General features: G+C 44.6%; 53 protein-coding genes, 2 riboswitches and 1 other annotated feature (2 of these 56 cut by a window edge). Of the genes, 52 read left to right on the forward strand and 1 reads right to left on the reverse strand.

Annotated features, from left to right (window positions below):
* From murD to sirC, 44 genes are all read left to right on the forward strand, one after another.
* On the forward strand, positions 1–1,337 hold the 3' portion of the coding sequence (gene murD / locus CDO84_RS07240; protein ID WP_040083218.1) for a UDP-N-acetylmuramoyl-L-alanine--D-glutamate ligase. 19 nt of this gene lie to the left of the window's left edge; the window shows 1,337 of its 1,356 coding nt (coding positions 20–1,356); the start codon falls outside the window, past its left edge; its stop codon occupies positions 1,335–1,337.
* A 60-nt stretch (positions 1,338–1,397) separates the two neighbouring features.
* Positions 1,398–2,498: a stage V sporulation protein E gene (gene spoVE / locus CDO84_RS07245; RefSeq protein ID WP_014663887.1), complete on the forward strand. Its 1,101-nt coding sequence runs from the start codon at positions 1,398–1,400 to the stop codon at positions 2,496–2,498.
* Between the two features lie 120 nt (positions 2,499–2,618).
* A complete protein-coding gene (murG, locus tag CDO84_RS07250) occupies positions 2,619–3,710 on the forward strand; it encodes an undecaprenyldiphospho-muramoylpentapeptide beta-N-acetylglucosaminyltransferase (RefSeq protein ID WP_040083217.1) in 1,092 nt (363 codons plus the stop codon).
* Positions 3,711–3,741: 31 nt separating this feature from the next.
* Positions 3,742–4,653 carry a UDP-N-acetylmuramate dehydrogenase gene (murB, locus tag CDO84_RS07255; RefSeq protein ID WP_014663889.1) on the forward strand — a complete coding sequence of 304 codons (912 nt, stop codon included), beginning with the start codon at positions 3,742–3,744 and terminating at the stop codon, positions 4,651–4,653.
* 129 nt (positions 4,654–4,782) lie between these two features.
* Positions 4,783–5,574, forward strand: a complete 792-nt coding sequence (gene divIB, locus CDO84_RS07260) for a cell division protein DivIB (RefSeq protein WP_014663890.1) — start codon at positions 4,783–4,785, stop codon at positions 5,572–5,574.
* Positions 5,571–6,266, forward strand: coding sequence for a DUF881 domain-containing protein (locus CDO84_RS07265; RefSeq protein WP_014663891.1), 696 nt, complete (start codon positions 5,571–5,573; stop codon positions 6,264–6,266). The genes divIB and CDO84_RS07265 overlap by 4 nt, the downstream gene beginning before the upstream one ends.
* Before the next feature lie 22 nt (positions 6,267–6,288).
* Complete coding sequence (locus tag CDO84_RS07270; RefSeq protein ID WP_040083216.1) at positions 6,289–6,996, forward strand: DUF881 domain-containing protein; 708 nt, start codon at positions 6,289–6,291, stop codon at positions 6,994–6,996.
* Positions 6,997–7,013: 17 nt separating this feature from the next.
* Positions 7,014–7,379 (forward strand): small basic family protein, encoded by a 366-nt coding sequence (locus tag CDO84_RS07275; RefSeq protein ID WP_003238683.1) that lies wholly within the window; start codon positions 7,014–7,016, stop codon positions 7,377–7,379.
* 173 nt (positions 7,380–7,552) lie between these two features.
* The gene (ftsA, locus tag CDO84_RS07280) at positions 7,553–8,875 is read left to right on the forward strand and encodes a cell division protein FtsA (protein ID WP_003238682.1); all 1,323 of its coding nucleotides are present in this window, start codon (positions 7,553–7,555) and stop codon (positions 8,873–8,875) included.
* A 35-nt stretch (positions 8,876–8,910) separates the two neighbouring features.
* A complete protein-coding gene (gene ftsZ / locus CDO84_RS07285; protein WP_014663893.1) occupies positions 8,911–10,059 on the forward strand; it encodes a cell division protein FtsZ in 1,149 nt (382 codons plus the stop codon).
* Positions 10,060–10,360: 301 nt separating this feature from the next.
* Entirely contained in the window at positions 10,361–14,662 is a 4,302-nt protein-coding gene (locus CDO84_RS07290) for a bacillopeptidase F (RefSeq protein WP_040083215.1), read from the forward strand.
* 194 nt (positions 14,663–14,856) lie between these two features.
* Complete coding sequence (gene spoIIGA, locus CDO84_RS07295; protein WP_040083797.1) at positions 14,857–15,786, forward strand: sigma-E processing peptidase SpoIIGA; 930 nt, start codon at positions 14,857–14,859, stop codon at positions 15,784–15,786.
* Between the two features lie 62 nt (positions 15,787–15,848).
* On the forward strand, positions 15,849–16,568 hold the full coding sequence (gene sigE / locus CDO84_RS07300) for an RNA polymerase sporulation sigma factor SigE (protein ID WP_003221446.1): 720 nt from the start codon (positions 15,849–15,851) through the stop codon (positions 16,566–16,568).
* A 139-nt stretch (positions 16,569–16,707) separates the two neighbouring features.
* Positions 16,708–17,490 (forward strand): RNA polymerase sporulation sigma factor SigG, encoded by a 783-nt coding sequence (gene sigG, locus CDO84_RS07305; RefSeq protein WP_014663896.1) that lies wholly within the window; start codon positions 16,708–16,710, stop codon positions 17,488–17,490.
* Between the two features lie 147 nt (positions 17,491–17,637).
* A complete protein-coding gene (locus CDO84_RS07310) occupies positions 17,638–18,432 on the forward strand; it encodes an ABC transporter ATP-binding protein (RefSeq protein ID WP_040083214.1) in 795 nt (264 codons plus the stop codon).
* Between the two features lie 10 nt (positions 18,433–18,442).
* Positions 18,443–18,544: riboswitch (TPP riboswitch) on the forward strand.
* An 84-nt stretch (positions 18,545–18,628) separates the two neighbouring features.
* Complete coding sequence (gene ylmB, locus CDO84_RS07315) at positions 18,629–19,909, forward strand: N-formyl-4-amino-5-aminomethyl-2-methylpyrimidine deformylase (protein ID WP_040083213.1); 1,281 nt, start codon at positions 18,629–18,631, stop codon at positions 19,907–19,909.
* Positions 19,910–19,991: 82 nt separating this feature from the next.
* Positions 19,992–20,237 carry a YlmC/YmxH family sporulation protein gene (locus tag CDO84_RS07320; RefSeq protein WP_003232153.1) on the forward strand — a complete coding sequence of 82 codons (246 nt, stop codon included), beginning with the start codon at positions 19,992–19,994 and terminating at the stop codon, positions 20,235–20,237.
* 162 nt (positions 20,238–20,399) lie between these two features.
* Positions 20,400–21,236 carry a peptidoglycan editing factor PgeF gene (gene pgeF / locus CDO84_RS07325; protein ID WP_040083212.1) on the forward strand — a complete coding sequence of 279 codons (837 nt, stop codon included), beginning with the start codon at positions 20,400–20,402 and terminating at the stop codon, positions 21,234–21,236.
* Between the two features lie 5 nt (positions 21,237–21,241).
* Positions 21,242–21,934: a YggS family pyridoxal phosphate-dependent enzyme gene (locus tag CDO84_RS07330; RefSeq protein WP_014663902.1), complete on the forward strand. Its 693-nt coding sequence runs from the start codon at positions 21,242–21,244 to the stop codon at positions 21,932–21,934.
* The gene (sepF, locus tag CDO84_RS07335) at positions 21,931–22,386 is read left to right on the forward strand and encodes a cell division protein SepF (RefSeq protein ID WP_014476753.1); all 456 of its coding nucleotides are present in this window, start codon (positions 21,931–21,933) and stop codon (positions 22,384–22,386) included. The genes CDO84_RS07330 and sepF overlap by 4 nt, the downstream gene beginning before the upstream one ends.
* A gap of 6 nt (positions 22,387–22,392) precedes the next feature.
* Positions 22,393–22,665, forward strand: coding sequence for a YggT family protein (locus CDO84_RS07340; protein ID WP_003221463.1), 273 nt, complete (start codon positions 22,393–22,395; stop codon positions 22,663–22,665).
* Positions 22,666–22,725: 60 nt separating this feature from the next.
* Entirely contained in the window at positions 22,726–23,499 is a 774-nt protein-coding gene (locus CDO84_RS07345; RefSeq protein ID WP_040083211.1) for a YlmH family RNA-binding protein, read from the forward strand.
* 93 nt (positions 23,500–23,592) lie between these two features.
* A complete protein-coding gene (gene divIVA, locus CDO84_RS07350) occupies positions 23,593–24,087 on the forward strand; it encodes a septum site-determining protein DivIVA (protein WP_003221468.1) in 495 nt (164 codons plus the stop codon).
* 62 nt (positions 24,088–24,149) lie between these two features.
* Positions 24,150–24,376, forward strand: a binding site (T-box leader).
* Between the two features lie 52 nt (positions 24,377–24,428).
* Complete coding sequence (ileS, locus tag CDO84_RS07355; protein ID WP_040083210.1) at positions 24,429–27,194, forward strand: isoleucine--tRNA ligase; 2,766 nt, start codon at positions 24,429–24,431, stop codon at positions 27,192–27,194.
* A 145-nt stretch (positions 27,195–27,339) separates the two neighbouring features.
* The gene (ylyA, locus tag CDO84_RS07360; RefSeq protein WP_014476755.1) at positions 27,340–27,714 is read left to right on the forward strand and encodes a sporulation-related RNA polymerase-binding protein YlyA; all 375 of its coding nucleotides are present in this window, start codon (positions 27,340–27,342) and stop codon (positions 27,712–27,714) included.
* A 103-nt stretch (positions 27,715–27,817) separates the two neighbouring features.
* Positions 27,818–28,282 carry a signal peptidase II gene (gene lspA, locus CDO84_RS07365; RefSeq protein ID WP_014663906.1) on the forward strand — a complete coding sequence of 155 codons (465 nt, stop codon included), beginning with the start codon at positions 27,818–27,820 and terminating at the stop codon, positions 28,280–28,282.
* Between the two features lies 1 nt (position 28,283).
* Positions 28,284–29,195: an RluA family pseudouridine synthase gene (locus CDO84_RS07370; RefSeq protein WP_003245307.1), complete on the forward strand. Its 912-nt coding sequence runs from the start codon at positions 28,284–28,286 to the stop codon at positions 29,193–29,195.
* Between the two features lie 181 nt (positions 29,196–29,376).
* The gene (gene pyrR, locus CDO84_RS07375) at positions 29,377–29,922 is read left to right on the forward strand and encodes a bifunctional pyrimidine operon transcriptional regulator/uracil phosphoribosyltransferase (RefSeq protein WP_003221477.1); all 546 of its coding nucleotides are present in this window, start codon (positions 29,377–29,379) and stop codon (positions 29,920–29,922) included.
* 174 nt (positions 29,923–30,096) lie between these two features.
* Complete coding sequence (gene pyrP / locus CDO84_RS07380) at positions 30,097–31,404, forward strand: uracil permease PyrP (RefSeq protein WP_040083209.1); 1,308 nt, start codon at positions 30,097–30,099, stop codon at positions 31,402–31,404.
* Between the two features lie 145 nt (positions 31,405–31,549).
* Entirely contained in the window at positions 31,550–32,464 is a 915-nt protein-coding gene (locus CDO84_RS07385) for an aspartate carbamoyltransferase catalytic subunit (protein WP_040083208.1), read from the forward strand.
* Entirely contained in the window at positions 32,448–33,734 is a 1,287-nt protein-coding gene (locus CDO84_RS07390; protein WP_040083207.1) for a dihydroorotase, read from the forward strand. Before CDO84_RS07385 ends, CDO84_RS07390 begins: the two co-directional genes overlap by 17 nt.
* Entirely contained in the window at positions 33,731–34,825 is a 1,095-nt protein-coding gene (locus CDO84_RS07395) for a carbamoyl phosphate synthase small subunit (RefSeq protein WP_014663911.1), read from the forward strand. Before CDO84_RS07390 ends, CDO84_RS07395 begins: the two co-directional genes overlap by 4 nt.
* A complete protein-coding gene (carB, locus tag CDO84_RS07400) occupies positions 34,810–38,025 on the forward strand; it encodes a carbamoyl-phosphate synthase (glutamine-hydrolyzing) large subunit (protein ID WP_040083206.1) in 3,216 nt (1,071 codons plus the stop codon). Before CDO84_RS07395 ends, carB begins: the two co-directional genes overlap by 16 nt.
* Positions 38,022–38,792 carry a dihydroorotate oxidase B electron transfer subunit gene (gene pyrK, locus CDO84_RS07405; RefSeq protein WP_040083205.1) on the forward strand — a complete coding sequence of 257 codons (771 nt, stop codon included), beginning with the start codon at positions 38,022–38,024 and terminating at the stop codon, positions 38,790–38,792. The genes carB and pyrK overlap by 4 nt, the downstream gene beginning before the upstream one ends.
* The gene (locus CDO84_RS07410; RefSeq protein ID WP_040083204.1) at positions 38,792–39,727 is read left to right on the forward strand and encodes a dihydroorotate dehydrogenase; all 936 of its coding nucleotides are present in this window, start codon (positions 38,792–38,794) and stop codon (positions 39,725–39,727) included. Before pyrK ends, CDO84_RS07410 begins: the two co-directional genes overlap by 1 nt.
* Complete coding sequence (pyrF, locus tag CDO84_RS07415; protein ID WP_040083203.1) at positions 39,696–40,415, forward strand: orotidine-5'-phosphate decarboxylase; 720 nt, start codon at positions 39,696–39,698, stop codon at positions 40,413–40,415. Before CDO84_RS07410 ends, pyrF begins: the two co-directional genes overlap by 32 nt.
* A complete protein-coding gene (gene pyrE, locus CDO84_RS07420; RefSeq protein ID WP_040083202.1) occupies positions 40,412–41,044 on the forward strand; it encodes an orotate phosphoribosyltransferase in 633 nt (210 codons plus the stop codon). The genes pyrF and pyrE overlap by 4 nt, the downstream gene beginning before the upstream one ends.
* A 145-nt stretch (positions 41,045–41,189) precedes the next feature.
* Positions 41,190–41,295, forward strand: a riboswitch (SAM riboswitch).
* Positions 41,296–41,457: 162 nt separating this feature from the next.
* Positions 41,458–42,159, forward strand: coding sequence for a phosphoadenylyl-sulfate reductase (locus CDO84_RS07425; RefSeq protein WP_003238646.1), 702 nt, complete (start codon positions 41,458–41,460; stop codon positions 42,157–42,159).
* 11 nt (positions 42,160–42,170) lie between these two features.
* Entirely contained in the window at positions 42,171–43,235 is a 1,065-nt protein-coding gene (gene cysP / locus CDO84_RS07430) for a sulfate permease (protein WP_040083201.1), read from the forward strand.
* 48 nt (positions 43,236–43,283) lie between these two features.
* Entirely contained in the window at positions 43,284–44,432 is a 1,149-nt protein-coding gene (gene sat, locus CDO84_RS07435; protein WP_014663919.1) for a sulfate adenylyltransferase, read from the forward strand.
* 12 nt (positions 44,433–44,444) lie between these two features.
* Positions 44,445–45,038 (forward strand): adenylyl-sulfate kinase, encoded by a 594-nt coding sequence (cysC, locus tag CDO84_RS07440; RefSeq protein WP_015252120.1) that lies wholly within the window; start codon positions 44,445–44,447, stop codon positions 45,036–45,038.
* Positions 45,039–45,136: 98 nt separating this feature from the next.
* Positions 45,137–45,910 carry a uroporphyrinogen-III C-methyltransferase gene (gene cobA, locus CDO84_RS07445; RefSeq protein WP_040083200.1) on the forward strand — a complete coding sequence of 258 codons (774 nt, stop codon included), beginning with the start codon at positions 45,137–45,139 and terminating at the stop codon, positions 45,908–45,910.
* A gap of 1 nt (position 45,911) precedes the next feature.
* Complete coding sequence (gene sirB / locus CDO84_RS07450; RefSeq protein WP_040083199.1) at positions 45,912–46,697, forward strand: sirohydrochlorin chelatase; 786 nt, start codon at positions 45,912–45,914, stop codon at positions 46,695–46,697.
* Positions 46,678–47,166 carry a precorrin-2 dehydrogenase gene (sirC, locus tag CDO84_RS07455; protein ID WP_040083198.1) on the forward strand — a complete coding sequence of 163 codons (489 nt, stop codon included), beginning with the start codon at positions 46,678–46,680 and terminating at the stop codon, positions 47,164–47,166. The genes sirB and sirC overlap by 20 nt, the downstream gene beginning before the upstream one ends.
* Positions 47,167–47,205: 39 nt before the next feature.
* Here the strand turns inward: sirC and rqcH are convergent, their stop codons facing one another.
* Positions 47,206–48,918 carry a tRNA modification protein RqcH gene (rqcH, locus tag CDO84_RS07460; RefSeq protein ID WP_040083197.1) on the reverse strand — a complete coding sequence of 571 codons (1,713 nt, stop codon included), beginning with the start codon at positions 48,916–48,918 and terminating at the stop codon, positions 47,206–47,208.
* Between the two features lie 121 nt (positions 48,919–49,039).
* Here rqcH and CDO84_RS07465 point away from each other — a divergent pair, with 121 nt between their 5' ends.
* The 8 genes from CDO84_RS07465 to def all read left to right on the forward strand — a co-directional run.
* Positions 49,040–51,712: a calcium-translocating P-type ATPase, SERCA-type gene (locus CDO84_RS07465; RefSeq protein ID WP_040083196.1), complete on the forward strand. Its 2,673-nt coding sequence runs from the start codon at positions 49,040–49,042 to the stop codon at positions 51,710–51,712.
* 82 nt (positions 51,713–51,794) lie between these two features.
* On the forward strand, positions 51,795–52,670 hold the full coding sequence (locus CDO84_RS07470) for a YicC/YloC family endoribonuclease (protein ID WP_040083195.1): 876 nt from the start codon (positions 51,795–51,797) through the stop codon (positions 52,668–52,670).
* A gap of 76 nt (positions 52,671–52,746) precedes the next feature.
* The gene (remA, locus tag CDO84_RS07475; RefSeq protein ID WP_003154355.1) at positions 52,747–53,016 is read left to right on the forward strand and encodes an extracellular matrix/biofilm regulator RemA; all 270 of its coding nucleotides are present in this window, start codon (positions 52,747–52,749) and stop codon (positions 53,014–53,016) included.
* Between the two features lie 7 nt (positions 53,017–53,023).
* The gene (gmk, locus tag CDO84_RS07480; RefSeq protein ID WP_003232083.1) at positions 53,024–53,638 is read left to right on the forward strand and encodes a guanylate kinase; all 615 of its coding nucleotides are present in this window, start codon (positions 53,024–53,026) and stop codon (positions 53,636–53,638) included.
* 3 nt (positions 53,639–53,641) lie between these two features.
* Entirely contained in the window at positions 53,642–53,845 is a 204-nt protein-coding gene (rpoZ, locus tag CDO84_RS07485) for a DNA-directed RNA polymerase subunit omega (RefSeq protein ID WP_003221520.1), read from the forward strand.
* 80 nt (positions 53,846–53,925) lie between these two features.
* Positions 53,926–55,146, forward strand: coding sequence for a bifunctional phosphopantothenoylcysteine decarboxylase/phosphopantothenate--cysteine ligase CoaBC (gene coaBC, locus CDO84_RS07490; protein WP_040083194.1), 1,221 nt, complete (start codon positions 53,926–53,928; stop codon positions 55,144–55,146).
* Positions 55,143–57,560, forward strand: a complete 2,418-nt coding sequence (gene priA / locus CDO84_RS07495; protein ID WP_040083193.1) for a primosomal protein N' — start codon at positions 55,143–55,145, stop codon at positions 57,558–57,560. The genes coaBC and priA overlap by 4 nt, the downstream gene beginning before the upstream one ends.
* Before the next feature lie 26 nt (positions 57,561–57,586).
* A protein-coding gene (gene def / locus CDO84_RS07500) for a peptide deformylase (protein ID WP_040083192.1) crosses the window boundary here: on the forward strand, positions 57,587–57,671 show its beginning. The gene runs 398 nt beyond the window's last position; the window shows 85 of its 483 coding nt (coding positions 1–85); the start codon lies at positions 57,587–57,589; its stop codon lies off the right edge, out of view.

The following is a 57,671-nucleotide window of genomic DNA, read 5'->3' on the forward strand; positions in this document are numbered from 1 at the left end:
TACAGAATCAGCATTTTTTAATCCTTGGGCTTGCGAAAAGCGGGTATGCGGCGGCCTCCATTCTTCATGAAAAAGGCAGTTATGTTGCAGTCAATGACCAAAAGCCTTTTGAAGAAAACGAACCGGCACAAAAGCTCTCTGAAAAAGGAATCGAAGTGGTTTGTGGAGAGCATCCAGTTTCTCTGTTCGATCAGCATCAAATCACGATTCTGATCAAAAACCCGGGAATTCCTTATGAAAACATTATGGTTCAGGAAGCGGAGAAAAGAGGCATTCCGGTTTGGACGGAAATTGAGCTCGCTTACTACCTGACAAACGCCAAGTTTATCGGAATTACCGGATCGAACGGTAAAACAACCACGACAACGCTGATTTACGAAATGCTCAAAGCTGACTCGCAAAAAGCACTGATTGCCGGAAACATCGGCACAGTCGCAAGTGAGGTTGCCTATCATGCTGATGGGGACGAATGGATCGTTACTGAACTGTCTTCGTTCCAGCTGATGGGAACACACGCTTTCAGACCGGAAATCAGCCTGATTTTAAATGTATTTGACGCCCATTTGGATTATCACCATACACGGGAAAACTATGAAAAAGCGAAACAGAAAGTGTATCTTCATCAGACTGCCTCAGATAAAGCCATTGTCAACCAAGATGATGACACGGTTGTGCGTCTTGCTGAAGCTGGAAAAGCTGAAATGATCCCATTTTCAGCCAGCAAAACGCTTGAACAGGGCGCTTACGTAAAAGACAGTATGATTATGTTTAACGGCGAAGCCATTCTTCCTCTGGAAGAGGTTGTCCTGCCCGGCGCTCATAACCTGGAGAACATTTTAGCAGCGATTGCAGTTGTGAAAACGGCAGGTGCGTCCAATGAGGCGGTTAAAAAAGTGCTGACAAGCTTTACTGGCGTGAAGCACCGCCTCCAATATGTGACGACAGTGAATGGCCGCAAATTTTATAACGACAGTAAAGCAACAAACATTTTGGCGACAAGCAAGGCGCTTTCAGCTTTCGATAAGCCGGTCATTTTGCTTGCGGGCGGACTGGATCGCGGAAATGGTTTTGATGACTTGAAACCTTATATGAAACATGTCAAAGCAGTGCTTACATTTGGCCAGACGGCGCCAAAACTTGAGAAACTCGGCAATGAGCTGGGAATACAACATGTCAAACGTGTCGATAATGTTGAACAAGCAGTATCTGCGGCGTTTGCGATCTCAAATGAAGGAGATGTCATCCTGCTGTCACCCGCGTGTGCGAGCTGGGATCAATTCAAAACATTTGAAGAACGCGGTGACATGTTTATAGATGCCGTGCATATGCTTAAGTAAGGGCTTGTCTTGAAGTAAATCGGCAGCCCTAATGACTTTAAGCTTGGGGTGTCGATTGCTTTGACTACTAAAAAAACATCGCCTGATTTGTTATTGGTCATCATTACGTTATTATTATTAACAATCGGATTAATTATGGTGTACAGTGCGAGTGCGGTATGGGCGGATTATAAATTTGACGACTCATTCTTTTTCGCGAAACGGCAGCTTTTGTTTGCGGGAATCGGCGTCATAGCTATGTTTTTTATCATGAATGTCGATTATTGGACTTGGAGGACATGGTCCAAATTGCTGATGGTTATCTGCTTTTTCCTTCTGGTGCTTGTTTTGATACCGGGCGTCGGAATGGTGCGGAACGGTTCAAGAAGCTGGATCGGAGTCGGAGCATTCAGCATACAGCCTTCAGAGTTTATGAAGCTTGCGATGATTGCATTCCTTGCTAAATTTCTCTCTGAAAAACAAAAAAACATTACATCGTTCAGACGGGGGTTCATCCCTGCACTTGGCATCGTGTTTTCAGCATTTTTGATTATTATGTGCCAGCCTGACCTCGGAACGGGGACAGTAATGGTCGGAACTTGTATTGTCATGATTTTTGTAGCCGGCGCGCGGATCGCCCATTTCGTCTTTCTCGGGCTGATCGGCCTCAGCGGATTTGTCGGGCTCGTCCTATCGGCTCCATATCGGATTAAGCGGATTACCTCATACTTAAATCCATGGGAAGATCCGCTCGGAAGCGGATTTCAGATCATTCAATCGCTTTATGCAGTGGGGCCGGGTGGATTGTTCGGAATGGGGCTCGGACAAAGCAGACAGAAGTTCTTTTATCTGCCTGAGCCGCAAACAGACTTTATTTTCGCCATCTTGTCAGAGGAGCTGGGCTTTATCGGGGGAACACTTATTTTGCTCCTCTTCAGCGTCCTGCTTTGGAGAGGAATCAGAATTGCGCTTGGTGCGCCTGATCTGTACGGAAGCTTTGTCGCAGTCGGTATTATTTCAATGATTGCCATTCAAGTCATGATCAATATCGGCGTAGTCACGGGCCTGATTCCGGTAACAGGCATCACGCTCCCGTTTCTGAGCTACGGAGGCTCTTCATTGACTCTGATGCTGATGGCAGTCGGGGTGCTGCTGAATGTAAGCCGCTACTCGAGGTATTAACGAATGTTTTGCCTAGCGCCCTGTCTAACAGGAAGCTAGGAAACAATTGATGCGATAACCCTGTCCAACAAAACAGGGTTATCGTTATGTTATAGAGAAACTTAGACTGGGGGAAAAGATATGCGAATTGCAATAAGCGGAGGCGGTACAGGGGGACATATTTATCCCGCGCTAGCTTTTATTAAAGAAGTGCAAAGACGTCATCCTAATGTGGAATTTTTATATATCGGGACAGAAAACGGGCTGGAGAAAAAAATTGTTGAGCGGGAGAATATACCGTTTCGATCAATTGAAATTACAGGATTTAAAAGAAAGCTGTCATTTGAAAACGTCAAGACTGTGATGCGTTTTCTAAAGGGCGTCAAAAAGAGCAAATCGTATTTAGCGGAATTTAAGCCCGATGCTGTGATTGGAACGGGCGGTTATGTATGCGGGCCGGTGGTTTATGCCGCTGCGAAAATGGGAATTCCGACTATTGTCCATGAGCAAAACAGCCTGCCTGGCATCACAAATAAGTTTCTTTCAAAATATGTTAATAAGGTAGCGATTTGTTTTGAAGAAGCAAAATCACATTTTCCTAGTGAGAAAGTTGTATTTACGGGAAACCCGAGAGCTTCTGAAGTCGTCTCAATAAAGACGGGCCGATCAATGGCTGAATTTGGGCTTTCTGAAGAGAAAAAAACCGTTTTAATCTTTGGCGGAAGCAGGGGTGCAGCACCGATTAACCGCGCTGTCATTGAGATGCAGGATGAGTTAAAAACAAGAGACTACCAAGTGCTGTATATCACCGGTGAAGTTCACTATGAAAAAGTAATGAATGAGCTGAAAAGCAAGGGTGCAGCTGATAATATGGTCACAAAGCCGTTTCTTCATCAAATGCCGGAGTATTTAAAGGCCATTGATGTCATTGTGGCCAGAGCCGGTGCGACTACGATTGCCGAAATTACTGCTCTTGGAATTCCAAGTGTCCTGATCCCGAGTCCATACGTGACAGCGAACCACCAGGAGGTCAATGCGAGATCTCTCGGCCAGCATGATGCGGCGATTGTACTGAAAGAAACAGAGCTCAGCGGGGAGAAGCTGATTGAAGCGCTAGACCGGATTGTACTGAATGAGCAAACGTTAAAGGAAATGAGCGAACGAACAAAGTCACTCGGTGTTCCTGACGCGGCTGCCCGTCTATACAGCGTACTCGAGGAATTGAAAAAATAATAGAAAAGCAAATGGAATGCGGAGGTTTACGATGGAGAAAGTGATACAGGAATTAAAAGAACGCGAAGTCGGCAAGGTTCTTGCAAATGAACCGCTCGCGAATCATACAACAATGAAAATCGGCGGACCTGCGGATGTATTGGTCATTCCAAGCAGTGTAGATGCTGTTAAAGACATCATGGACGTGATTAAAAAATATGATGTGAAGTGGACAGTCATCGGACGCGGATCAAATCTTCTTGTTTTAGACGAAGGAATAAGAGGCGTAGTGATTAAGCTGGGTGCGGGTCTTGACCACTTGGAGCTTGAAGGGGAACAAGTAACCGTCGGAGGCGGTTATTCAGTGGTCCGCCTTGCTACATCATTGAGCAAAAAAGGCCTGTCCGGTTTGGAATTTGCTGCCGGCATTCCAGGATCAGTCGGCGGAGCGGTATATATGAATGCCGGCGCTCACGGTTCTGATATGAGCGAGATCCTCGTCAAAGCGCACATTTTATTTGAAGACGGTACGATTGAGTGGCTGACAAATGAACAGATGGATTTCAGCTACAGGACATCTGTATTGCAAAAGAAACGCCCGGGCGTTTGCCTTGAAGCTGTTTTGAAGCTGGAGCAGAAGGATAAGGAATCAATCGTTCAGCAAATGCAAAGCAATAAAGACTATAGAAAAAATACACAGCCGTATTCAAGCCCATGTGCGGGAAGCATCTTTAGAAATCCGCTTCCGAATCATGCCGGGAACCTTGTTGAAAAAGCAGGCTTGAAAGGATATCAAATCGGCGGTGCAAAGATATCGGAGATGCACGGAAACTTTATCGTCAATGCGGGGGGAGCATCAGCAAAAGATGTACTTGATCTTATTGACCATGTGAAAAAGACAATCCGTGAAAAATACGAGATTGATATGCACACAGAGGTTGAAATCATCGGCGGAAATCGCTGATTCAAGTTCTGACTGAAGCTGTTCATATGATATACTGTAAGCAAACGACAAACGGCATCATAGTATGCCGTTTGTTTTGGAATAGACAGACTTTTAACAGCTGTTTCATTTGAATGAGGTGAACAGGCAATGAACCCGGGTCAAGACCGAGAAAAAATCGTTAACATTGAAGAGCGGATCCCTAAAATTAAAGAGCAGAGGAAACAGAAGGCAAACCGCCGTCTCATTTCATTTATTATGCTCTTTTTTATTATGGTGCTGGTCATTGTGTACCTGCAAACGCCAATCAGTAAAGTATCAACAATCTCTGTTACTGGGAATGAAAATGTATCTAAAAAGGAAATTATCGACCTTTCCGATATTAACAGCGGAGATACTGAGTTTTGGAGTTTGGACAAGCAAAAAACAGAAAAGAAGATTCAGCAAAATAAATTAGTGAAAAAAGCGGAGATCAGCAAATCGCTTCCTAATAAAATCAACATTGCAATCGAAGAATATAAAGCGATTGCTTATTTAGAAAAAGACGATGTGTACTACGAAGTGCTTGAAAACGGCTCAGTTCTGCCAAATGAAGTAACACCGGATGATGCCGGGCCGATTTTGGTGAATTGGACAAACGCGAAGAAACGCTCTCAAATGGCCAAGCAGCTTGATGAGCTGTCAAATTCGCTAAAACAGTCGATTTCAGAAATTTATTATACGCCTGTAAAAATGGATGAAAACCGTATTAAGTTGTACATGAACGACGGTTATGTTGTCACCGCGTCTATTAAAACCTTTGCAGACCGAATGAAGACGTATCCTTCTATCATTTCACAGCTTAGCAGCAATAAAAAAGGAATTATTCATTTAGAAGTTGCCACCTATTTTGAAGAGTTCGGAAAGAACGATAAAGCTGCCAAAAAGGAAGATGAAAATTGAGGGGCAAATCAGCAGTCCTTCTTTCCTTGATTATGCTTATTGCAGGCTTTTTGATTTCATTTTCTTTTCAAATGACAAAAGAAAACAACAAAAGCGCGGCTGAGACGGAAGAGTGGAAAAAAGAATATGCACTAAGAGATGAACTTCTGAAACAAGAGAAAGAAAATAGGAAGCTTGAAAAAGAATTATATCAAAAGCAAAACAAAGTCCGCCAGGCGGAAAATAAGCTGAAGAAAGAGAAGACGGAATACTATAACGTCCTCGAAGATACAGAAAAATACAGGATGTATATTGGGGAAGTCGGCGTGCAGGGAGAAGGCGTTGAGGTGACATTGGAAGATGCGTCATACATACCGGAAGGGGAGAATGTGAACAGTTATATCGTTCACGAAAGCCATATCTTCCAAGTGGTAAACGAACTGTATATCTCGGGAGCAGCTGCCGTCGCCGTAAATGGACAGCGGTTGACGCATGATTCTTATATCAAGTGCAATGGTCCTGTTGTAACGGTAGACGGGGTGCAGCATCCCGCTCCGTTTACGATATCTGCTATTGGAGATCCGGATGTCCTGCTGCCTTCGTTAAATATCGCAGGAGGCCTGATCGATCAGCTGTCACTGGATCATATTTCTGTTTCGGCAGAAAAAGAGAAAAACGTACAAATGAAACCGATTCTGAAAACGAAGGAATGACTGAAAAAGCGGGTGAAACAGATTGAAAATAAAGCGTTCCTTCATAAGCATCAGTGTGCTTATGGTCATCTTCGGCCTGATGATTTCTGTTCAGTTTAATTCATTAAAACACCCTCAAGTCCGGGATACAAGAGATATGTGGGACATTAGGGAAGAGCTGACATCAGAGCAGAAGAAGCAGGAAAAGCTGCTGGCTGAAATAAACAAATATGATAAACTGCTGAATAGCTATTCGCAAACGAAAGAAATGACAAAAGAAACCGCACTCAATAATACTTTGCAAACCTTAAAAAAAACAGCCGGCATGACCGATATAACAGGTAGCGGAATTGTCATCACTATTTCCCCGCTTTTTTCTGAAAGCTTAACAGGAGAGGCGATCGAAAATCCGCCTCCGGATTTGCTGAAAAAGCTGATGAATGAACTCAACTTCTTCGGTGCAGAGCATATCTCAATTAACGAGCGAAGAGTTGTGAATCATACAGTCATCAGAGATATCAACGGCACAACAAAAATAGACGGGTACGCTCTTGACAATTATCCTTTAACAGTAAAAGTGCTTGCCAAAGATCCGGACATGTTGTACAGCAGAGTGAAGGGGTCAGGCCTTGAGGATCTTTTTGCATCTGAAAATTTAGCATTAAAAGCCGGTAAATCTGAAAGCAAACTAACATTAAAAGCATATGACAGACCATTGGACGTACAACAGCTGAAACTGCTTAAAGACTGAAAAGGAGGAGAATTGTCATGTGGCTGCCCGTGTTGGGACTGGTGCTCGGAATAGCGATTGGACTGATGACAAACTTAACGATACCGAGTGAATACTCAAACTATTTATCGCTTGCGGTGCTTGCCGCACTTGATACATTAATCGGCGGAATCAGGGCGCATTTACAAGGTACATATGATGAAATGGTATTTGTTTCCGGTTTCTTTTTTAATATTATATTGGCAATAAGTTTAGCTTTTCTGGGAGTCCATCTTGGTGTAGACTTGTATTTAGCAGGTATATTCGCTTTTGGAGTCAGATTATTTCAGAATATAGCCGTTATCAGAAGAAATCTACTAACAAAGTGGACTCTTTCTAAAAAAAATAAAAAAAATGTGATATAAAAGAGGATATACATAGGATATAACGAATATTTTCAATAAACATAAAATGTGAATAGCACATAAAAATATTCTGTTGTTATTTTTTGTTACACACTTGTAAAGCCACATTCATTGTATTGTTGTTCCGCAAATAATAGAATAGAAATGATCGAAATGTGAGGAGGTGCCATAGAATGAACAACAATGAACTTTACGTCAGTCTTGACATCGGTACGTCCAATACAAAAGTGATCGTCGGAGAAATGACAGATGATTCCCTTAATATTATCGGTGTGGGAAATGTACCGTCTGAAGGGTTGAAAAAAGGCTCAATCGTTGATATAGATGAGACCGTTCATTCTATAAGAAAAGCGTTTGACCAAGCTGAAAGAATGGTAGGTTTTCCGCTTAGAAAAGCTATTGTCGGCGTTAATGGAAATTATATCAATATTCAAGATACAAACGGCGTTGTAGCAGTTTCCAGTGAAAATAAAGAAATTCAGGTTGAAGATGTACGCCGTGTCATGGAGGCGGCACAGGTTGTTTCAGTACCGCACGAACAGCTGATTGTCGACGTCATTCCTAAACAGTTTATCGTAGATGGAAGAGATGAAATCACCGACCCGAAAAAAATGCTGGGTGTGCGTTTAGAAGTAGAGGGCACCTTGATCACCGGTTCAAAAACAATCTTACATAATTTACTCCGCTGTGTTGAAAGAGCTGGTATTGAAATAACTGATATTTGTCTTCAGCCGCTGGCAGCCGGTTCTGCTGCATTATCAAAGGACGAGAAAAACCTTGGTGTGGCTCTCATTGATATAGGGGGAGGGTCAACAACCATTGCCGTATTCCAGAACGGACATCTCACTTCTACCCGTGTCATTCCTCTCGGAGGCGAAAATATCACCAAAGATATCTCCATCGGATTGAGAACGTCAACAGAAGAAGCAGAACGCGTGAAAAAGCAATTTGGACATGCCTACTATGACGAAGCCTCGGAGGATGAAGTATTTGAGGTAACCGTTATAGGCACCAATCAAAAACAAACATTTACACAGCAAGAAGCAGCGAATATCATTGAAGCGAGAGTAGAAGAAATTCTTGAAATTGTTTCAGAAGAGCTTCGCAGTATGGGAATTACCGATCTGCCGGGAGGCTTCGTGCTGACAGGAGGACAAGCGGCAATGCCGGGTGTCATGTCTTTGGCACAGGATGTGCTGCAAAATAACGTCAGGGTGGCAAGCCCGAATTATATCGGTGTAAGAGATCCTCAATATATGACGGGAGTGGGCCTGATCCAATTCGCCTGCCGGAATGCAAGAATCCAAGGCAGAAAAATAGGCTTTAAGATGCCTGAAGAAGCGATACAGGAAATCGCAGTCTCATCATCTGAGGAACAAGAGCAGCATCATCATCAAAATGAGGTGCAGCAGCGGCCAAAAGGAAAACAAAAAACACAAGCCGAACATAATAAACAGAGCAAAATGAAAAAACTATTAAGCATGTTTTGGGAATAGATAGATAGTCATTCGGCAGATTAGGAGGATTTAGCATGTTGGAGTTCGAAACAAACATAGACGGCTTAGCATCAATTAAAGTAATCGGAGTAGGAGGCGGCGGTAACAACGCCGTTAACCGAATGATTGAAAATGAAGTGCAAGGAGTAGAGTACATCGCGGTAAATACGGACGCTCAAGCTCTTAACCTGTCAAAAGCAGAAGTGAAAATGCAAATCGGCGCAAAGCTGACTAGAGGATTGGGAGCAGGTGCGAATCCGGAAGTCGGAAAAAAAGCCGCTGAAGAAAGCAAAGAGCAGATTGAAGAAGCGTTAAAAGGCGCTGACATGGTATTCGTGACAGCCGGTATGGGCGGCGGAACAGGAACAGGTGCCGCACCGGTTATCGCACAAATCGCGAAAGACTTAGGCGCATTAACAGTCGGAGTTGTAACAAGACCGTTTACCTTCGAAGGACGCAAAAGACAGCTTCAGGCTGCAGGCGGAATCTCGGCAATGAAAGAAGCGGTGGATACACTGATTGTGATCCCGAACGACCGTATCCTTGAAATTGTTGATAAAAACACACCGATGCTTGAAGCATTCCGTGAAGCGGATAACGTACTCCGCCAAGGGGTCCAAGGTATTTCTGACTTGATTGCTACACCTGGTCTTATCAACCTTGACTTTGCTGATGTGAAAACGATCATGTCAAACAAAGGATCTGCTTTGATGGGTATCGGTATTGCTACCGGGGAAAACCGTGCGGCAGAGGCAGCGAAAAAAGCCATTTCCAGCCCGCTTCTTGAAGCGGCCATTGACGGTGCGCAAGGCGTTCTCATGAACATCACTGGGGGAACAAACCTCAGCCTATATGAAGTTCAGGAAGCAGCAGACATTGTCGCTTCGGCGTCTGATCAAGACGTAAACATGATTTTCGGTTCTGTTATTAATGAAAATCTAAAAGATGAGATTGTGGTGACAGTGATTGCAACGGGCTTTATTGAACAAGAAAAGGACGTGACGAAGCCTCAGCGCCCAGGCTTAAATCAAAGCATTAAAACACACAATCAAAGTGTTCCAAAGCGTGAGCCAAAACGTGAGGAGCCTCAGCAGCAGAACACAGTAAGCCGTCATACTTCACAGCCGGCTGATGATACGCTTGATATCCCAACATTCTTACGAAACCGTAATAAACGCGGTTAATGTAAAGGACAAAATCGTTTTCGATTTTGTCCTTTTTTGTTTTTCTCTTCAAACTTTCTTCTTATATAGCCTTTTTTCCTATTACCTCCTTCGTTTAGTAATGAAATAGATGAATAGACCTATTTATTTTCGTGACAATTTTATCATTTTCATATATATGGAAATTAACTGACATGAAACGACAATATCTGTAATTTAGATTGTCTACAGTTAACATACAGCGATGTTCTGACAAACCATTCATTTTTAAAAGGAGGGACGACATATTTTTTACAAAGCATGTTGAAAAAGGGGGATGAAAATGAGGAAAAAAACGAAAAACAGACTCATCAGCTCTGTTTTAAGTACGGTTGTCATTAGTTCACTGCTGTTTCCGGGAGCAGCCGGGGCAAGCAGCAAAGTCACCTCAGCTTCTGTTAAAAAGGAGCTTCAATCTGCGGAATCCATTCAAAACAAGATCTCGAGTTCATTAAAGAAAAGCTTTAAAAAGAAAGACAAAACGACCTTTCTGATTAAATTTAAAGATCAGGCCGACACAGAAAAAGCGGCAAAAGCGGCTGTTAAAAAAGCGAAATCGAAGAAGCTGTCTGCGGCTAAAACGGAATATCAAAAGCGCTCTGCCGTTGTGTCATCTTTAAAAGTCACAGCCGATGAATCCCAGCAAGACGTCCTAACATACTTGAACACCCAGAAAAATAAAGGAAATGCAGACCAGATTCATTCATATTATGTGGTGAACGGGATTGCTGTTCATGCCTCAAAAGAGGTTATGGAAAAAGTGGCACAGTTTCCTGAAGTGGAAAAAGTGCTTCCTAATGAGAAACGGCAGCTTTTTAAGTCATCCTCCCCATTTAATATGAAAAAAGCGCAAAAAGCAGTTAAAGCAACTGACGGTGTGGAATGGAATGTCGACCAAATCGATGCTCCAAAAGCCTGGGCGCTTGGATACGATGGAACTGGTACAGTTGTTGCCTCTATTGATACCGGTGTGGAATGGAACCATCCGGCATTAAAAGAGAAATATCGCGGATATAACCCTGAAAATCCCGATGAGCCTGAAAATGAAATGAACTGGTATGATGCTGTAGCAGGCGGGGCAAGCCCTTATGATGATTTGGCTCACGGAAGCCATGTGACAGGTACGATGGTGGGATCTGAACCTGATGGAACAAATCAAATTGGTGTAGCGCCTGGCGCAAAATGGATCGCTGTTAAAGCGTTCTCGGAAGATGGCGGCACTGATGCTGACATTTTGGATGCTGGTGAATGGGTTTTAGCACCAAAGGACGCAGAGGGCAACCCTCACCCGGAAATGGCTCCTGATGTTGTCAATAACTCATGGGGCGGAGGCTCAGGACTTGATGAATGGTATAGAGACATGGTCAATGCCTGGCGTGCGGCCGATATTTTCCCTGAGTTTTCTGCGGGGAATACAGACCTCTTTATTCCTGGCGGGCCTGGATCTATCGCAAACCCTGCAAACTATCCGGAATCGTTTGCAACTGGAGCGACTGATATCAATAAAAAGCTCGCTGACTTTTCTCTTCAAGGGCCATCCCCATATGATGAAATAAAGCCGGAAATATCTGCACCGGGCGTAAATATTCGTTCATCCGTTCCCGGTCAGACATATGAGGACGGATGGGACGGCACATCAATGGCAGGGCCGCATGTATCGGCTGTTGCTGCACTGTTGAAACAGGCGGATGCCTCACTTTCTGTCGGTGAGATGGAGGATATATTAACCAGCACGGCTGAACCGCTGACAGATTCAACATTCCCTGATTCTCCGAATAACGGATATGGCCATGGTTTGGTGAACGCTTTTGATGCTGTATCCGCTGTCACAGATGGGTTAGGCAAAGCAGAAGGACAAGTTTCTGTAGAGGGGGATGATCAAGAGCCTCCTGTCTTCCAGCATGAGAAAGTGACAGAAGCTTATGAAGGTGGCAGCCTGCCGCTGACTATAACAGCTGAAGACAATGTGAGTGTGACATCTGTAAAACTGTCCTACAAGCTTGATCAAGGTGAATGGACAGAAGTAACGGCTAAACGAATCAGTGGTGATCATCTAAAAGGAACGTATCAGGCAGAGATTCCAGACATCAAAGGAACTAAGCTAAGCTATAAGTGGATCATTCAGGATTTTGGCGGACATATGGTTTCGTCTGATATATATGATATAACAGTGAAACCAAGTATTACGGTGGGATATAAGCAGGATTTTGAAACTGCAGCCGGCGGCTGGCTTGCAAGCGGAACAAATAATAACTGGGAATGGGGCGTTCCGTCAACTGGCCCAAATACAGCAGCATCCGGAGAAAAAGTATATGGAACAAATCTGGCGGGGAATTATGCCAACTCGGCAAACATGAACCTTGTTATGCCTCCTGTTAAAGTGCCTGATTCAGGAAATCTGTTTCTTCAATTTAAAAGCTGGCACAATTTAGAGGATGACTTTGATTACGGCTACGTTTTTGTTCTGCCTGAGGGAGAAAAGAATTGGGAGCAGGCCGGTGTTTATAATGGAAAGACATCAAGCTGGACGAATGAAGAAATTGATTTATCGGCTTATAAAGGCCAAAACATTCAAGTGATGTTTAACCTACAATCAGATGAAAGTATTAACAAAGAGGGCTGGTACATTGATGATGTAGCGCTTTCTGACAAATCAGCCGGAAAAACAGCCAAAAAGAATAAGCTGGGCGTCGAAAAGCCGTCTGGAAAACAAAAGAAAAAGGCAGTAAATCCGAAAAAAGCAAAGCCATCTCAACATACAGCTGTAAAAACCGAGAGTAAAGCTATACAGCCGCAAGTTTTGCCGCTCAGGGCACAAGTCAGTGTAGTGGAAACAGGAAAATCAACATATTCCGATCAATCCATAGGGCGGTACACGCTGACGCACAAAGCGGGAGACTATACGCTTATCGCAGAAGCACACGGTTATCAATCGAAAACACAAAAAGTGTCTTTGCAGGCGGACCAGACGACACAAGCTAATTTTACGTTAGAAGAAATGAAGAAGGGCACATTAAAAGGTACGGTTATCAATAAAACGACAAAAGAGCCGGTAAAAGGCGCTTCCATTTATGTTGTAGAGGATGCTGCGGTTGAACCGGCTACGACGAACGACAAAGGTGAATATACGCTCGAGGCCTATGAAGGCTCTTATACGATTAAAGTCGCTGCACCGGGTTATTACAGCGATGAATTTTCCGTTGAGTTAAAAGGTAATGTTACAAAAGAAACTGCATTGAAGCCTTTCGTTGGTTATCCAGGTGAAATTGCATATGATGACGGGACAGCCGAGAATGCCAATTCTTATTTTGCTGCCGGGAACGGATGGGCGGTAAAAATGACGCTAGCTGACGGCAAGGACAAAGGCATGCTTACAGGAGGGCTGTTTAGATTTTGGGATACAGAGTTCCCAGATCCAGGCGGTACAGAGTTTAAGGTTGAGGTATACGATGCTACAGGAAAAGACGGAGCACCGGGCAAGAAAATTGCCGGGCCATTTAACGCTGAAGCTCTTCGCAATGGCGAGTGGACTAAGGTAGATCTCAGTTCAAAAGGGATTATGGTCGATAAAGACTTTTATCTCGTATATATCCAGTCGAAACCTGACCCGTATTCACCTGGACTGGCAATGGATGAAACCGGCAAGAATTCCGGCCGCAACTGGCAGTATATAGGTGGAAAATGGGAGCCGGGTGACGAAGCAGACGGCAACTATATGATTCGCGCATTAGTTGATTACGAAGCTGCTGTGCCTGAGATTACTTCACCGACAGACAAGTCATACACAAATAAGGAGAACGTCACTGTAAAAGGAAAAGCTTCACCTGGTACAACGGTACACATTTATAATGAAGAGAAAGAAGCAGGAGAAACAAAAACTGCCGCGGACGGCACGTTCCAGACAGGCATCACACTCAGCAAGGGCGAAAATAAGCTGACAGCAACTGCATCAACAGATAACGGAGCAACGGATGCCTCCAGCCCAATCACGGTCACGCTTGATCAAGAAAAGCCTGAATTAACACTGGACAATCCAAAGGATGGCGAGAAAACAAATAAAGAAACGCTGACTGTCAAAGGGGCTGTATCCGATGACAATCTGAAAGACGTCAAGGTGAATGGCAAAAAAGCAACAGTAGCTGATGGTTCATACTCAGCCCGTATTCTTTTGGATAATGGAAGAAATGAAATCAAGGTGATTGCTACAGACCTTGCAGGCAACAAAACGACGAAAAAGACAGTCATTGATGTCAACTTTGACAAGCCTGTCATTTCTGGCTTGATTCCGGGAGAGGATAAAAACTTAAAAGCCGGTGAATCTGTGAAAATCGCTTTCTCAAGCGCTGAGGATTTGGATGCAACGTTTATCATTCGTATGCCGCTGACAAATGCAAGAGCGAGTGTGCAAAACGCCACCGAGCTCCCGTTAAGAGAAATTTCTCCGGGGAGATATGAAGGCTATTGGACAGCCACTTCTTCTATTAAAGCAACCGGAGCAAAAGTAGAAGTGATCGTACGAGATGATTATGGAAATGAAACGAGAAAAACTGCGAATGGAAAACTTAATATCAACACAGAAAATTAAGTAGAAAAAAGCTGCCGTCACTGGCAGCTTTTTTTATATCCTCTTATTACACTTCCTCGACAAATTAAGCAGATTTCCCTGAAAAATTGTATTTTCCTCTCAACATTAATTGACAGACTTTCCCACAGAGCTTGCTTTATACTTATGAAGCAAGAAGAGGAAACAGCGTGAGGCAAGAAAGAAAGGAGTCAGATGTGAAAATCTATTTAGATGTCATTTGGCTGTTAAACTTTTGTTTTGATGCACTTTTGCTTTTGCTCACGGCATTTATTTTAAAACGGCATGTGAAAAAAAGAAGACTGATAGGCGGGGCGTTCATCGGTTCAAGTATTGTCCTTTTGATGTTTACTCCTTTTTCGCCTATTGTTGACCATCCGGCTGGGAAGCTAGCTTTTTCAGTTGTGATTGTACTGGTGACATTTGGCTTTAAAAGATTTCGCTTTTTCTTTCAAAATTTGTTTTCCTTTTATTTTGCCACTTTTTTAATGGGGGGAGGAATTATCGGAGCTCATTCTTTGCTGCAGTCAAATTCTATTGTTCGAAACGGTGTCATGATTACCAATCAAACAGGGTTTGGAGACCCGATCAGCTGGTTGTTTATTGTTGCTGGCTTTCCAGCATTATGGTTTTTTTCTAAAAGAAGAATCGAAGATATTGAAACAAAAAACATTCAATATGAGGAACGAGTCAGCGTGCAGGCCGATTTGGGCAACCAAACACTTCATGTCAGAGGCCTGATTGATTCGGGCAATCAGCTGTACGATCCTCTTACAAAAACACCGGTTATGATCATTTACGTTGATAAATTGGAGCCGATTTTCGGAGCAGCCGAAACGATGATCATTCGAAACACAGACCCGCTGGAAGCCATCGAACAGCTTGATGATTCATTTCGCTTTTTAGATAAAATGAGGTTGATTCCATACAGGGGAGTTGGTCAGCAAAATCAATTTTTATTATGCGTTAAACCGGATCACGTAACGATTATGACAAAAGAAGAAATGATTTGTGCAGATAAATGCTTAATCGGTATCAGCACAACAAAGCTTTCAGCAGATGGAGAGTTTGATGCGATTATTCATCCGAAAATGCTTTCGGGCAAGGCTGTCAAACACGTTTCATAAAGTTCGCAAATGTCCGTTACTTATCATACTCAAACGGCGGTACATTTAGAAGGGAGAGGAAGATGAAAAAACTAAAATTACGGTTGACGCACCTCTGGTATAAGCTGCTGATGAAACTTGGGCTGAAAAGTGATGAAGTCTATTACATAGGCGGGAGTGAAGCCCTGCCGCCTCCATTGTCTAAAGATGAGGAGCAGGTGTTGTTAATGAAGCTCCCAAACGGCGATCAGGCGGCACGTGCCATTTTAATTGAACGCAATTTGCGCCTGGTCGTTTATATCGCCCGTAAATTTGAAAATACGGGAATTAATATAGAGGATTTAATCAGCATAGGTACCATCGGATTAATCAAAGCTGTGAACACATTCAACCCAGAAAAGAAAATTAAGCTGGCGACCTATGCCTCCCGCTGTATAGAAAATGAAATTCTGATGTATTTGAGGAGAAACAACAAAATCCGTTCAGAGGTTTCCTTTGATGAACCGCTTAATATTGATTGGGACGGCAATGAGCTTTTGCTTTCTGATGTGCTCGGCACAGACGATGACATCATCACTAAAGACATAGAAGCTAACGTAGATAAAAAGCTTTTGAAAAAAGCGCTTGAACAGCTTAATGAGAGGGAAAAGCAAATTATGGAGCTGCGGTTTGGGCTTGTCGGTGAAGAAGAAAAAACCCAAAAGGATGTAGCGGATATGATGGGGATTTCACAGTCCTATATTTCACGGCTTGAGAAACGAATTATAAAAAGATTGAGAAAAGAGTTCAACAAAATGGTGTAAAAAATTTTATGGGTAGAACCCCTTGATTTTACAGGGATTTCCTGATTTCGACAGTTTTTCGGCCTGAGTGCAGTGCATATTTTTCCCACCCAAGGAGATACTTAACGGTGTACAGCAGCTCCTGTAGGGAGGGAAAAAAGTGTCGAGAAATAAAGTCGAAATCTGCGGGGTGGATACCTCCAAATTACCAGTACTCAAGAATGAAGAGATGAGAAAGCTGTTTAGGCAGCTGCAGGATGAAGGCGATGATTCAGCAAGAGAAAAGCTTGTAAATGGGAACTTGCGTCTTGTCTTAAGTGTCATTCAACGATTTAATAACAGAGGGGAGTATGTTGATGACTTATTTCAAGTCGGCTGCATCGGACTAATGAAATCCATTGATAATTTTGACCTAAGCCACAATGTTAAGTTTTCAACATACGCTGTACCTATGATTATCGGAGAGATCCGCAGGTATTTACGCGATAATAACCCGATCCGTGTCTCAAGATCACTCCGGGACATCGCTTACAAGGCGCTTCAGGTAAGAGAGCGGTTAATCAGTGAGACAAGCAAGGAGCCGACTGCAGAAGACATCGCAAAAGTTCTTGAAGTACCGCATGAGGAAATTGTATTTGCGCTTGATGCCATTCAGGATCCGGTTTCTCTATTTGAACCGATCTATAACGACGGCGGAGACCCGATTTATGTGATGGACCAAATCAGTGATGAGCGCAATACAGATACACAATGGATTGAAGAGCTGGCTTTAAAAGAGGGCATGAGAAGGCTAAACGATAGGGAAAAAATGATTTTGAGAAAGCGATTCTTCCAAGGGAAAACCCAAATGGAAGTCGCCGAGGAAATCGGAATATCCCAAGCACAGGTGTCCAGACTTGAAAAAGCGGCTATCAAACAAATGAATAAAAATATTCATCAATAATGAAAAGCCTTTAAAACGATTTTGTTTTAAAGGCTTTTCTATTGTTTGCCGACGGTTTACGTTTTGGAAAAAATAAGGTATCCTAGTTTGTGCGAAGTTTTAAGAAAATTAAAACAATTACAAAAGGCAATCAAGAGGAGGACCACGATGATTTTGCAGCTTGACAATGTCTCATTAAAACGGAATGGGAAATGGATATTGAGGGATATTCATTGGAAGGTGGAAGAAAAGGAAAATTGGGTGCTTTACGGCCTAAATGGCGCCGGGAAGACAGCACTGTTAAATATGCTTTGCTCTTATTATTTTCCAACATCAGGCGAGATGCAGGTGCTTGGCCATGAATTTGGCAAGACAGAGCTTGGGGAAAAACTCAGACGTAAAATTGGCCTCGTCTCAGCAGCTCTTCAGCAAAAATTGTACCCGGCAGATTCAGCCTTTGAAATTGCTTTGAGCGGAGCTTACGCTTCGATTGGATTATATGAAACACCAAGTAAGAAAATAAGGGAAAAAGCGATTGGTTTGTTAGAGGACTTGGGAGCAATTGAATATGCCGACCGTCGCTATGAAACCCTTTCTCAAGGGGAAAAACAAAGAGCATTGATTGCAAGAGCACTAATGGCCGATCCGGAGCTGCTGATACTGGATGAACCAGTCACAGGGCTGGATTTTATTGCCCGGGAAAAGTTGTTAGATACGATTACATACATTGCAAACAAAGAAAATGCACCATCTATCCTTTATGTGACTCATCATGCTGAGGAAATTTTGCCTGTCTTTGATAAAGCTCTTTTATTAAAGCAGGGAGAGGTCTTTGGAGCCGGAGAAATAAAGGAAATGCTTACTGATCAAATACTTTCCGCTTTTTTTGATACGCCAATCCATGTATTATGGAACCAAGATCGGCCGTTTTTAACAAGAGCTGAGCCGATAACGAATGCCTGACAAACACATAGATTCATCCTAGGGGTGCTTTGCGAAGCTGAGAGAGACTTTGTCTCAACCCTTTTGACCTGATCTGGATCATGCCAGCGGAGGGAAGCGGTGAAGAAACAGAGTGCATAGGACTCTGTTTGTTTTTATTGAGCCGTTTCATAACTTGAAGCGGCTTTTTATTTTTGAAGAATAGGAGCGGATTAGATTGGAACAACAAATAGACTCTTTGCTCAAAAAAGTGGAAGAACAAAAGGAGGAGCTTATTCAGCTGGCAAAAACGCTGATTTTTTATCAAACACCTGCTCCGCCTGCAAGAAATACAGAGGGGATTCAGTCATGGATTTCGGGATTTTTAAATGAATTAGGATTTTCGATCGACAAATGGGATGTGTACCCTGGAGACCCCAATGTTGTAGGCCAGCTAAAGGGAACAGGTTCAGCAGATTATCATAGCCTGATCATCAATGGCCATGTAGATGTGGCAGAGGTAAAAGAGGATGAGGAATGGGAGCACGATCCATTTCATCCAATTGAAAAAAACGGTCTCTTAATCGGACGAGGCGCTTCCGATATGAAGGGCGGAATGGCATGTGTACTGTTTGCTGTCAAATTAATTCGTGAAGCAGGCATTGAACTTCCCGGTGATCTGATTCTGCAATCGGTTATCGGGGAGGAAGTTGGAGAAGCCGGCACGCTTGAATGCTGCAAGAGGGGCTACCACGCTGATTTTGCAATTGTCGCGGATACGAGCGATATGCATATTCAAGGCCAAGGCGGTGTCATTACAGGCTGGATCGAAATCAAAAGCAGTCAAACATTTCATGATGGAACGAGACGAAATATGATTCACGCAGGCGGAGGAACATTCGGAGCAAGCGCAATTGAAAAAATGGCGAAAATCATTGCGGGGCTCGGTGAGCTTGAGCGCCACTGGTCTATTATGAAACGTTATCCCGGTTTTAAACCTGGAACAAATACAATTAACCCGGCTGTTATAGAAGGCGGCAGACATGCGGCTTTTATAGCGGACGAATGTCGGCTGTGGATCACAGTTCATTTTTATCCGAATGAAACCCATGACCAAGTGGCAGCGGAAATAGAAGATTACGTCAATCGGCTGAGTGACAGTGATATTTGGCTTAGGGAAAACCGCCCCGTATTTAAGTGGGGAGGCTCATCGATGATTGAAGACAGAGGAGAAATTTTTCCGGCATTGGAAGTTGACCCTGGCCACCCAGGCGTCTTAGCGCTTACTGCCTCTCATGAGAAAGTGAAGCGGGAGAGTCCAATTATTGACGTTTCTCAATCGGTTACAGATGGTGGGTGGCTGTATGATGCCGGTATTCCATGCGTGATATACGGTCCTGGCGATCTGCACAATGCACACTCCGTGAATGAGAAGGTATCGATTGAGCAACTAGTAGAGTATACAAAAATTATCCTCGATTTTATTATCAGCTGGTGCAGCCGGAAAAAAGAACAGTGACATGAAAATTTCTTCTTGCTGACAAGGTTCAGCCTGCCCGTTCATATACTTGAACAAAAGGACGGAAAAAGGACGTGATGGAATGATCAGCATTTCAGAATTTCAGGTGAAGGATGTCGTCAATGTCTCAAACGGAAAAAAGCTGGGGAGTATTGGTGATATTGATATCAATGTGACCACTGGTAAAATTCAGGCGATTATACTAGGAGGAAATGGGAAAGTGCTCGGATTTTTCGGAAAAGAAGAGGAATTGGTCATTCCATGGCGAAATATAGTAAAAATCGGGGAAGATGTAATCTTGGTCCGATTAAGTGAACCGCATGCATAAACCTGCTTTTCTGCCGCGGATTGGCAAATGCCGGAAGTCTCGTTTCTTCCGGCACATTTCATTTAGAAATATGCAAATCGGCGCTCAACGAATGCAGAAAGATGTGGTAAAATAAGTGGGAAATTCCGCTTTTTTAAATGTTTGTCGAAAGGTTGGATCATCATGAATACATATCACCCATTTAGTCTTACCACACCCTCGACACTCATGATACAAGACTGGGCTCAAACGAATCAAAACAACAAAGAAGTCATTGCCGGATTTACGACGAAAAACGGCGGTGTCAGCAAAAAGCCTTTTGAATCGTTAAATACAGGATTGCACGTTCATGACAAAGATGCAGATGTAGTTAAAAATCGTGAATATATTGCCGATATGTTTAATACTGATTTGCAGTCTTGGGTATTCGCTGATCAGACACATGATAATTGCGTTCAGAAAGTAACGCAGAGGGATAGGGGAAAAGGCGCCCGTGAGTATCACACAGCGCTAAAAGCAACGGACGGGCTCTATACAAATGAAAAAAATGTATTTTTAGCATTATGCTTTGCTGATTGTGTGCCTCTTTTCTTTTATGATCCGGTTAAATCACTTGTCGGAGTTGCCCATGCCGGGTGGAAAGGCACTGTCAAACAGATTGGCAGAGAAATGGTGAAGCAATGGACTGAGAAGGAAGGTTCAAATCCTTCAGATATTCAGGCTGTTATTGGTCCGTCTATCAGCGGAGCATGCTATACGGTAGATGACCGTGTCATGGATGCTGTCCGCGCATTGCCGGTTTCAGCAGACCGTGCCGTTAATCAGACGGCAATGGCACAATATCAGCTTGATTTGAAAGAGCTGAACCGCCTCATACTGATAGACAGCGGTTTGGCAAATGAACAGATTTCTGTCAGCGGTTTATGCACGGAAAGCGAGCCGTCTCTTTTCTATTCTCACCGCCGCGATCAGGGGAAAACTGGACGGATGATGTCCTTTATCGGAATGAAGGAGGCATAAAGATCTTGCGTGTTGTTGATAATTTACGACATATAAACGAACGAATAAACGAAGCATGTAACAGATCGGGCCGCAGCTCCGATGAAGTTACGGTTATTGCAGTCACAAAATATGTATCGCCTGAAAGAGCACAGGAGGCAGTAGATGCTGGCATCACCTGCCTCGGAGAGAATCGGGATGCGGAACTGCTCCGCAAACAGGAATTGATGAAAGGGAATCCGGAATGGCATTTTATCGGCAGTCTGCAATCAAGAAAAGCAAAATCTGTCGTCAATGCAGTTTCTTATATCCATTCCCTAGACCGGCTCTCATTAGCGAAAGAAATTGAAAAACGGGCTGAAGGTACTGTCCGATGCTTTGTGCAGGTCAATACCTCTCTTGAGCCTTCTAAACACGGCATGAAAAAAGAAGAAGTCATTCCATTCATACAGGAGCTTTCCGGTTTCGAACATATCCAAGTGGCCGGACTGATGACAATGGCTCCGCTGACTGATGATCAAGATCAGATCAGAAGCTGTTTCAGGTCGCTGAGAGAACTCCGTGACCAGGTTCAGAAACTGAAGCAGCCGAACGCTCCGTGTACTGAACTGTCGATGGGCATGTCAAATGATTTTGAAATTGCAATTGAAGAAGGGGCTACTTATATTAGAATCGGCTCATCGTTAGTCGGAAATGAAACAGGGGGTGTACAGCAATGAGTATGAAAAATAAACTGAAAAACTTTTTCTCGATGGAAGATGAAGAATATGAATATGAATATATTGAGACAGAGCGGGAATCGCATGAGGAGCATGAGCAAAAAGAAAAGCCGGCTTATACCGGGAATAAACCTGCGGGCAAACAGAATGTAGTGAGCTTGCAAAGTGTTCAGAAATCCTCTAAAGTGGTGTTGAGTGAGCCGCGCGTGTATGCGGAGGCGCAGGAAATAGCCGACCATTTGAAGAACCGGCGGGCAGTTGTCGTCAATCTTCAGCGGATACAGCATGACCAGGCGAAGCGGATTGTTGACTTTTTAAGCGGAACCGTCTATGCCATCGGCGGAGATATTCAAAGAATCGGCTCAGATATCTTTCTCTGCACGCCTGATAACGTAGATGTATCAGGCACAATTTCTGAGCTCATATCTGAAGACGAACATCAGAGGTGGTAAAGCGAGATGATCCTTTATCAAGTTTTTTCGGTTTTAAGCTTATTAATCACAATATACTCATTTGCCCTGATCATATACATTTTTATGTCATGGGTGCCGAGTACGAGGGAAACAGCAGTCGGGCGTTTTTTAGCATCGATTTGTGAACCATATCTCGAACCATTCAGAAAAATCATCCCTCCGATTGCAATGCTGGATATTTCACCAATCGTAGCAATCCTTGTGCTTCGATTTGCGACTACCGGCTTGTGGGGACTTTATCGCATGATTGCGTTTTAATGTGACAGTTTGATAGGGGCTTGGCAGCAGCCAAGCCTCTTTACATAGAAGGGAAAGACGATGAGCGATATCTATCAGCACTTCAGAAAAGACGAGCGGGCCTTTATTGATCAGGCGCTCGAATGGAAAAGAATTGTCCAGGAGCAGTACAGAATGAAGCTGACCGACTTTTTAGACCCTCGAGAGCAGGTCATCCTCACTGCTGTTACGGGACAGACAGACGTCGGGCTTGCTTTTTCCGGCGGCTATGACAGAGCGGAGCGGAAACGGGCGATTCTGTATCCAGAATACATTACTCCAGAAGAATCGGATTTTGAACTGCAGGCGTTTAACGTCCGTTATGCTGACAAGTTTGTCTCAGTAGATCACCGTTCTCTGCTTGGTGCATTAATGGGCATAGGATTAAAGCGGCAAAAATTCGGTGACATCGTGTTTTCTGAATCAGCTGTGCAATTGATTGTATCAGCCGATACCGCTGATTTTGTGGCCGCACAGCTGACTCAAGCAGGCAAAGCGACGGTCAGCCTTGAGAAAATTGGCTTGTCAGACCTTAACATTCCGGCTATTGATGTCGAAATAAGAGATGACACGGTTTCTTCTTTAAGGCTTGACGCTGTCTGCGCCTCTATGAGCAGGCAATCCCGCCAGAAATCACAGACACTTGTGAAAAACGGGCTCGTAAAAGTGAACTGGAAGGTAGTTGAAGATCCTTCCTACATAGTGGCAGAAGGGGACATGCTGTCTATCAGAGGCTTTGGCCGCTGCAGTTTATCCAAAATCGAAGGAAAAACCAAAAAAGACAAATGGAGAGTTACGTTTGAACGACAAAAATAGTCGGTTTTTCAGTTTTTTTCTCCATCTGTGCGAAATTTGTTTTATAATGTGAACTAGATAACCGTACTGAAATGTAAAAATGGAGGTGGCATCATGCCATTAACGCCAAATGATATTCACAACAAGACGTTTACAAAAAGTTTTCGCGGATATGATGAAGATGAAGTAAATGAATTTCTAGCGCAAGTCAGAAAAGATTACGAAATTGTTCTCCGGAAGAAAACGGAACTAGAAGCGAAAGTCAATGAGCTAGATGAAAGAATCGGACACTTTGCCAATATTGAAGAAACATTGAATAAATCGATTTTAGTTGCCCAAGAAGCAGCTGAAGACGTAAAACGCAATTCACAAAAAGAGGCAAAGCTGATCGTACGGGAAGCGGAGAAAAATGCTGATCGCATTATCAACGAATCGTTATCAAAATCAAGAAAAATCGCCATGGAAATCGAAGAGCTGAAAAAACAGTCTAAAGTGTTCAGAACACGTTTCCAAATGCTGATTGAGGCTCAGCTCGATCTTCTGAAAAATGACGATTGGGATCATCTCCTTGAGTATGAAGTCGACGCTGTATTTGAGGAAAAGGAATAAATTCTCTGATTATCTTGACATTTTCTTAGCTTGTCGAATATAATACGTTCATAAATTCAGATGAAAAAACGGTTGAAAGGGACAGTCATGTTTCCTTCAGGCCTTCATAGCGACCCGGAGATGGTGAGAGTCCGGGATGGCCGGAATCATGTAGATCAGCCCTTAAGTTTCCTTTCTGAACTCACAGTAGGTTAGGACGTTCATCACGTTACGATGCTCAAGAGGAAAAAGCGTATGCTGGCTTTTTCTAAAAGGGTGGTACCGCGAGATAAGCTTTCTCGTCCCTTATGGGATGAGAGGGCTTTTTTTATTTTCTGAAAAAATGCAGTGGAGGAATGAAAATGGATTTTAAAGACACGCTCTTAATGCCAAAAACAGATTTCCCGATGCGTGGAAATTTGCCAAACCGTGAGCCTGACATTCAAAAGAAATGGGAGGAAGAGGATATCTATCGTCTTGTGCAGGAACGGACGAAAGACCGCCCGAAATTTGTTTTACATGACGGACCTCCGTATGCTAACGGCGACATTCATATGGGCCACGCGCTTAACAAGATTTTGAAGGATTTCATTGTCCGCTTTAAATCAATGAGCGGCTACAACGCACCGTATGTACCAGGCTGGGATACACACGGATTGCCAATTGAAACAGCTCTGACAAAAAACAAAAAAGTCAACCGCAAAGAAATGTCAGTAGCGGAATTCCGCAAACTGTGCGAAGAGTACGCTTGGAAGCAAATCGAGGGGCAGCGTGAGCAATTCAAACGTCTTGGCGTCCGCGCTGATTGGGAAAACCCATATGTGACATTAAAACCGGAATACGAAGCGCAGCAAATCCGCGTATTTGGTGAGATGGCAAAACGAGGCTACATTTACAAAGGTCTTAAACCAGTTAACTGGTCACCTTCAAGTGAGTCTGCTTTGGCTGAAGCCGAGATCGAATATCAAGACAAACGTTCAGCATCTATTTATGTCGCTTTTGGTGTAAAAGACGGAAAAGGCGTTCTTGAAAATGGTGAACGTATCATCATCTGGACAACAACACCTTGGACAATTCCGGCGAACCTCGGAATCTCAGTGCATCCTGATCTTGAGTACAGCGTGATTGCAGTAGGCGAAGACCGCTTTGTCGTAGCAAGTGCTTTAGTCGAAAATGTTGCGTCTGCATGCGGATTTGATCAGTATGAAGTAACAAGAACGGTCAAAGGGAAGGACCTTGAGAACATTATCGCTGAACACCCGCTATATGGCAGAGATTCTCTCGTTATGCTTGGTGAACACGTAACAACTGATGCCGGAACAGGCTGTGTTCATACAGCGCCAGGACATGGGGAGGATGACTTTATCATCGGCCAAAAATACGGCTTAGATGTGCTTTGCCCAGTTGATGCAAAAGGTGTCATGACAAGCGAAGCTCCTGGCTTTGAAGGCATGTTCTATGACGATGCAAACAAAGCGATCACACAGCAGCTTGATGAAAAAGGCGCACTTGTGAAGCTTGAATTTATTACTCATTCTTATCCGCACGATTGGAGAACAAAAAAACCAACCATTTTCAGAGCGACAGCGCAATGGTTTGCGTCTATTAAAGATTTCAGATCAGACCTGCTGGACGCCATCAAAGAAACCAAATGGGTTCCTGAATGGGGCGAGCAGCGTTTGCACAACATGGTTCGGGACCGCGGAGACTGGTGTATTTCCAGACAGCGTACGTGGGGTGTGCCGATTCCGGTATTTTATGCCGAAAATGGGGAACCGATTATTACGGATGAAACCATTGAACATGTTTCTGAATTGTTCAGGCAGCACGGATCAAACATTTGGTTTGAAAAAGAAGCAAAGGATCTTCTTCCGGAAGGTTTTACACATCCTGGAAGCCCGAACGGCACATTTACAAAAGAACAGGATATCATGGATGTTTGGTTTGATTCAGGCTCTTCACATCAAGCAGTACTTGAAGAACGTGATGATCTCGTTCGTCCGGCTGATTTATACCTAGAGGGATCTGACCAATATCGCGGCTGGTTTAACTCTTCTCTTTCTACAGCAGTAGCCGTAACAGGAAAAGCGCCGTATAAAGGTGTGCTCAGCCATGGGTTCGCACTGGATGGAGAAGGACGCAAGATGAGTAAATCAATCGGTAACGTTGTTGTTCCGGCTAAAGTTATGAAACAGCTTGGTGCCGACATCTTAAGATTATGGGTATCTTCAGTGGATTATCAGGCGGATGTTCGCGTGTCTGACGCCATTCTGAAGCAGGTTGCGGAAGTATATCGTAAAATCCGCAACACGTTCCGTTTCCTTCACGGCAACCTTTTCGATTTTGATCCAAAAACAAATGCGGTGGCTGTTGAAGAACTTCGTGAAGTGGATCAGTATATGCTGATTAAGCTGAACAAACTGATTGATAAAGTGAAAAAAGCGTATGATGAGTACGAATTTGCGGTTGTGTATCACAGCATCCATAATTTCTGCACAATCGAATTAAGCTCATTCTATCTCGATTTTGCAAAGGATATTGTTTACATCGAGCATGCGGATCATCCGGATAGACGCAGCATGCAGACAGTATTCTACGAAACGCTTCTTGCATTAGTGAAGCTTTCAGCGCCTATCCTTCCACATACGGCTGACGAATTATGGTCGCATTTAACATTTGTTGAAGAGCAGAGCGTTCAGCTGACAGATATGCCGGAAACAATCGCAGTTCCAAACAGTGAAGCAACTGAAGAAAAATTTGACCGCTTTATGGCTCTTCGTGATGACGTGCTAAAAGCATTAGAAACTGCGCGGAATGAAAAAATTATCGGTAAATCATTGGAAGCTAACCTGAAATTGTATCCAAATAAAGAAAACAAAGAGCTCTTGGCTTCCATTAAAGAAAATCTTTCTCAGCTGTTTATTGTGTCAGAACTGACAATCAGTGAAGAACCTGAAGCGCCGAACGATGCGCAAAGCTTTCCGACGGGTAAAATCGCTGTCGAAAAAGCGGAAGGCGAAATGTGTGAGAGATCACGTGTGATTTCAAAAGATGTAGGGGCAAATCCGAAATATCCTACACTTTCATTACGCAACGCTGAAATCGTTGAAAAATATTATGAAAAATAATGCAAAAGGGGCCCGGCGTAAAAGCCGGGCTTTTTTTGTGCCAAGAGTGACATCCTTTAGAACGGCAGGAAAAATCTTATGGGCTTTAGATCATCATTCATAGGCAACAATAAAGGTACTACGTTAAGAGCAGGAGTTGTGAAGAATGAATGATCAACTGACCGCAATTTACACGGAACTTCTTCTGATGAAAGAAGAATTACAGTCGAGATTATTTGAGTATTCTTGCTTTCAGGTTTCTACAAGCCCGCAAGCAGCAATCAATCATAAACAAAAAGCAACTCTGATCTATCACATTAAAGAAGAGCTTCAAGACGTTCTCCTTGCATTGTCGAAAATCGAAAACGGCACATTCGGATACTGTGAAGAAACCGGGGCCCCCATTCCTCTTTCAAAGCTGGCGGTGCTGCCGACGGCCCGAACAGCAAACGATTTTCTTTATTCTGTCCAATTCGAAAAAAAAACGCTTCCGATATGGAAATCAACGGATATCGAATATGGTCAGGCACTGTATGAATAAACAGTGTCTGACCAGTTAATATGCCTGATATTTCTTTACTCCAGTGCTTTTTATTGATAAAATGCATAATGGATTAAAGTAACCGTAAACTGGAGGAACGTTTGTGCTGTATTATATAATTGCACTACTTATTATTGCAGCCGATCAATTGACAAAATGGCTAGTCGTTAAGAACATGGAACTTGGCCAAAGCATTCCGATCATTGATCAGGTATTCTATATCACCTCCCATCGCAATACGGGTGCTGCATGGGGGATATTAGCGGGTCAGATGTGGTTTTTCTACCTCATAACAACCGCTGTTATTATTGGTATTGTTTATTACATACAGCGTTACACAAAAGGACAAAGGCTTCTTGGCGTTGCCCTCGGGCTTATGCTTGGCGGTGCCATCGGCAACTTTATCGATCGGGCTGTCAGACAAGAAGTTGTGGATTTTATCCATGTTATAATTGTGAATTACAATTACCCGATTTTTAACATCGCGGACTCTTCACTATGTGTCGGCGTAATGCTTTTATTTATACAAATGCTGTTGGACAGCGGGAAAAAGAAAAAGGAGCAATAGCATGAATCAAATTGATATAACCGCTTCAGAAGAACAAAAAAGTGAGCGGATTGATAAATTTTTGGCATCAACTGAGAATGATTGGTCAAGAACCCAGGTTCAGCAATGGGTAAAAGACGGACAGGTTGTCGTGAACGGGAGCGCGGTGAAAGCGAATTATAAAATTCAGCCGGGTGATCAGGTGACCGTCACTGTACCCGAACCGGAAGCGCTCGACGTCCTGGCAGAACCTATGGATCTTGATATTTATTATGAAGATCAGGATGTGCTGGTTGTCAATAAGCCTCGCGGAATGGTTGTACACCCAGCACCCGGTCATCTTACGGGCACACTTGTAAACGGCCTTATGGCTCATTGTACAGACCTTTCCGGAATCAATGGTGTGATGCGTCCGGGGATTGTTCACAGAATCGATAAGGACACGTCCGGCTTATTAATGGTGGCGAAAAATGATATGGCACACGAGTCACTTGTAAACCAATTGGTCAACAAAACGGTCACGCGAAAGTATACGGCTGTTGTCCACGGGCTTATTTCTCATGATGACGGCACAATTGACGCGCCGATCGGGCGGGATAAAAAAGACCGTCAAAGCATGACTGTGACACGTGATGGCAAAAACGCTGTCACTCATTTTCATGTGCTTGAGCGTTTTCAGGACTTTACGTTAGTGGAATGCCAGCTTGAAACAGGGAGAACCCATCAAATTCGTGTTCATATGAAATATATCGGATTCCCATTAGCGGGCGACCCGAAATATGGTCCGAGAAAAACAATCGACTTTAACGGCCAGGCGCTTCACGCGGGCGTTTTAGGTTTTGACCATCCGCGAACAGGAGAATATGTCGAATTTGAAGCGCCGCTTCCTGAGGATATGGCAGAATTAATCGAAAACCTCAGAAAAAACGGTTGACAGAGTGTTTCTTTTCTGAAATAATAAACGAAGCTGAATAGATTCTTTAAAACAGTCCAGAGAGACTGAGAAGGATAACGGATAGACGGGATGCGTGTATAGTGCGCACCTTGTCCTAAAACCCCTCTATGCTCTGGCAGGAGGGGTTTTTTCTTCTATATAAACTGTGAGGTGTCACACATTGAATCAAAAAGCTGTCATTCTCGACGAACAGGCAATCAGACGGGCCTTGACCAGGATTGCGCACGAAATGATCGAACGCAATAAAGGAATGAATAACTGCATTCTTGTCGGCATTAAGACAAGAGGGATTTACCTGGCAAAACGCCTTGCGGAACGAATTGAACAGATTGAAGGAAATCCTGTTACAGTTGGTGAAATTGATATTACCCTTTACAGAGACGATCTTTCTAAAAAAACGAGCAATGAAGAACCGCTTGTTAAAGGTGCAGACATTCCGGTAGATATCACAGATCAAAAAGTCATTCTTGTTGATGATGTCCTGTATACCGGAAGAACAGTCAGAGCAGGTATGGATGCGCTTGTTGATGTAGGCAGACCTTCCTCCATTCAGTTGGCTGTGCTTGTTGACAGGGGACACCGGGAGCTGCCGATACGAGCGGATTATATTGGGAAAAACATCCCGACATCAAAGGCTGAAAAGGTTATGGTTCAGCTTGATGAGGTAGATCAAAACGATCTCGTCGCCATTTATGAAAATGAATAATAGATCACCTTTTTAAGGGCAATCCAGAGAGGTTGCAAAGAGGTGCACAACAAAGAACCGAAAAGCATTCGGCAGGTCTTTGTATGCCTCTTTGCGTAAAAATAGCAAAGAGGTTTTTTTATACAGCCATTGAGTCATCCTAAAATGAAAGTCAACAATCAGGGGGAAATCATCATGAGTAAGAAAAAAGTAAATTTAGGGGTCAGGGATGTCCCGACACCTTTCTCTTGGGTTTCATTCAGCCTTCAGCATCTGTTTGCCATGTTCGGCTCAACCATTTTGGTTCCGAAGCTCGTCGGAATGAGTCCTGCTGTGGCGTTGGTGACAAGCGGCATCGGAACACTGGCGTACCTTCTTATTACGAAAGGGCAAATTCCGGCGTATCTCGGTTCATCCTTCGCCTTTATTTCTCCGATCATACTGGTAAAAGCGACCGGCGGGCCGGGAGCGGCAATGGTCGGGGCATTTCTTGCAGGGCTGGTATACGGGCTGATTGCCTTATTGATCAGGCAGCTTGGCACAGGATGGCTGATGAAGATTCTCCCGCCTGTAGTCGTAGGACCTGTTATTATCGTCATCGGGCTGGGACTTGCAAGCACTGCGGTAAACATGGCGATGTATGCTGATCCGAATGCGAGTGAATTGGTCTACAGCTTAAAGCACTTCAGTGTTGCAGGCGTTACGCTGGCTATCACGATTATTTGCGCGATTTTCTTGCGAGGATTCTTAAGCCTGATTCCGGTTTTGATCGGAATCATCGGCGGATACCTGTTCGCCCTTACTCAAGGGATTGTCAACTTCCAGCCGGTGCTTGACGCGAAATGGTTCGCAGTGCCTGAATTTATCATCCCGTTCAAAGACTATTCGCCGTCAGTAACACTCGGCATCGCGGCCGCAATGGTACCGGTCGCGTTTGTGACAATGTCGGAGCATATCGGCCACCAAATGGTGCTGAGTAAGGTTGTTGGACAAGATTTCATTAAAAAACCGGGACTGCATCGCTCCATTATGGGTGACAGCGTGGCGACAATTCTTGCTTCCCTGATCGGCGGCCCGCCGACGACGACTTACGGAGAAAACATTGGCGTGCTGGCCATCACAAGGGTATTCAGCGTCTTTGTCATCGGAGGCGCGGCAGTGATTGCCCTTTGCTTCGGCTTTATCGGCAAAATTTCAGCGCTGATCAGTTCAGTGCCGTCAGCGGTCATGGGAGGCGTCTCCTTCCTGCTGTTCGGAATCATTGCTTCAAGCGGTCTGAGAATGCTGATTGACAACAAAATTGATTATGAAAATAACCGAAACCTCATTATCACATCGGTGATCCTTGTGATCGGTGTAGGAGGCGCATTTATCCAAGTATCACAAGGCGGATTCCAAGTGTCAGGGATGGCGCTTGCCGCAATTGTCGGTGTCATCTTAAACCTGATTCTTCCGGAAGCGAAGGAAGAGCAGGCTGACACATCTGAACAACATCATATTTAAAACCTTTTAATGAAAGTCCAGAGAGGCTTGGAAGGGTTATGAAGAGAAGGAAGCTTCAATGCTGCCCTCTATTTAACCATACCCCGAGTCTATCCTAGACCCGGGGTTTTTTTCAGCCTTAAGTTGAAATGAGAGGGGAAAGAACATGAAGCATATAACGACGATGAGTGAACTCAGCACTGAGGAAATCAAAGATTTGCTTCAAACAGCACAAGACCTCAAAAACGGAAAAACAGACAATCAGCTTACAGGAAAGTTTGCAGCAAACCTGTTTTTCGAACCGAGCACGAGAACGCGGTTCAGCTTCGAGGTCGCAGAAAAAAAGCTTGGCATGAATGTGCTGAACCTTGATGGAACAAGCACAAGCGTACAAAAAGGCGAAACCTTATATGATACGATTCGGACGCTCGAATCAATCGGTGTGGACGTGTGCGTCATCAGGCACAGTGAAGATGAGTATTATCAAGAGCTTGTCAGCCAGGTGAGCATTCCGATTCTGAATGCGGGAGACGGATGCGGCCAGCATCCGACACAATCACTGCTTGATTTAATGACGATTTATGAAGAGTTCAGTACGTTCAAAGGGCTTACCGTCTCCATTCACGGTGACATCAAGCATAGCAGAGTGGCAAGGTCAAATGCGGAAGTGTTGACAAGATTGGGTGCCCGGGTCCTGTTTTCCGGTCCTGCGGAATGGCAGGATGAAGAAAATACATTCGGCACGTATGTCTCAATGGATGAAGCAGTTGAGTCTTCCGATGTCGTCATGCTGCTGCGCATTCAAAATGAACGGCATCAGTCCGCTGTCAGCCAGGAAGGCTATTTAAACAAATACGGCTTGACCGTAGAACGGGCTGAGCGTATGAAGCAGCATGCGATCATCATGCATCCTGCTCCGGTAAACAGAGGAGTGGAGATTGATGACAGCTTAGTAGAAAGCGAAAAATCAAGAATCTTCAAGCAAATGCAAAATGGCGTATTTATCAGAATGGCAGTGATACAGCGTGCCTTACAAACCAATATGAAAAGAGGAGAAGCATCTTATGTCATATCTCATTAAAAACGGCTGGATACTTAACGAAAATGGTGAAAAAACAGAAGCGGATATCCGAGTGACTGGAGAAACCATTACTGCAATCGGCAAGCTTGATGCAACGGATAATGAAACTGTAATTGATGCGAAAGGTTTGCTCGTTTCACCTGGGTTTGTTGATCTCCACGTCCATTTCAGAGAGCCGGGCGGAGAGAAGAAAGAAACAATTGAAACCGGGGCGAAAGCAGCGGCGCGCGGCGGCTATACAACAGTAGCAGCAATGCCGAATACGCGGCCGGTTCCCGATACAAAGGAGCAGATGGAATGGGTGCAAAACAGAATTAAAGAAACATCATGTGTCAGAGTTCTTCCATATGCATCCATTACGATCAGGCAAATCGGCGATGAAATGACAAACTTTGAAGCGTTAAAAGAAGCCGGGGCATTTGCCTTTACAGATGACGGCGTTGGGATACAGACAGCAGGCATGATGTATGAAGCGATGAAACGGGCAGCCGCAATTGACAAAGCGATTGTTGCACATTGCGAGGACAACTCTTTAATTTACGGAGGAAGCGTACATGAGGGGACATTCTCTAAAGCGAACGGGCTAAACGGCATACCTTCTGTCTGTGAATCGGTTCATATTGCCCGCGATGTGCTGCTGGCTGAGGCGGCAAACTGTCATTATCATGTATGCCATATCAGCACGAAAGAATCTGTCAGGGTTGTACGCGATGCGAAAAAAGCGGGCATTAGAGTGACAGCAGAAGTGTCGCCGCATCATTTGCTGCTTTGTGATGAGGACATCCCGGGGCTGGACACAAACTATAAAATGAATCCTCCGCTCCGCAGCGCAGAAGACAGGGCTGCTTTAATTGAAGGTCTTTTAGACGGAACAATTGATTTTATCGCAACAGACCATGCACCGCATACGGAAGAAGAGAAAAACACGGAAATGAAGCTGGCGCCATTCGGAATTGTCGGCTTAGAAACAGCATTCCCGCTTCTTTACACACACTTTGTCAAAAATGGCAGCTGGTCATTGAAGCAGCTCATTGACTACATGACAATCAAGCCATGCGAAGCGTTCGGTCTCCCATATGGAACATTACAAACGGGGCAAGTTGCTGACATGACATTAATTGATTTAGAAAAAGAAGCAGTTATAGACAAAGAGACATTTTTATCAAAAGGAAAAAATACACCATTCAATGGCATCAGCTGCACCGGCTGGCCGGTCGCTACAATTGCGGCAGGGAAGCTTGCTTATGAAGAAGGGAGACTTGTCAAATGAAGAGACGATTAGTACTGGAAAACGGAGCGGTATTCGAAGGAGAAGCCTTCGGGAGCTTAGAACACAACATGGGAGAAGTCGTTTTTAATACTGGGATGACAGGCTATCAGGAAATTTTATCTGACCCTTCTTACTGCGGGCAGATCGTAACATTGACATACCCGCTTATCGGAAATTATGGCATTAACCGTGATGATTTTGAATCCATTACCCCTTTTGTCAAAGGGCTGATCATCAAGGAATTATGTGAACTGCCTTCCAACTGGCGTTCAGCATACACATTAGACGAGTATTTAAAAATGAAAAACATTCCCGGACTCCAGGGGATTGATACAAGGAAGCTGACAAGAATGATCCGCACGGCAGGCGCGCTAAAAGGAACATTCGCTTCATCTGATGAAGACATCGAAGCTGTGCTGAAAAGACTGAACGAAACGGAATTGCCAAGAAATCAAGTATCACAAGTATCAGCCAAAACAGCATATCCGAGCCCGGGAAGAGGCAAACGCATTGTCTTGGTTGACTTCGGCATGAAGCACGGGATTCTAAGGGAGCTGAACAAACGGAAATGTGACGTCATCGTTGTGCCTTACAACATTACAGCAGAAGAAGTGCTTCAGCTGAAACCGGACGGCATCATGCTTTCTAACGGACCTGGAGACCCGAAGGATGTGCCTGAAGCGATTGAAATGATTAAAGGTGTTCTTGGAAAAGTGCCTTTATTCGGAATATGTCTCGGCCACCAATTATTCGCGCTGGCGTGCGGGGCGAATACTGAAAAAATGAAATTCGGCCACAGAGGTTCAAACCACCCGGTAAAAGAGCTGGCTACAGGGAAAGTTGCCTTAACATCTCAAAACCATGGTTATACAGTTTCATCTATCAGTGAAACAGAACTTGAAGTGACGCATATCGCAATCAACGACGATACGATTGAAGGGCTGAAGCATAAAACATTGCCGGCATTTACGGTTCAATATCATCCCGAAGCCTCACCTGGTCCTGAGGATGCTAACCATCTATTTGACAGATTCATCGAAATGATCGAAACAACAGAGAAAGAAGGGGAAGCGGTATGCCAAAACGCGTAGACATTAACAAAATTTTAGTAATCGGATCTGGGCCGATCATCATCGGCCAAGCAGCAGAATTTGATTATGCGGGAACGCAAGCCTGTCTTGCTTTGAAAGAAGAAGGCTATGAAGTCATCCTTGTCAACTCAAACCCTGCCACGATCATGACAGATACAGAAATGGCTGATCGGGTTTACATCGAACCGCTCACACCTGAATTCCTGACACGAATTATCAGAAAAGAGCGTCCAGATGCCATTCTTCCTACGCTCGGAGGCCAAACAGGTTTGAATCTTGCGGTTGAGCTTTCTGAAAGAGGCGTTTTGGCAGAATGCGGCGTCGAAGTGCTTGGCACGAAACTGTCTGCGATTCAGCAAGCTGAAGACCGTGACTTGTTCAGAACATTAATGAATGAACTGAATGAACCGGTGCCTGAAAGTGAGATTATCCATTCCCTCGAAGAAGCGGAAAAATTCGTCAGCCAAATTGGATTCCCTGTCATTGTCCGTCCGGCATATACATTAGGCGGAACAGGCGGAGGCATCTGCTCGAATGAAACAGAGCTAAAAGAAATTGTTGAGAACGGCTTGAAATTAAGCCCGGTACACCAATGTCTGCTTGAAAAGAGCATTGCCGGCTATAAAGAAATCGAGTATGAAGTCATGAGAGACAGCCAGGATCACGCCATTGTTGTTTGTAACATGGAAAACATTGATCCGGTTGGAATCCATACTGGAGACAGTATTGTTGTCGCGCCGAGCCAAACGCTCAGCGATCGCGAATATCAGCTCCTGCGGAATGTATCGTTAAAACTGATTCGCGCGCTTGGAATCGAAGGCGGATGTAACGTCCAGCTCGCCTTAGATCCAGACAGCTTCCAATATTACATCATTGAAGTAAATCCGCGTGTCAGCCGTTCATCTGCCCTTGCATCAAAAGCAACGGGATACCCGATAGCAAAGCTCGCTGCTAAAATTGCAGTCGGCCTTTCATTAGATGAAATGATGAACCCGGTAACAGGAAAAACATATGCAGCATTTGAACCTGCTCTTGACTATGTCGTATCCAAAATTCCGCGCTGGCCGTTTGATAAATTTGAATCAGCAAACAGAAAGCTCGGCACGCAAATGAAAGCAACTGGTGAAGTCATGGCGATCGGCCGCACACTTGAAGAATCATTGCTGAAGGCTGTGCGTTCACTGGAAGCTGATGTGTATCATCTTGAATTGAAGGACGCCGCTGACATTTCAGATGAACTTCTTGAAAAGCGAATTAAAAAGGCCGGTGATGAACGCTTATTCTACCTAGCTGAAGCGTACAGAAGAGGTTACACGGTAGAAGACCTTCATGAATTTTCCGCTATCGATGTCTTCTTCTTGCATAAGCTGTTCGGAATCGTACAGTTTGAAAAAGAATTGAAGGCGAATGTGGGCGATACAGATGTGCTGAGACGGGCAAAAGAACTCGGCTTCTCTGATCAGTACATCAGCCGCGAGTGGAAAATGAAAGAATCCGATCTATACAACTTGAGAAAACAAGCGGGGATTGCGCCGGTATTCAAGATGGTAGATACGTGCGCGGCGGAATTTGAGTCGGAAACACCTTACTTCTATAGCACATATGAAGAAGAAAATGAATCTGTCGTTACAGATAAGAAAAGTGTGATGGTGCTTGGTTCGGGTCCGATTCGAATCGGTCAGGGTGTCGAGTTCGACTATGCGACTGTTCACTCTGTATGGGCAATTAAACAAGCAGGCTATGAAGCCATTATTGTCAATAACAACCCGGAAACCGTTTCAACAGACTTCAGCATCTCAGACAAGCTGTATTTTGAACCGCTTACGATTGAAGATGTTATGCACATCATTGACCTCGAACAGCCGATGGGCGTTGTCGTACAATTTGGCGGACAAACTGCGATTAACCTTGCTGATGAGCTTTCTGCACGCGGAGTGAAAATCCTTGGAACTTCATTAGAAGATTTAGACCGTGCGGAAGACCGGGATAAATTTGAACAAGCGCTTGGAGAACTTGGTGTTCCGCAGCCGCTTGGCAAAACAGCGACATCAGTTGATCAGGCAGTAAGCATCGCGAGCGATATCGGTTACCCGGTATTGGTGCGCCCTTCCTATGTACTTGGCGGCCGGGCGATGGAGATTGTGTATCATGAAGAAGAGCTGCTTCATTACATGAAAAACGCAGTCAAAATCAATCCGCAGCACCCTGTATTAATTGACAGATATTTGACTGGGAAAGAAATTGAAGTTGATGCAGTATCTGACGGTGAAACAGTCGTCATTCCGGGAATTATGGAGCACATTGAACGTGCGGGCGTTCACTCCGGAGACTCGATCGCTGTTTATCCGCCTCAATCGCTCACTGAGGACATTAAGAAAAAAATTGAACAATACACGATCGCACTTGCTAAAGGGCTGAACATTGTCGGTTTGCTCAATATTCAATTCGTCTTATCACAAGGCGAGGTGTACGTGCTCGAAGTGAACCCGAGATCAAGCAGAACCGTACCGTTCTTAAGCAAAATTACGGGTATCCCAATGGCGAATCTCGCAACAAAAATCATTCTCGGTCAAAAGCTGGCTGCGTTTGGCTATACAGAGGGCCTTCAGCCTGAGCAGCAAGGTGTATTTGTAAAAGCGCCGGTCTTCTCCTTCGCCAAGCTGAGAAGAGTGGACATTACGTTAGGGCCTGAAATGAAATCAACAGGTGAAGTCATGGGGAAAGATTCGACCCTTGAAAAGGCGCTCTATAAAGCCTTGATTGCTTCAGGTATTCAAATCCCGAACTACGGTTCCGTGCTTTTAACAGTAGCTGATAAGGACAAAGAAGAAGGGCTTGCCATTGCTAAGAGGTTCCACGCGATTGGCTACAACATTTTAGCGACGGAAGGAACGGCAGGCTACCTGAAAGAAGCTTCTATTCCAGCGAAGGTCGTCGGAAAAATCGGCCAGGATGGTCCGAACCTGCTTGATGTCATCAGAAACGGTGAAGCACAGTTTGTCATCAATACGCTGACAAAAGGAAAGCAGCCGGCAAGAGACGGATTTAGAATCAGACGTGAATCAGTAGAAAATGGTGTTGCCTGCTTAACATCGTTAGATACGGCAGAGGCGATATTGCGAGTGCTGGAAAGCATGACATTCCGCGCTGATCAAATGCCGGCAGTCAACACAAATCAGGAGGCGGCAGTCACTATATGAAAAAAGCGTATTTGACAGTATGTTCTAACCAGCAAATTGCAGACCGGGTGTATCAAATGGTTCTGAAAGGGGAGCTTGTCCAAGGGTTTACAACCCCGGGACAGTTCCTTCATCTTAAAGTGAGCGAAGCGGTTACACCTCTTTTGAGGAGGCCAATCAGCATCGCCGACGTCAATTTTGAAAAAAGTGAAGTCACCATCATTTATCGAGTAGATGGGGAAGGCACAAGACTATTGTCTCTGAAACAGCAGGGAGAGCTTGTGGATGTCCTCGGGCCTTTGGGAAATGGCTTTCCTGTCAATGAAGTCCAACCCGGAAAGACGGCTTTGCTGGTAGGAGGCGGTGTAGGTGTGCCGCCTCTCCAAGAGCTGTCGAAACGCTTGAATGAAAAAGGGGTAAATGTCATCCACGTTTTAGGATTCCAATCGGCAAAGGATGTTTTTTACGAGAAAGAATGCCGGCAGTATGGAGACACGTTTGTGGCAACAGCTGACGGAAGCTACGGGGAAACCGGATTTGTCACAGATGTGATTAAACGGAAACATCTAGAGTTTGATATCCTTCTCAGCTGCGGGCCGACACCGATGCTCAAGGCGCTAAAACAGGAATATGCCCATAAAGAAGTATATTTGTCCATGGAGGAACGAATGGGCTGCGGAATCGGCGCATGCTTCGCGTGTGTGTGCCATACAAACGAAAGTGAGACATCCTATGTAAAAGTATGTCTCGACGGGCCTGTATTTAAAGCTCAGGAGGTGGCGCTGTAATGCTCAAGGTGAAATTGCCGGGACTTGATTTGAAAAATCCAATCATTCCTGCATCAGGCTGCTTCGGTTTTGGAAAAGAATTTTCACGTTTTTATGATTTGTCTTGTCTAGGAGCCATCATGATTAAGGCTACGACAAAGGAGCCTCGCTTCGGGAATCCGACGCCGCGGGTAGCTGAGACTGGTGCTGGAATGCTTAATGCGATCGGTCTCCAAAATCCGGGGCTGGATAGCGTTTTGCATCATGAACTGCCATGGCTTGAGCAGTTTGATACGCCGATCATTGCCAATGTCGCAGGTTCTCAAGTCGAGGATTATGTTGAGGTCGCAGAGCATATCAGCAAAGCGCCTAATGTACATGCACTTGAATTGAATATTTCCTGCCCAAATGTGAAAACAGGCGGAATCGCTTTTGGAACGAACCCTGAAATGGCTGCCGATTTGACAAAAGCGGTGAAAGAGGTTTCAAATGTACCCGTTTATGTGAAGCTTTCCCCGAACGTGGCTAATATCACAGAGATTGCATTAGCGATCGAGGAAGCGGGAGCGGACGGCCTTACGATGATCAACACACTAATCGGCATGAGACTCGATTTAAAAACCGGCAAACCGATATTAGCGAATAAAACAGGGGGACTTTCCGGCCCTGCTGTGAAGCCGGTTGCCATTCGCATGGTGTATGAAGTCAGCCAGGCGGTCAACATCCCGATTATCGGAATGGGAGGCGTGCAGACGGCCGAAGATGCCCTGGAATTTCTTCTCGCTGGAGCAAGCGCGGTCGCTGTCGGAACAGCAAATTTTGTGAATCCTTTTGCATGTCCAGAGATTATTGAACAGCTCCCATCTGTTTTGCGCCAATACGGCTATCAATCAATTGAAGAATGCATCGGAAGGAGCTGGAATCATGAAAAACAACCTGCCCATCATCGCGCTTGATTTTGCATCAGCTGAAGAAACACTTGCGTTCTTAACGCCTTTTCAGCAAGAACCGTTATTTGTAAAGGTTGGAATGGAGCTTTTTTACCAAGAAGGGCCATCTATCGTGAAACAGCTAAAAGAAAGAAACTGCGAGCTGTTTTTGGATCTAAAGCTTCATGACATTCCGACCACTGTAAACAAGGCGATGAAGCGCCTTGCCAGTCTCGGCGTAGACCTCGTCAATGTTCATGCGGCCGGGGGCAAAAAAATGATGCAAGCAGCTCTTGAAGGCTTAGAAGAAGGTACGCCGGCGGGGAAAAAACGCCCGTCACTTATTGCGGTAACCCAGCTGACAAGCACATCTGAACAAATCATGAAGGATGAACTGCTGATCGAAAAGCCTCTGATCGATACGGTTGTGCACTACAGCAAACAGGCGGAAGAAAGCGGACTGGATGGAGTGGTCTGCTCTGTTCATGAAGCAAAAGCCATTTACCAAGCAGTGTCGCCTTCATTTCTGACTGTCACTCCAGGGATCAGAATGTCAGAGGATGTTGCGAATGACCAAGTCCGCGTGGCGACACCTGCCATTGCAAGAGAAAAAGGTTCATCAGCGATTGTAGTAGGACGCTCGATTACAAAAGCGGAAGATCCGGTAAAAGCCTATAAGGCTGTCAGACTTGAATGGGAGGGAATCAAATCTTGAAACAAATCATCGCAAAACATCTATTAGACATCCAAGCTGTATTTTTACGTCCGAACGAGCCGTTCACATGGGCAAGCGGCATTTTATCACCAATCTACTGTGACAACCGCCTTACGCTATCTTTCCCAGAGGTCAGAAATGATGTCGCCTCAGGCATCAGCAAGCTTGTCAAAGAGCATTTTCCCGAAGCTGAAATGATAGCAGGAACAGCAACTGCGGGTATTCCTCATGCTGCTCTGGCGGCTGACCGTTTGAATCTTCCGATGTGTTATGTGAGGAGCAAGCCGAAAGCGCACGGAAAAGGCAATCAGATTGAGGGAGCTGTGCAGAAAGGGCAAAAAACGGTCGTTATTGAAGACTTAATCTCCACAGGAGGCAGCGTGCTTGAAGCTTGTGCAGCCTTACAAGCGGCCGGCTGTGAGGTGCTTGGTGTCGTCTCAATCTTTACGTACGGACTTCCCAAAGCAGAAGAAGCCTTCGCAAAGGCAGAACTGCCATACTACTCATTAACTGATTACGATACGCTCACAGAGGTCGCACTTGAGAACGGAAATATTCATTCAGATGATCTAAAAAAGCTGAAAACATGGAAACGAAATCCCGAGTCAAAAGATTGGTTTAAAAAATAAAAAATAAATTCCAACAATGTAAAGAGGCTTCAAAGCCTTGCTGTACTTAAAAACAGGCCATGAGGCCTGTTTTTTTATTAATCCTATAAAAAAAGTCGGGTTGACTTATGTTAGAATTGTGCTAAAATTTACTACAAATCTGAAAAACTTATCAAGAGCGGCTGAGGGACTGGACCTATGAAGCCCGGCAACCTGCATAGTTTGTAAGGTGCTACTTCCAGCAAAATGAATTCCATTTTGAAAGATAAGGGCTACATGCTGTTCCTGTCTTTCTTTCCGCCGGATTGAAAGTTTTTTATTTTAAGAGGCAAAAAGGCTGTTTGAAATCACCAGCCAAGAATCACATTACAATTGGGAAAAGACAACCGGCAGGAAGCTACTGTTTGTTTGTCTCCGAAAGGAGGAAAGAAGAAATGTTAACGTATGATAATTGGGAAGAACCAACGATTACATTTCCGGAAGACGATCCTTATAAAGGAGCGCTGTCAGTTTTAAAGTGGGCATACGGCCATTACGGCAACCAGCTTGTTTATGCCTGCAGTTTCGGAATTGAGGGAATCGTTTTGATTGACTTAATTTATAAAGTGAAAAAAGACGCAGAGATTGTGTTTCTTGATACAGGACTTCATTTTAAAGAGACCTATGAAACAATTGAACGAGTGAAAGAGCGTTATCCAGGTCTTAATATCATCCTGAAAAAACCAGACCTCACCCTTGAGGAACAAGCCGAGGAATATGGTGACAAGCTGTGGGAAAGAGAGCCGAATCAGTGCTGCTACCTTAGAAAGGTCGTTCCTTTAAGAGAGGCGCTTTCAGGACATCCAGCCTGGCTTTCCGGTCTGCGCCGTGATCAAGGGCCAAGCCGTGCCAATACGAATTTCTTAAACAAAGATGAAAAATTCAAGTCAGTAAAAGTTTGCCCGCTTATCCATTGGACTTGGAAAGACATTTGGAGATACACATCACGGAATGAACTGGACTACAATCCGCTTCATGACCAAGGATACCCAAGTATTGGCTGTGCGCCTTGCACTGCTCCCGCTTTTACCGCAGAAGATCTGCGTTCAGGCAGATGGAATGGTATGGCGAAAACAGAATGCGGACTGCATGAATAAGGAGCTGCAAAATGGAACTAGCCGCTATTTTATTTAGCTTGTTTTTCGCGATGAATATTGGTGCAAGCGGCGCTGCAGCTTCGATGGGAGTTGCTTACGGCTCTGGAGCCATCAAAAAGAAAACCTACGCTTTGATCCTATGCGCAGTCGGTGTCTTGGCCGGGGCGGTCATTGGCGGAGGCGAGGTCGTAAAAACAATCAGCTCTGGCATTATCCCAGAACAGACGATTACACTGACGATTGTTTGCATCATTATTGGAGCTGCTGCGCTGTCGCTCTTTACGGCTAATCTGCTCGGCATTCCTTTATCGACAAGTGAAGTGACGGTCGGCGCGGTTGTCGGCGTGGGAGTGGCTTATAAAGTATTGTTTGTGAATAATCTTCTGATCATTGTGACATTTTGGGTTTTTGTCCCGCTGTTCGCTTTTGGCTTCACCTATTTCGTATCTAAGCTTTTTCGTTATTTTAAGATTGAAGTGAAATCTTCTAAACAGCAAAAAATCCTCGGCATTGTTTTGTTAGTTGCCGGATTTTTCGAAGCATTCTCTGCCGGCATGAATAATGTGGCGAATGCCGTTGGCCCGTTAGTGGCTGCCGGTGTGCTTGATGTCGTAAAAGGGACCTTGTACGGAGGAGCTTTTGTTGCGCTCGGCGCACTGTTATTAGGCCGGCGTGTATTAGAAACAAACGGGAAGAAAATTACGAGATTTTCAAAAGGAGAAGGCATTCTCTTATCTGGCACAGGAGCGGGACTGGTAATAATCAGTTCTGTATTTGGGATGCCGGTGCCCTTGGCGCAAGTCACGTCATCGTCTATTATCGGCATAGGCATGGCAAAAAACGGTCCGAACGTGTTCCATAAACAAGTTGTTCAAACGATGCTGAAGGTATGGATCGTATCGCCGTTTTTATCTTTATCGATTTCTTATCTGCTTGTATCCTTGTTTTTAAAAGCGGATTATTATTCGATCTTTATCATGGTAAGTGTGCTTTTAGCGGCGGGCGGTGCCGTCAGCCTGACAAAGGCCATTCGTAAAGAGAGACGCTCAGTCCACGAACAAGGCGGGGGAATCTGAACATTAATCTGAGTAATTTTATAAGTTAACTAGGAGGAGATGGATGTTATGAGCTTAGCACCACATGGAGGAACATTAGTAAATAGAGTAGATGAATCATATGATGTGAGCAGCATTCAAAAAGAAATTGAACTTGATTTAATTTCTTTCGCGGATTTGGAATTGATCGGTATCGGCGCATACAGCCCGATTGAAGGTTTCTTTAATGAAAAAGATTACGAATCTGTTGTCGAAAACATGCGTCTTTCTTCCGGCGTTGTCTGGTCTCTTCCAATCACACTTCCGGTCGATGCGCAAAAAGCAGCGGAACTGTCTGTTGGCGAAACGGTAAAGTTAACGTATGAAGGAGACGCATACGGCGTTATCCAAATCGAAGACCTGTATGTGCCTGACAAACAAAAAGAAGCTATCAATGTGTACAAAACGGATGAGCAGGAGCATCCGGGTGTTAAAAAACTGTTCAGCCGCGGCAATACATATGTCGGTGGACCGATCACGTTGATTAAAAAAGCTTCAAAACAGTTCCCTGAGTTTACTTTTGAACCGGCAGAAACAAGACGCCAGTTTGCTGAAAAAGGCTGGGAAACGATTGTCGGCTTCCAAACAAGAAACCCTGTTCACAGAGCGCATGAATACATTCAAAAAACGGCTCTTGAAACAGTAGACGGCTTGTTCTTGAATCCGTTAGTAGGTGAAACAAAATCCGATGACATCCCAGCTGATGTACGGATGGAAAGCTACCAAGTTCTTCTTGATCATTATTACCCGAAAGATCGCGTGTTCCTTGGTGTCTTCTTGGCGGCGATGCGTTATGCAGGCCCGAGAGAAGCAATTTTCCACGCGCTTGTCAGAAAGAACTACGGATGCACACATTTCATCGTTGGCCGTGATCATGCAGGTGTAGGTGACTATTACGGAACATACGAAGCACAGGAGCTGTTTGACACATTCAAACCTGAAGAACTCGGGATTACACCGCTGAAATTCGAGCACAGCTTCTTCTGTAAAAAATGCGGAAATATGGGGACAGCGAAAACATGCCCTCATGGCAGAGAGCATCACGTCATTTTATCAGGCACTAAGGTAAGAGGTATGCTGAGAGACGGCGTGCTGCCTCCTGCTGAATTCAGCCGAAAAGAAGTCGTAGAAGTGTTAATCAAAGGGATGAAGAAAAAAGAAGAAGTAGGCGTATCTTAAGGAGGATTGGCAGTGACAAATCGCGATATTGTATGGCATGAAGCCTCTATCACAAAAGAAGAGTACCAGCAAAAAAACAAGCATAAAAGCTCCATTCTCTGGCTGACAGGGTTAAGCGGCTCAGGCAAATCAACCATTGCCAACGCCGCTGCGAGAGAATTGTTTGAGCAAGGCTACCAAGTCATTGTGCTGGACGGGGATAATATCCGTCACGGCTTAAATAAGGATCTTGGTTTTTCTGATGAAGACCGAAAAGAAAACATCCGCCGAATCGGAGAGGTGGCAAAACTTTTTGTTCAGCAGGGAACCATTGTCATTACTGCTTTTATCTCTCCTTTCCGCGAGGACAGACAACAGGTTCGCGAGCTTGTGGAAGCTGGCGAATTCAATGAAGTATACATTAAATGTGACCTTGATATTTGTGAACAAAGGGATCCGAAAGGACTCTATAAAAAAGCAAGAAACGGAGAGATCCCGTTTTTTACAGGAATTGATTCTCCTTATGAAGAACCGGAAGCGCCAGAGCTCGTTCTTGATTCAGGACAGCATGACCGTGAAGCGTGTAAAAATCAGCTGATCGAGTTTGTCAAGCAAAAATTGAGCTGAATATGATCTGCTGCGTTCTTCTCAGATACCGGAATGCAAGCGAGAACAACATCACAGCGAATGTTCTGGAAGAACTCGAATAGATCGGGGGAAATACGATGGGAAAAGTATATATTGTAGGAGCGGGTCCCGGTGATCCTGATCTGCTGACGATTAAAGCGCTGAAAGCCATTGAAAAAGCTGATGTTATCTTATATGACAGATTAGTAAATAAAGAGATGTTACAATATGCCAAAGAGCAAGCAGACCTGATCTACTGCGGGAAGCTTCCAGATTTTCATACGATGAAGCAGGAAACCATCAATCGATTTCTTGTGAAGTATGTGCAAAAAGGGAAAATAGTTGTCAGACTGAAAGGCGGTGACCCTTTTGTGTTCGGCAGGGGAGGGGAAGAAGCGGAATGCCTCTCTGAAAATGGCATACCGTTTGAAATCATCCCTGGCATTACGTCAGGAATCGCGGCAGCCGCTTATGCCGGGATTCCTGTTACTCATCGGGATGCGGGCTCTAACGTCGCATTTGTAACGGGTCATTATAAAAGTGATGAAGATTTTGAGGAAAAGTGGAAAGCGCTGGCTACAGGAATTGATACACTTGTCATCTATATGGGTATCAAAAACGTGCAGCAGATTGAAAGAAAACTCCTTGAAAACGGCCGGGACGGTTCTACGCCGGCAGCCTTTATTCATTGGGGAACAACGGACAAGCAAAAATCTGTTTTTTGTACAGTTGACACCCTTTCAGAAACAGTGATAAAAGAAAACATTACAAATCCGAGTTTAATTGTCATTGGAAATGTTGTAAATTATCACTATAAGCTGGAATGGTTTGAATCTGAACTGAAAAAACAAGATTTAAGCGAGGCGTTGTAAAATGAAACAAGCAATTTTATATGTCGGCCACGGCAGCCGGGTCAAAAAAGCTCAGCAAGAAGCCGCAGCCTTTTTGGAAGGGTGTAAGGCACACATCTCTGTGCCAGTACAAGAAATCAGCTTTTTAGAGCTTCAGGAGCCGACAATTGAGACAGGATTTGAAGCATGTGTGAAGCAAGGCGCCACTCATATCGCAGTGGTGCCTCTGCTTCTTTTAACAGCTGCGCATGCAAAACATGATATTCCGGAAGAAATTGCGCGTGCTGCATCCCGATTTCCGTCAGTCCATATTTCATACGGAAAGCCGATCGGGATTGACGAAGAAGTAGTCAAGGCCGTATATCATCGAATGAAAGACATTGGTGTTCCGTATGAAAATGCCAGAGTGGTGCTCATTGGAAGGGGAAGTTCAGATCCAGATGTCAAAAGAGACGTGACTGGCATTGCTCATCTTCTTCAGGAAATGGTTCCAGTCAAGGAAGTCATTCCGTGCTTTTTGACAGCATGCGGCCCGAATTACAAAGAGGTTTTTTCAGAACTTGAAAAAGATGACGGCACAACAACCTTTATCGTTCCGTATTTGCTCTTTACGGGTATGCTGATGAATGAAATCGAACGAGAGGTTCAGACATTAAAAGCTCATAATCCGAATGTCTATCTTTCTTCTTATATCGGTTTCCACCCTCATGTGAAGAGTGCATTTTTAAACCGTGTGAAAGAAACTGCGGCAAATCCTGAGGGACAATTTGATTTTGATGGAGGTTCATATGCTTCCGCTGCACATTAGCCTGGAAAAGAAGAAGGTTGTCATTGCGGGGGGCGGCAGCATCGCTCTCAGAAGACTGAAAATGGTGATTTCTGAAGGAGCAGATATAACGCTTGTCAGTCCGGATGTTGAACCGGAAATCAAGCAAATGGCAGAAGATCAACGCATCAAATGGAAAAAACGGACGATCGAAAAAGAAGATTATCTCAATGCTTTTTTCATTATTGCCGCGACGGATGATGCAGCAGTGAACAAAGAAATTGCCCAATCCGCTTCGCCTTTTCAGCTTGTCAATTGTGTCAGTGACGCTGAGCTTGGCAATGTATATATGCCGAAAATCGTAAAAAGAGGGCATGTCACGGTGTCCGTTTCTACAAGCGGAGCCAGTCCAAAGCACACAAAAGAGCTTGCTGAAAACGTGGATAAGCTGGTTGACGGCGATTTTGTTGCTGAAGTGGATAGGCTTTATCAAGTGAGAAGAAAGAAATAAGCCAGAGCATAATAATGCTCTGGCTTTTCTTTATGCGGCTTAACTTTTTTTCAGCTTGATGACAGTATCAGCATCTGGCGTGACAAAGACGGTATGCTGGCTGTCATAGGTGACGAAACCGGGTTTCGCGCCGTTCGGTTTTTTGACATGCCTGATTTTTGTATAATCTACAGGCACGGAGCTTGAATCTTTAGCTTTTGAAAAATAAGCTGCAATTGTCGCGGCTTCAGTGATTGTTTGCTCATCCGGTTCGCTGCTTCTGATCACAACGTGGGAGCCAGGAATGTCCTTCGTGTGAAGCCAAATATCATCTCTGGCTGCCGCTCTTGTCGTTAAATATTCATTTTGGCGATTGTTCTTCCCTACTAAAATCGTCAGTCCAGAGGAGGATTCGTATGTTTCTAACACCGGGTTGTGCGTTTTTTGCTTTTTCTGGCCTTTTTGCTGCTTAGGGCGTAAATATTTGCCCTCCACAAGCTCTTCCCTGATTTCACTGATATCCCGGGGAGAAGCGGAGGAAAGCTGCTGAATCAGCTGATCGAAGTATTCGATCTCTTCCTGTGCCAGCCTGATTTGCTCCTCTACAACCGCGACCGAATTTTTTGCTTTCTGATACTTCGTGAAGTAGGCCTGGGCATTTTCGGAAGGTGTTTTGTTCGGGTTTAAAGGAATCGTGATCGTCGGGCTTTCTTCATCATAATAGTTGATGACCTCAGCCTGTTTATCACCTTTTTTCAGCATATATAAATTAGCAGTTAAAAGCTCCCCGTAAAGCTGGAATTCCTTCGCATTTTCCGAATACTCCAGTGTTTTCTCTAATTTTTTGATTTTGTTGGCATTTTTCTTCCGTTCGTTGACAACAAACCGCTCAAGATCTTGAGCCTGCTGTTTGACCCGGTCTCGTTCAGCTTTTCCGAAATAAAAACGGTCGAGCAGGTCGCTTAATGAATCAAAACGGCGCGCTTCGCCTTTTAGATGAGTCAGCTCCAGCAGATAAAAATATTCCTTTCCGTTAACAGTCGTAATGTTGGGAATGAAACGGTGCTCTTTTACTTCGGCAAACTGTGCCAGTAATGCTTTTGGCAGTGTGATTTTGTTGGCGAGGCCAGCTCTGTGAACCGCTTCTTTGGCGAAAAGCGGAGACACCCCTGAAAAGTGGTCGACAATTTGTTTATCAAGCCGTCCTTCTTGAAAACTGAGGTGACGCAAAATATCATCTTCTGACGCCTCAAGCGGTGATATTTTGTCCTGGGCAGGCGGAAGCTTATAATCTTGGCCGGGCAGTACTGTACGGTAGCTGTTCATTGACGGCGATAAATGCTTAAGTCCATCGATGATCACATTTTCTGCAGCGTCGGTCAAAATAATATTGCTGTGGCGGCCCATAATTTCTACATAAAGCTTTCGTACGGTTTCATCGCCAATTTCGTTTCGGCTTTTGATATGAAAAATCATAATGCGGTCTAAGCCCGCTTGTTCGATTTTCTCAATGAATCCGCCTTCGATATGCTTTCTCAGCAGCATGCAAAACATTGGCGGTTCACTTGGATTTTCATAGGCTTGTGTCGTGATATGCACCCGTGAATAGCTCGGATGTGCCGATAATAATAGTTTTTGGTTTTTTCCCTTGGCACGGATGTGGAAAATCACATCGTGCTTATATGGCTGATGGACTTTTGTAATTCGTCCGCCCATTATTTTCTCGTTAAGTTCGTGTGTCATTCCGTATGTAAACATGCCATCAAACGACATATGCAATACACCCTCTCATTCTTCCTGCATTCGATAATTATAGCATGAAATGGGACGAGTCAGAATAAGCATGCTTATAGAGTGATATCTCTATAAGAGAGCAGGGGAGTGGACGAGCGGAATGAAGTTTCATGAAATGGGACAAACAGATTTACTAGAGGCAACCAATACGTCCATGAAACAAGGATTAACAGAAAAAGAAGTGAAAAAACGCCTTGACAAGCATGGGCCAAACGAGCTGCAAGAAGGGAAAAAAACGTCAGCGCTTCTCTTGTTTTTCGCGCAGTTCAAAGATTTTATGGTGCTTGTGCTTCTGGCGGCAACGTTAATCTCAGGATTTCTTGGTGAATATGTAGATGCGGTTGCGATTATTGCGATTGTGTTTGTGAATGGCATACTCGGTTTCTTTCAAGAAAGGCGAGCTGAGCAATCTCTTCAAGCTTTAAAAGAGCTTTCAACACCGCATGTCATGGCACTCAGGGAAGGAAGCTGGACAAAGATTCCTTCTAAGGAACTTGTGCCGGGGGATATTGTGAAATTTACGAGCGGGGACAGGATTGGTGCGGACGTTCGAATTGTTGAAGCGAGAAGCCTTGAAATAGAAGAATCAGCGCTCACCGGGGAATCAATCCCGGTTGTGAAGCACGCTGATAAACTGAAAAAACCGGATGTTTCACTTGGCGATATTACCAATATGGCATTTATGGGAACGATTGTGACCCGCGGCAGCGGTGTCGGGGTTGTTGTCGGGACAGGGATGAATACAGCAATGGGGAAAATTGCCGATATGCTTGAATCGGCAGGGACGTTGTCAACCCCGCTGCAAAGAAGATTGGAGCAGCTTGGGAAGATTTTGATTGTTGTTGCATTGCTTCTGACCGTTCTTGTTGTTGCTGTCGGTGTTATTCAGGGTCATGATCTGTACAGCATGTTTTTAGCGGGTGTCTCATTAGCGGTAGCCGCCATTCCAGAGGGGCTGCCGGCGATTGTCACCGTGGCGCTCTCGCTTGGTGTACAGCGGATGATTAAACAAAAATCCATTGTTAGAAAGCTTCCTGCTGTTGAAACGCTTGGGTGTGCGTCTATCATTTGTTCAGATAAAACAGGGACAATGACCCAAAACAAAATGACGGTGACACATGTGTGGTCCGGAGGGAAAACATGGAGAGTGACAGGGGCCGGGTATGAACCGAAAGGAAGCTTCACACTGAACGAAAAAGAGGTCAGTATCAATGAACATAAGCCGCTTCAGCAGATGCTTTTGTTCGGAGCGCTCTGTAACAACTCCAATATTGAGAAAAGAGACGGTGAATATGTGCTTGACGGAGACCCGACAGAGGGGGCGCTGCTCACCGCGGCAAGAAAAGGCGGTTTTTCAAAGGAGTTTGTAGAATCAAACTACAGGGTGATTGAAGAATTTCCTTTTGATTCTGCACGGAAAATGATGACTGTCATCGTAGAGGATCAGGACAGAAAGCGCTATATCATTACAAAAGGTGCACCGGATGTACTGATGCAGCGATCTTCCCGTATTTATTATGACGGCTCAGCCGCTCTTTTTTCAAATGAAAGAAGAGCAGAAACAGAGGCGGTATTAAGACATTTGGCATCTCAGGCGCTTAGAACGATAGCGGTCGCCTACAGGCCGATAAAAGCAGGCGAAACACCGTCAATGGAGCAGGCGGAAAAAGATCTGACGATGCTCGGCCTTTCAGGTATCATTGACCCGCCGCGACCGGAAGTCAGACAGGCGATTAAAGAGTGCCGTGAAGCGGGAATTAAGACCGTCATGATTACAGGTGATCATGTGGAGACCGCTAAAGCGATAGCGAAAGATCTGCGCCTCCTTCCGAAAAGCGGAAAAATTATGGATGGGAAAATGCTGAATGAACTTTCTCAAGAAGAGCTTTCTAATGTAGTAGAGGATGTGTATGTATTTGCCCGCGTTTCTCCTGAGCATAAACTGAAAATCGTAAAAGCCTATCAGGAGAACGGGCATATCGTGGCGATGACGGGAGACGGCGTCAATGATGCCCCTGCCATTAAACAAGCTGATATCGGCGTCTCTATGGGCATTACCGGGACAGATGTGGCTAAAGAAGCGTCATCTCTTGTGCTCGTGGATGATAATTTTGCGACGATTAAATCAGCGATAAAAGAAGGCAGGAACATCTACGAAAATATCAGAAAGTTTATTAGATACCTGTTGGCTTCTAATGTAGGAGAAATCCTTGTCATGCTGTTTGCGATGCTCCTCGCCCTTCCTTTGCCGCTCGTTCCGATTCAGATTTTGTGGGTCAACTTGGTGACGGACGGATTGCCGGCAATGGCGCTCGGCATGGATCAGCCGGAAGGAGACGTAATGAAGCGCAAGCCCCGTCATCCGAAAGAAGGGGTTTTTGCCCGCAAGCTAGGGTGGAAGGTCGTCTCCAGAGGATTTTTAATCGGAGCTGCCACTATTTTAGCGTTTATCATTGTGTACCACCGCAATCCGGAAAATTTGGCTTATGCCCAGACGATCGCATTTGCAACATTGGTGCTGGCTCAGCTTATTCACGTTTTTGACTGTCGAAGCGAGACTTCTGTTTTCTCCAGAAATCCGTTTCAAAACCTGTATTTAATCGGTGCGGTATTGTCATCCATTTTGCTGATGCTTGTAGTGATCTACTATCCGCCGCTTCAGCCGATTTTCCATACCGTAGCCATCACCCCGGGAGACTGGATGCTCGTCATCGGTATGTCTGCCATCCCTACTTTTTTGCTGGCGGGGTCACTTTTAACAAGAAAAAAATAAATCCATATGATATAATCTTAGGGGTAATAGCATGTCTATTGCCCTTTTATTATGAGAACAGGGAAGAATTGGGTGTTTTAAAATGATACGAAGTATGACAGGCTTCGGCAGTGCAAGCAAAACACAAGATGATCTCTCTGTAAGCGTAGAACTTAAATCCGTGAACTACAGATTTAAAGAAGTGAACGCTCGTTTGCCAAGGCCTTTACTATATTTTGAAGATAAGCTGAAACAGACCATTCTGCAGCATATCCAGCGCGGAAGAATTGAGCTTTTCGTATCTGTTGACAGTGATATGCTTGTTGAGAAAAAGCTTGAGATTGATTGGCCGCTGCTCGATGAGTTTGTCGCAGCTGCGAGAGATATGAAGAAGCGGTATCAATTGACTGCTGAGCCCGATGTGATGGATTTCTTTAAGCTTGATCACGTCGTCCAGGTTCATGAAGAACAGACGCAAAATGACAAGCTGGAGGCGTTGATCACCGATGCCGCAGAGGAAGCGGTAAAAGGCCTCTGTGAAATGCGTGAAAAAGAGGGGCTGCTCTTAGCGAAAGACTGCCTGATGCATATTGCTCAGCTTGAAGAGCTGGTGAGAGAAACTGAATTGCTTGCTGCAGATGTCGTATCTCGTTACCGGGAACGGCTGTACGCCAGAATCAAAGAATGGACTGAAGATGTATTAGACGAGAGCCGGCTTGTAACAGAATGCGCTATTTTTGCAGACCGCTCTGATATTACTGAAGAGATTACCAGGCTGAAGAGCCACTTCGCCCAGTTTCGTGATATATTAGCTAGTGGCGGAGCTGTCGGGCGCAAACTCGACTTTCTCGTTCAGGAGCTCAATCGGGAAGCAAATACGATCGGCTCAAAAGCAAATGATCATCAGATCACAAAGCTTGTCGTTGAAATGAAAAGTTCTATTGAAAAAATAAAAGAACAAGTGCAAAATATAGAATAGTGACTGTGCGTATTGTTTACAGACGGTCTTACTAGGCTAAACTAGAGACGTCTATTTTACAGGGGGAACGTAGAAGATGACGATTAAACTGATTAATATCGGATTTGGCAATATAATCTCCGCCAATCGGATGATTTCGATTGTCAGCCCGGAGTCTGCGCCAATCAAACGGATGATCCAGGATGCAAGAGACCGCGGAATGCTAATTGACGCTACATACGGACGAAGAACCCGTGCAGTTGTCGTCATGGATAGTGATCACATTATCTTATCTGCCGTCCAGCCTGAGACAGTTGCACACAGACTTTCTGTTAAAGAAGAAATTATGGATGAAGGGCAGGGGTAATTGCCGCATGAAAGAAAGAGGGTTATTAATCGTTCTCTCAGGTCCCTCAGGAGTTGGTAAAGGAACGGTTCGGCAAGCGATTTTTTCGCAGGAAGACACAAAATTTGAATATTCGATTTCAGTAACCACTAGAAGTCCAAGAGAGGGCGAAGTGAACGGAGTCGATTATTTTTTCAAAACAAGAGACGAATTCGAGCAAATGATTGCGGACAACAAGCTGCTTGAATGGGCAGAGTATGTCGGCAATTATTACGGCACGCCTGTCGATTATGTTGAACAGACGCTTCAAGATGGAAAAGACGTCTTTTTAGAAATTGAAGTCCAAGGGGCTCTTCAAGTGAGAAATGCTTTCCCGGAAGGCCTGTTTATTTTCCTTGCGCCTCCAAGCCTTTCTGAACTGAAGAACAGAATCGTAACACGAGGCACAGAAACAGACGCTCTGATTGAAAATCGAATGAAAGCCGCAAAAGCTGAGATTGAAATGATGGATGCTTATGATTATGTTGTTGAAAACGATAATGTCGAAACGGCTTGCGATAAAATCAAAGCAATCGTTCTTGCTGAACATTTGAAGCGTGAACGTGTTGCACCAAGATATAAGAAAATGCTGGAGGTTGAATAATCAATGTTAGATCCGTCAATTGATTCTTTAATGAATAAATTAGATTCCAAATACACGCTCGTGACTGTTTCTGCGAGACGTGCCCGTGAAATGCAAATCAAAAAAGACCAAATGATTGAACATACGATTTCACACAAATATGTAGGCAAAGCTTTAGAAGAAATTGATGCAGGCCTGCTTTCGTTTGAAAAGGAAGACCGCGAATAGTAGCACAAGTAGCAACCTATATCATGTAGGTTGTTATTTTTTTCCGTGCGGTTTTGTAAAGTGCAGAGGGGGAGAATTCATTGCTTAACAATCGAAATGTGTTACTTTGCGTAAGCGGAGGCATCGCTGTTTATAAAGCCTGTGCGTTAACGAGCAAGCTGGTTCAGGCAGGAGCAAATGTGAAAGTGATTATGACTGAATCAGCTTGCCGATTCGTTTCACCGCTGACATTTCAGGCATTGAGCCGCCACGAAGTCTATACAGATACATTTAAAGAACAAAATCCAAGCGTCATTTCTCATATTGACGCCGCAGACTGGGCTGACTTGATTATCGTGGCGCCGGCTACGGCTAATGTGATCGGAAAACTGGCTAACGGTATCGCTGATGATATGCTGACAACAACATTGTTGGCAGCGACGGCTCCCGTTTGGATCGCGCCGGCAATGAACGTTCATATGTATGACCACCCGGCAGTCAAACGAAATATTTCTGTTCTGTATCAGGACGGTTATCGTTTTATTGAGCCGAGTGAGGGCTATTTAGCATGCGGTTACGTCGGAAAAGGCAGATTGGAAGAGCCGGAAAACATCGTAAAACTGGCCGAAAAACATTTTGCTGATGAAACATCCGCCCCTTTAGAAGGCAAACGTGTGGTCATTACAGCCGGCCCAACACGGGAAGCGGTTGATCCTGTCCGGTTTTTCACCAATAAATCAACGGGCAAAATGGGCTACGCATTAGCGGAGGCTGCAGTCCGGCTTGGTGCACGGGTAACCTTAATTTCTGGGCCTGTTTCACTTGATCAGCCCAAAGGACTTGCTCAGTTTATCCCTGTTCAATCGGCTGCGGATATGCACGAAGCTGTGCTCTCTGTGTATGAAGCAAGCGATATTGTCATTAAAACAGCTGCGGTAGCCGATTTTACGCCAAAAACAGTATTTGACCATAAAATGAAAAAACAAGACGGCGGTATGACCTTAGAACTGAAAAGAACGGTCGATATTTTGAAAGAATTGGGCGAGAAAAAGAAAGAGCAGATTTTAGTCGGATTTGCCGCTGAAACACAAGACATTGAACACTATGCACGTAAAAAGCTCGCCGCTAAAAATCTTGATATGATTGTGGCAAATGATGTGAAAGCAAATGGGGCCGGTTTTGGTGCTGATACGAATATCGTGACAATCTTTTTCAAAGACGGGCATAAGCGCGAACTTCCGATCATGTCTAAGCTCGATGTTTCGTTTGAAATTCTTCAGGAGATCGCAGCCCTCTCAAAACAAACCGGAGAAAGAACATGAATTTTGCAGAGGTCATCGTGGATGTCAGCACCAAAAATATAGACAGGCCTTTTGATTACAAAATCCCAGACCATCTCAAGGGTATGATCAAAACGGGGATGCGGGTCATTGTTCCGTTTGGTCCCCGTAAGATTCAGGGGTTTGTAACAGCAGTCAAAGAAGCATCTGACCTATCGGGGAAATCTGTCAAGGAAGTAGAGGATTTATTAGATCTTACACCTGTTCTGACAGAGGAGCTTATGGATCTGTCATCATGGCTGTCCGACAAAACGCTGTCTTTTAAAATAACGGCACTTCAAGCAATGCTGCCTGCCGCATTAAAGGCAAAATATGAAAAAGAATTAAAAATTGCAAACGGAGCTGAGCTTCCGCCGCAAGTGGAGCGGCTGTTTTCTGAAACAAAGACGCTGCTGTATTCAGATATACCCGATCATAATACGTTGAAACTGATTCAAAAGCATGTTCAAAAAGGGAGCATAGACGTAACCTATAAAGTCGCGCAAAAAACAAATAAAAAAATTGTGAGGCATATTCTGGCAAATGCGAGTAAAGAAGAGCTTGCTAAGCAGGCTGAGGGATTGTCCCGTCAAGCAGCCAAGCAGCAGGCGATTCTTCACTTTTTCATCTCTGAGCCAGAAGGTGTGAAAATCCCTGCGGCGGACTTGTGCAAAAGAACGGACGCGAGCTCTGCGACCATCAAAACCCTTATCCAAAAAGGGCTTTTGAGGGAAAGCTATGAAGAGGTCTACAGAGATCCCTATCAGGATAAAATGTTCAAAAAAACAGAGCCGCTGCCATTGACAGACGAACAGAGAGCTGCCTTTGAGCCCATACGCGAGACATTGGATAAGGATGAGCATAAAGTGTTCCTCCTTCACGGCGTGACAGGCAGCGGAAAAACGGAAATTTATCTGCAATCAATTGAAAAAGTACTGGCGAAAGGAAAAGAAGCCATCGTCCTCGTACCGGAAATATCGCTGACGCCGCAAATGGTCAATCGCTTTAAGGGCCGCTTCGGCTCCAAGGTGGCAGTCATGCACAGCGGTTTATCCACAGGGGAAAAATATGACGAGTGGCGTAAAATCCACCGGAAGGAAGTACGGCTTGTCGTCGGTGCCAGATCCGCAATTTTTGCTCCGTTTGAAAATCTCGGAATGATTATCATCGATGAAGAGCACGAGTCTTCTTATAAACAGGAAGAAATGCCGCGCTATCACGCGAAAGAGGTGGCAATCAAGCGGGCTGAGCATCACAGCTGCCCGGTTGTATTAGGCAGTGCTACGCCGACATTAGAGTCATATGCACGGGCGCAAAAGGGCGTGTACGAGCTTCTCTCACTGAAGCACCGCGTTAACCATCAAGTGATGCCTGAGGTTTCGCTTGTCGATATGAGAGAGGAGCTTCGAAGCGGCAATCGCTCGATGTTTTCTGTTGAATTGATGGAAAAGCTTGAAGAAACGATTGCCAAGGGTGAGCAGGCGGTGCTGTTTTTAAATAAAAGAGGCTATTCTTCCTTTGTGATGTGCAGGGATTGCGGCTATGTCCCGCAATGTCCGCACTGCGACATTTCCATGACGTATCATCGTTATGGCCAAAGGCTGAAATGTCATTATTGCGGACATGAAGAGCCTGTTCCGCATACTTGTCCTGAATGCGCAAGCGAGCATATCCGCTTTTTCGGAACGGGAACACAGCGAGTGGAGGAAGAGCTGACAAAAGTGCTGCCAAATGCGAGAGTGATTCGGATGGATGTTGACACGACATCAAGGAAAGGCGCCCATGAAAAACTACTGTCAGCTTTCGGAGAAGGAAAAGCGGATATTCTTCTCGGAACGCAAATGATCGCGAAAGGGCTTGATTTTCCGAATGTCACGCTTGTCGGAGTGTTAAGTGCCGATACAACACTTCATATTCCTGATTTCAGATCGGCTGAAAAAACATTTCAGCTGTTAACCCAAGTCAGCGGCCGGGCAGGCAGGCATGAAAAGCCCGGCCATGTCACCATTCAAACGTATACACCGTCTCACTACAGTATCCAGCTGACGAAAACGCATGATTATGAAACGTTCTATCAGCATGAAATGGCGCACAGGAGAGAGCAATCCTATCCGCCCTACTACTTTTTGGCTCTTGTGACGGTTTCTCATGAGGAAGTGGCGAAAGCAGCGGTTACAGCTGAAAAAATCGCTCATTTTTTGAAAGCAAACTGCGGAGCTGACACGAAAATTCTCGGGCCAAGCGCGTCGCCGATAGCCAGGATCAAAGATAGATATCGCTATCAATGCGTGATAAAATACAAACAGGAAACCCAGTTATCCGCTTTATTGAAGAAGATACTGGAACATTATAAACGCGAAATTGAACAAAAGCATGTAATGATTTCAATTGATATGAATCCTTATATGATGATGTAAGATCTCACGTCTTGGAGGGTAACAAATTGGCAGTAAAAAAGGTCGTCACACATCCGGCGGAGGTTTTGGAAACACCGACGGAAAGCGTGACTGTTTTTGATAAAAAGCTAA

It is taken from the genome of Bacillus sp. MD-5 (genome assembly GCF_002201875.1).
GTDB classification, from domain to species: Bacteria; Bacillota; Bacilli; order Bacillales; family Bacillaceae; genus Bacillus; species Bacillus stercoris.

What these genes read in the sequence shown, in the direction of transcription:
- priA (WP_040083193.1), top strand. Translation starts at nt 55,143, where the DNA reads ATGAATTTTGCAGAGGTCATCGTGGATGTCAGCACCAAAAATATAGAC.
- ylyA (WP_014476755.1), top strand. Translation starts at nt 27,340, where the DNA reads ATGAATGATCAACTGACCGCAATTTACACGGAACTTCTTCTGATGAAA.
- ileS (WP_040083210.1), top strand. Translation starts at nt 24,429, where the DNA reads ATGGATTTTAAAGACACGCTCTTAATGCCAAAAACAGATTTCCCGATG.
- ftsZ (WP_014663893.1), top strand. Translation starts at nt 8,911, where the DNA reads ATGTTGGAGTTCGAAACAAACATAGACGGCTTAGCATCAATTAAAGTA.
- sigE (WP_003221446.1), top strand. Translation starts at nt 15,849, where the DNA reads ATGAAAAAACTAAAATTACGGTTGACGCACCTCTGGTATAAGCTGCTG.
- rpoZ (WP_003221520.1), top strand. Translation starts at nt 53,642, where the DNA reads ATGTTAGATCCGTCAATTGATTCTTTAATGAATAAATTAGATTCCAAA.
- divIVA (WP_003221468.1), top strand. Translation starts at nt 23,593, where the DNA reads ATGCCATTAACGCCAAATGATATTCACAACAAGACGTTTACAAAAAGT.
- pyrP (WP_040083209.1), top strand. Translation starts at nt 30,097, where the DNA reads ATGAGTAAGAAAAAAGTAAATTTAGGGGTCAGGGATGTCCCGACACCT.
- pgeF (WP_040083212.1), top strand. Translation starts at nt 20,400, where the DNA reads ATGAATACATATCACCCATTTAGTCTTACCACACCCTCGACACTCATG.
- sirC (WP_040083198.1), top strand. Translation starts at nt 46,678, where the DNA reads ATGCTTCCGCTGCACATTAGCCTGGAAAAGAAGAAGGTTGTCATTGCG.
- sat (WP_014663919.1), top strand. Translation starts at nt 43,284, where the DNA reads ATGAGCTTAGCACCACATGGAGGAACATTAGTAAATAGAGTAGATGAA.
- CDO84_RS07470 (WP_040083195.1), top strand. Translation starts at nt 51,795, where the DNA reads ATGATACGAAGTATGACAGGCTTCGGCAGTGCAAGCAAAACACAAGAT.
- CDO84_RS07290 (WP_040083215.1), top strand. Translation starts at nt 10,361, where the DNA reads ATGAGGAAAAAAACGAAAAACAGACTCATCAGCTCTGTTTTAAGTACG.
- CDO84_RS07275 (WP_003238683.1), top strand. Translation starts at nt 7,014, where the DNA reads ATGTGGCTGCCCGTGTTGGGACTGGTGCTCGGAATAGCGATTGGACTG.
- CDO84_RS07340 (WP_003221463.1), top strand. Translation starts at nt 22,393, where the DNA reads ATGATCCTTTATCAAGTTTTTTCGGTTTTAAGCTTATTAATCACAATA.
- CDO84_RS07385 (WP_040083208.1), top strand. Translation starts at nt 31,550, where the DNA reads ATGAAGCATATAACGACGATGAGTGAACTCAGCACTGAGGAAATCAAA.
- CDO84_RS07370 (WP_003245307.1), top strand. Translation starts at nt 28,284, where the DNA reads ATGAATCAAATTGATATAACCGCTTCAGAAGAACAAAAAAGTGAGCGG.
- ftsA (WP_003238682.1), top strand. Translation starts at nt 7,553, where the DNA reads ATGAACAACAATGAACTTTACGTCAGTCTTGACATCGGTACGTCCAAT.
- CDO84_RS07465 (WP_040083196.1), top strand. Translation starts at nt 49,040, where the DNA reads ATGAAGTTTCATGAAATGGGACAAACAGATTTACTAGAGGCAACCAAT.
- remA (WP_003154355.1), top strand. Translation starts at nt 52,747, where the DNA reads ATGACGATTAAACTGATTAATATCGGATTTGGCAATATAATCTCCGCC.
- divIB (WP_014663890.1), top strand. Translation starts at nt 4,783, where the DNA reads ATGAACCCGGGTCAAGACCGAGAAAAAATCGTTAACATTGAAGAGCGG.
- cobA (WP_040083200.1), top strand. Translation starts at nt 45,137, where the DNA reads ATGGGAAAAGTATATATTGTAGGAGCGGGTCCCGGTGATCCTGATCTG.
- CDO84_RS07410 (WP_040083204.1), top strand. Translation starts at nt 38,792, where the DNA reads ATGCTCAAGGTGAAATTGCCGGGACTTGATTTGAAAAATCCAATCATT.
- rqcH (WP_040083197.1), bottom strand. Translation starts at nt 48,918, where the DNA reads ATGTCGTTTGATGGCATGTTTACATACGGAATGACACACGAACTTAAC.
- gmk (WP_003232083.1), top strand. Translation starts at nt 53,024, where the DNA reads ATGAAAGAAAGAGGGTTATTAATCGTTCTCTCAGGTCCCTCAGGAGTT.
- sirB (WP_040083199.1), top strand. Translation starts at nt 45,912, where the DNA reads ATGAAACAAGCAATTTTATATGTCGGCCACGGCAGCCGGGTCAAAAAA.
- CDO84_RS07395 (WP_014663911.1), top strand. Translation starts at nt 33,731, where the DNA reads ATGAAGAGACGATTAGTACTGGAAAACGGAGCGGTATTCGAAGGAGAA.
- sepF (WP_014476753.1), top strand. Translation starts at nt 21,931, where the DNA reads ATGAGTATGAAAAATAAACTGAAAAACTTTTTCTCGATGGAAGATGAA.
- pyrK (WP_040083205.1), top strand. Translation starts at nt 38,022, where the DNA reads ATGAAAAAAGCGTATTTGACAGTATGTTCTAACCAGCAAATTGCAGAC.
- CDO84_RS07390 (WP_040083207.1), top strand. Translation starts at nt 32,448, where the DNA reads ATGTCATATCTCATTAAAAACGGCTGGATACTTAACGAAAATGGTGAA.
- CDO84_RS07345 (WP_040083211.1), top strand. Translation starts at nt 22,726, where the DNA reads ATGAGCGATATCTATCAGCACTTCAGAAAAGACGAGCGGGCCTTTATT.
- cysP (WP_040083201.1), top strand. Translation starts at nt 42,171, where the DNA reads ATGGAACTAGCCGCTATTTTATTTAGCTTGTTTTTCGCGATGAATATT.
- pyrF (WP_040083203.1), top strand. Translation starts at nt 39,696, where the DNA reads ATGAAAAACAACCTGCCCATCATCGCGCTTGATTTTGCATCAGCTGAA.
- murB (WP_014663889.1), top strand. Translation starts at nt 3,742, where the DNA reads ATGGAGAAAGTGATACAGGAATTAAAAGAACGCGAAGTCGGCAAGGTT.
- carB (WP_040083206.1), top strand. Translation starts at nt 34,810, where the DNA reads ATGCCAAAACGCGTAGACATTAACAAAATTTTAGTAATCGGATCTGGG.
- CDO84_RS07425 (WP_003238646.1), top strand. Translation starts at nt 41,458, where the DNA reads ATGTTAACGTATGATAATTGGGAAGAACCAACGATTACATTTCCGGAA.
- murG (WP_040083217.1), top strand. Translation starts at nt 2,619, where the DNA reads ATGCGAATTGCAATAAGCGGAGGCGGTACAGGGGGACATATTTATCCC.
- CDO84_RS07320 (WP_003232153.1), top strand. Translation starts at nt 19,992, where the DNA reads ATGATCAGCATTTCAGAATTTCAGGTGAAGGATGTCGTCAATGTCTCA.
- CDO84_RS07310 (WP_040083214.1), top strand. Translation starts at nt 17,638, where the DNA reads ATGATTTTGCAGCTTGACAATGTCTCATTAAAACGGAATGGGAAATGG.